The 49,010-nt window shown below is 41.4% G+C and carries 46 protein-coding genes and 1 tRNA gene; 18 read left to right on the top strand and 29 right to left on the bottom strand.

The genetic code is table 11. From position 1 onward, the window contains the following. Positions 1 to 29: 29 nt before the first annotated feature. Complete coding sequence (gmhB, locus tag PR761_RS12925; protein ID WP_006814023.1) at positions 30 to 596, bottom strand: D-glycero-beta-D-manno-heptose 1,7-bisphosphate 7-phosphatase; 567 nt, start codon at positions 594 to 596, stop codon at positions 30 to 32. Positions 597 to 764: 168 nt separating this feature from the next. On the opposite strand from gmhB, the gene metN reads away from it, so the two are divergent. From metN to proS, 6 genes are all read left to right on the top strand, one after another. Continuing rightward, on the top strand, positions 765 to 1,796 hold the full coding sequence (gene metN, locus PR761_RS12920) for a methionine ABC transporter ATP-binding protein MetN (protein ID WP_039854688.1): 1,032 nt from the start codon (positions 765 to 767) through the stop codon (positions 1,794 to 1,796). Continuing rightward, positions 1,789 to 2,442: a methionine ABC transporter permease MetI gene (metI, locus tag PR761_RS12915; RefSeq protein ID WP_006814024.1), complete on the top strand. Its 654-nt coding sequence runs from the start codon at positions 1,789 to 1,791 to the stop codon at positions 2,440 to 2,442. Before metN ends, metI begins: the two co-directional genes overlap by 8 nt. Positions 2,443 to 2,535: 93 nt before the next feature. Next, the gene (locus PR761_RS12910; RefSeq protein WP_039854690.1) at positions 2,536 to 3,357 is read left to right on the top strand and encodes a MetQ/NlpA family lipoprotein; all 822 of its coding nucleotides are present in this window, start codon (positions 2,536 to 2,538) and stop codon (positions 3,355 to 3,357) included. A gap of 223 nt (positions 3,358 to 3,580) precedes the next feature. After that, entirely contained in the window at positions 3,581 to 3,895 is a 315-nt protein-coding gene (gene rcsF, locus PR761_RS12905) for an Rcs stress response system protein RcsF (RefSeq protein ID WP_223844719.1), read from the top strand. 7 nt (positions 3,896 to 3,902) lie between these two features. Beyond that, positions 3,903 to 4,622 carry a tRNA (N6-threonylcarbamoyladenosine(37)-N6)-methyltransferase TrmO gene (tsaA, locus tag PR761_RS12900; protein WP_006814026.1) on the top strand — a complete coding sequence of 240 codons (720 nt, stop codon included), beginning with the start codon at positions 3,903 to 3,905 and terminating at the stop codon, positions 4,620 to 4,622. A gap of 119 nt (positions 4,623 to 4,741) precedes the next feature. Continuing rightward, a complete protein-coding gene (gene proS, locus PR761_RS12895; protein ID WP_006814027.1) occupies positions 4,742 to 6,472 on the top strand; it encodes a proline--tRNA ligase in 1,731 nt (576 codons plus the stop codon). A 92-nt stretch (positions 6,473 to 6,564) separates the two neighbouring features. On the opposite strand, the gene PR761_RS12890 is transcribed toward proS, so the two are convergent. Then, positions 6,565 to 7,221 carry a copper resistance protein NlpE N-terminal domain-containing protein gene (locus PR761_RS12890; RefSeq protein WP_112837310.1) on the bottom strand — a complete coding sequence of 219 codons (657 nt, stop codon included), beginning with the start codon at positions 7,219 to 7,221 and terminating at the stop codon, positions 6,565 to 6,567. Between the two features lie 313 nt (positions 7,222 to 7,534). Between PR761_RS12890 and rof the strand changes: the two genes are divergently transcribed. After that, positions 7,535 to 7,798: a Rho-binding antiterminator gene (gene rof, locus PR761_RS12885; protein ID WP_006814029.1), complete on the top strand. Its 264-nt coding sequence runs from the start codon at positions 7,535 to 7,537 to the stop codon at positions 7,796 to 7,798. A 77-nt stretch (positions 7,799 to 7,875) separates the two neighbouring features. Here rof and tilS read toward each other — a convergent pair whose 3' ends face one another. The 18 genes from tilS to rpsB all read right to left on the bottom strand — a co-directional run bounded on the left by tilS (position 7,876) and on the right by rpsB (position 28,910). Then, the gene (tilS, locus tag PR761_RS12880; protein WP_006814030.1) at positions 7,876 to 9,237 is read right to left on the bottom strand and encodes a tRNA lysidine(34) synthetase TilS; all 1,362 of its coding nucleotides are present in this window, start codon (positions 9,235 to 9,237) and stop codon (positions 7,876 to 7,878) included. A 125-nt stretch (positions 9,238 to 9,362) separates the two neighbouring features. Beyond that, positions 9,363 to 10,322 (bottom strand): acetyl-CoA carboxylase carboxyl transferase subunit alpha, encoded by a 960-nt coding sequence (gene accA, locus PR761_RS12875; protein ID WP_006814031.1) that lies wholly within the window; start codon positions 10,320 to 10,322, stop codon positions 9,363 to 9,365. A gap of 12 nt (positions 10,323 to 10,334) precedes the next feature. Continuing rightward, the gene (gene dnaE / locus PR761_RS12870; protein WP_112837311.1) at positions 10,335 to 13,817 is read right to left on the bottom strand and encodes a DNA polymerase III subunit alpha; all 3,483 of its coding nucleotides are present in this window, start codon (positions 13,815 to 13,817) and stop codon (positions 10,335 to 10,337) included. Between the two features lie 26 nt (positions 13,818 to 13,843). Continuing rightward, positions 13,844 to 14,434: a ribonuclease HII gene (gene rnhB / locus PR761_RS12865; RefSeq protein ID WP_006814033.1), complete on the bottom strand. Its 591-nt coding sequence runs from the start codon at positions 14,432 to 14,434 to the stop codon at positions 13,844 to 13,846. Further along, positions 14,434 to 15,588, bottom strand: a complete 1,155-nt coding sequence (lpxB, locus tag PR761_RS12860) for a lipid-A-disaccharide synthase (RefSeq protein WP_039854699.1) — start codon at positions 15,586 to 15,588, stop codon at positions 14,434 to 14,436. The genes rnhB and lpxB overlap by 1 nt, the downstream gene beginning before the upstream one ends. Positions 15,589 to 15,641: 53 nt before the next feature. Then, entirely contained in the window at positions 15,642 to 16,439 is a 798-nt protein-coding gene (lpxA, locus tag PR761_RS12855) for an acyl-ACP--UDP-N-acetylglucosamine O-acyltransferase (RefSeq protein WP_006814035.1), read from the bottom strand. 1 nt (position 16,440) lies between these two features. Next, the gene (fabZ, locus tag PR761_RS12850) at positions 16,441 to 16,893 is read right to left on the bottom strand and encodes a 3-hydroxyacyl-ACP dehydratase FabZ (protein WP_006658399.1); all 453 of its coding nucleotides are present in this window, start codon (positions 16,891 to 16,893) and stop codon (positions 16,441 to 16,443) included. A 129-nt stretch (positions 16,894 to 17,022) separates the two neighbouring features. Then, positions 17,023 to 18,060 (bottom strand): UDP-3-O-(3-hydroxymyristoyl)glucosamine N-acyltransferase, encoded by a 1,038-nt coding sequence (gene lpxD / locus PR761_RS12845; protein WP_154610940.1) that lies wholly within the window; start codon positions 18,058 to 18,060, stop codon positions 17,023 to 17,025. 3 nt (positions 18,061 to 18,063) lie between these two features. Continuing rightward, positions 18,064 to 18,558, bottom strand: coding sequence for a molecular chaperone Skp (gene skp / locus PR761_RS12840; protein WP_006814038.1), 495 nt, complete (start codon positions 18,556 to 18,558; stop codon positions 18,064 to 18,066). Positions 18,559 to 18,644: 86 nt separating this feature from the next. Beyond that, positions 18,645 to 21,059, bottom strand: coding sequence for an outer membrane protein assembly factor BamA (gene bamA, locus PR761_RS12835; RefSeq protein WP_006814039.1), 2,415 nt, complete (start codon positions 21,057 to 21,059; stop codon positions 18,645 to 18,647). 42 nt (positions 21,060 to 21,101) lie between these two features. Continuing rightward, complete coding sequence (rseP, locus tag PR761_RS12830; protein ID WP_006814040.1) at positions 21,102 to 22,454, bottom strand: sigma E protease regulator RseP; 1,353 nt, start codon at positions 22,452 to 22,454, stop codon at positions 21,102 to 21,104. 8 nt (positions 22,455 to 22,462) lie between these two features. After that, entirely contained in the window at positions 22,463 to 23,329 is an 867-nt protein-coding gene (gene cdsA / locus PR761_RS12825; protein WP_006814041.1) for a phosphatidate cytidylyltransferase, read from the bottom strand. 6 nt (positions 23,330 to 23,335) lie between these two features. Further along, entirely contained in the window at positions 23,336 to 24,088 is a 753-nt protein-coding gene (uppS, locus tag PR761_RS12820) for a polyprenyl diphosphate synthase (RefSeq protein WP_006814042.1), read from the bottom strand. A 185-nt stretch (positions 24,089 to 24,273) separates the two neighbouring features. After that, positions 24,274 to 25,467: a 1-deoxy-D-xylulose-5-phosphate reductoisomerase gene (gene ispC / locus PR761_RS12815; RefSeq protein WP_006814043.1), complete on the bottom strand. Its 1,194-nt coding sequence runs from the start codon at positions 25,465 to 25,467 to the stop codon at positions 24,274 to 24,276. A 149-nt stretch (positions 25,468 to 25,616) separates the two neighbouring features. Continuing rightward, on the bottom strand, positions 25,617 to 26,174 hold the full coding sequence (gene frr / locus PR761_RS12810; protein ID WP_006814044.1) for a ribosome recycling factor: 558 nt from the start codon (positions 26,172 to 26,174) through the stop codon (positions 25,617 to 25,619). A gap of 108 nt (positions 26,175 to 26,282) precedes the next feature. Further along, the gene (gene pyrH, locus PR761_RS12805) at positions 26,283 to 27,011 is read right to left on the bottom strand and encodes a UMP kinase (RefSeq protein WP_006814045.1); all 729 of its coding nucleotides are present in this window, start codon (positions 27,009 to 27,011) and stop codon (positions 26,283 to 26,285) included. A 187-nt stretch (positions 27,012 to 27,198) separates the two neighbouring features. Further along, positions 27,199 to 28,050, bottom strand: a complete 852-nt coding sequence (gene tsf, locus PR761_RS12800; protein ID WP_006814046.1) for a translation elongation factor Ts — start codon at positions 28,048 to 28,050, stop codon at positions 27,199 to 27,201. Between the two features lie 134 nt (positions 28,051 to 28,184). Then, positions 28,185 to 28,910 carry a 30S ribosomal protein S2 gene (rpsB, locus tag PR761_RS12795; RefSeq protein WP_006814047.1) on the bottom strand — a complete coding sequence of 242 codons (726 nt, stop codon included), beginning with the start codon at positions 28,908 to 28,910 and terminating at the stop codon, positions 28,185 to 28,187. 645 nt (positions 28,911 to 29,555) lie between these two features. Here rpsB and map point away from each other — a divergent pair. From map to PR761_RS12775, 4 genes are all read left to right on the top strand, one after another. Next, positions 29,556 to 30,353 carry a type I methionyl aminopeptidase gene (gene map, locus PR761_RS12790; RefSeq protein ID WP_006814048.1) on the top strand — a complete coding sequence of 266 codons (798 nt, stop codon included), beginning with the start codon at positions 29,556 to 29,558 and terminating at the stop codon, positions 30,351 to 30,353. 106 nt (positions 30,354 to 30,459) lie between these two features. Then, entirely contained in the window at positions 30,460 to 33,099 is a 2,640-nt protein-coding gene (gene glnD, locus PR761_RS12785) for a bifunctional uridylyltransferase/uridylyl-removing protein GlnD (protein WP_154610939.1), read from the top strand. Positions 33,100 to 33,161: 62 nt separating this feature from the next. Continuing rightward, a complete protein-coding gene (gene dapD, locus PR761_RS12780; RefSeq protein WP_006814050.1) occupies positions 33,162 to 33,989 on the top strand; it encodes a 2,3,4,5-tetrahydropyridine-2,6-dicarboxylate N-succinyltransferase in 828 nt (275 codons plus the stop codon). A 420-nt stretch (positions 33,990 to 34,409) separates the two neighbouring features. Further along, positions 34,410 to 34,796 (top strand): DUF3461 family protein, encoded by a 387-nt coding sequence (locus tag PR761_RS12775; protein WP_006814051.1) that lies wholly within the window; start codon positions 34,410 to 34,412, stop codon positions 34,794 to 34,796. A gap of 82 nt (positions 34,797 to 34,878) precedes the next feature. Here PR761_RS12775 and PR761_RS12770 read toward each other — a convergent pair whose 3' ends face one another. The 3 genes from PR761_RS12770 to PR761_RS12760 are packed head-to-tail and all read right to left on the bottom strand — an operon-like array spanning position 34,879 to position 36,457. Next, on the bottom strand, positions 34,879 to 35,331 hold the full coding sequence (locus tag PR761_RS12770; RefSeq protein WP_006814052.1) for a flavodoxin: 453 nt from the start codon (positions 35,329 to 35,331) through the stop codon (positions 34,879 to 34,881). Positions 35,332 to 35,356: 25 nt separating this feature from the next. Further along, complete coding sequence (gene truC, locus PR761_RS12765) at positions 35,357 to 36,115, bottom strand: tRNA pseudouridine(65) synthase TruC (RefSeq protein WP_006814053.1); 759 nt, start codon at positions 36,113 to 36,115, stop codon at positions 35,357 to 35,359. Between the two features lie 3 nt (positions 36,116 to 36,118). Beyond that, positions 36,119 to 36,457 (bottom strand): YqcC family protein, encoded by a 339-nt coding sequence (locus tag PR761_RS12760; RefSeq protein WP_006814054.1) that lies wholly within the window; start codon positions 36,455 to 36,457, stop codon positions 36,119 to 36,121. Between the two features lie 267 nt (positions 36,458 to 36,724). Between PR761_RS12760 and PR761_RS12755 the strand changes: the two genes are divergently transcribed. Further along, a complete protein-coding gene (locus PR761_RS12755) occupies positions 36,725 to 37,624 on the top strand; it encodes a VirK/YbjX family protein (protein WP_006814056.1) in 900 nt (299 codons plus the stop codon). Between the two features lie 388 nt (positions 37,625 to 38,012). Here the strand turns inward: PR761_RS12755 and syd are convergent, their stop codons facing one another. Beyond that, positions 38,013 to 38,573, bottom strand: a complete 561-nt coding sequence (gene syd / locus PR761_RS12750) for a SecY-interacting protein (protein ID WP_006814057.1) — start codon at positions 38,571 to 38,573, stop codon at positions 38,013 to 38,015. Positions 38,574 to 38,733: 160 nt separating this feature from the next. Between syd and queF the strand changes: the two genes are divergently transcribed. The 3 genes from queF to xni all read left to right on the top strand — a co-directional run bounded on the left by queF (position 38,734) and on the right by xni (position 41,865). Continuing rightward, positions 38,734 to 39,579 (top strand): NADPH-dependent 7-cyano-7-deazaguanine reductase QueF, encoded by an 846-nt coding sequence (gene queF / locus PR761_RS12745; RefSeq protein ID WP_006814058.1) that lies wholly within the window; start codon positions 38,734 to 38,736, stop codon positions 39,577 to 39,579. Between the two features lie 102 nt (positions 39,580 to 39,681). Beyond that, positions 39,682 to 41,049 (top strand): nucleotide 5'-monophosphate nucleosidase PpnN, encoded by a 1,368-nt coding sequence (gene ppnN / locus PR761_RS12740; protein ID WP_039854705.1) that lies wholly within the window; start codon positions 39,682 to 39,684, stop codon positions 41,047 to 41,049. Between the two features lie 48 nt (positions 41,050 to 41,097). Further along, on the top strand, positions 41,098 to 41,865 hold the full coding sequence (gene xni, locus PR761_RS12735) for a flap endonuclease Xni (protein WP_006814060.1): 768 nt from the start codon (positions 41,098 to 41,100) through the stop codon (positions 41,863 to 41,865). Positions 41,866 to 41,911: 46 nt separating this feature from the next. On the opposite strand, the gene rlmM is transcribed toward xni, so the two are convergent. From rlmM to PR761_RS12720, 3 genes are read right to left on the bottom strand one after another with little or no spacing between them, the layout of a single operon-like run. After that, positions 41,912 to 43,015 carry a 23S rRNA (cytidine(2498)-2'-O)-methyltransferase RlmM gene (rlmM, locus tag PR761_RS12730; protein WP_112837315.1) on the bottom strand — a complete coding sequence of 368 codons (1,104 nt, stop codon included), beginning with the start codon at positions 43,013 to 43,015 and terminating at the stop codon, positions 41,912 to 41,914. Further along, the gene (locus tag PR761_RS12725; protein ID WP_039854706.1) at positions 43,008 to 43,403 is read right to left on the bottom strand and encodes a DUF423 domain-containing protein; all 396 of its coding nucleotides are present in this window, start codon (positions 43,401 to 43,403) and stop codon (positions 43,008 to 43,010) included. The genes rlmM and PR761_RS12725 overlap by 8 nt, the downstream gene beginning before the upstream one ends. A gap of 27 nt (positions 43,404 to 43,430) precedes the next feature. Next, positions 43,431 to 44,372, bottom strand: a complete 942-nt coding sequence (locus tag PR761_RS12720) for a transcriptional regulator GcvA (RefSeq protein ID WP_006814063.1) — start codon at positions 44,370 to 44,372, stop codon at positions 43,431 to 43,433. A gap of 640 nt (positions 44,373 to 45,012) precedes the next feature. Here PR761_RS12720 and csdA point away from each other — a divergent pair. Continuing rightward, positions 45,013 to 46,218 (top strand): cysteine desulfurase CsdA, encoded by a 1,206-nt coding sequence (gene csdA / locus PR761_RS12715; RefSeq protein ID WP_006814064.1) that lies wholly within the window; start codon positions 45,013 to 45,015, stop codon positions 46,216 to 46,218. Positions 46,219 to 46,229: 11 nt separating this feature from the next. Then, on the top strand, positions 46,230 to 46,688 hold the full coding sequence (csdE, locus tag PR761_RS12710; protein WP_006814065.1) for a cysteine desulfurase sulfur acceptor subunit CsdE: 459 nt from the start codon (positions 46,230 to 46,232) through the stop codon (positions 46,686 to 46,688). Between the two features lie 33 nt (positions 46,689 to 46,721). Here the strand turns inward: csdE and tcdA are convergent, their stop codons facing one another. Both tcdA and mltA read right to left on the bottom strand, forming a co-directional pair. After that, positions 46,722 to 47,534, bottom strand: coding sequence for a tRNA cyclic N6-threonylcarbamoyladenosine(37) synthase TcdA (gene tcdA, locus PR761_RS12705; protein WP_006814066.1), 813 nt, complete (start codon positions 47,532 to 47,534; stop codon positions 46,722 to 46,724). A gap of 30 nt (positions 47,535 to 47,564) precedes the next feature. After that, positions 47,565 to 48,656 carry a murein transglycosylase A gene (gene mltA / locus PR761_RS12700; RefSeq protein ID WP_006814067.1) on the bottom strand — a complete coding sequence of 364 codons (1,092 nt, stop codon included), beginning with the start codon at positions 48,654 to 48,656 and terminating at the stop codon, positions 47,565 to 47,567. Positions 48,657 to 48,881: 225 nt separating this feature from the next. Here mltA and PR761_RS12695 point away from each other — a divergent pair. Beyond that, positions 48,882 to 48,958: transfer RNA gene (locus PR761_RS12695), tRNA-Met, on the top strand. The last annotated feature ends 52 nt before the right edge of the window (positions 48,959 to 49,010 follow it).

The following is a 49,010-nucleotide window of genomic DNA, read 5'->3' as shown; positions in this document are numbered from 1 at the left end:
ATCAACCGCCGATTTATCATCCAAAACGGCTATTTTTTGAATCTTTTTAGGGTTTCTGGCAGTTCTGCGATGCTATTTATAACGATATCAGCACTTGCCATTGCTTCTTCCGTGACTGCTTCACCACTTTTAACCAAGATGTTAGTACCCACTTGAGCCGCTTTACCCGCCAGCATGTCTGCAAGTTTATCGCCAACCATAATAGAAGAAGCCATATCGATGTCTAAATGCTCTTGTGCATCTAATAGCATGCCAGGTTTCGGTTTACGACAATTGCATTCTTGCTTGTATTCTTCAATCGTAGCCTCTGGGTGATGCGGACAAAAATAGATGCCATCTAAATCAATACCACGATCTGCCAGTGACCAATCCATCCATTCAGTGAGATGCTCAAACTGCTCTTCCGTATAAATACCGCGTCCAATTCCTGACTGGTTAGTAACAACAACTAACGCGTACCCCATTTTTTTTAATTCAATCATGGCTTCAATAGCGCCATCAATAAATTGAAAATCATCGATTTGATGTACATAACCATGATCGATATTAATTGTGCCATCTCTATCAAGAAAGATTGCTGGAATGCCTTTACTCACCGCTTTGCTCCTCAAACTAAAATGGTTTTTAGTATCTCACGAAAAGAAATGAAATGAGAATAGAATAAATAGAACAAACTTTATTGACTTAGACGTCTAGACGCCTTAACATCCAAGTATATTAGATACAGTATCTAGAAAATAATTCGTCAGAGAATAGAAGATAGAATGATAAAGCTCTCAAATATAAATAAAGTCTTCCAGCAAGGAAATCGTCAGATACAGGCATTGACTGATATCAGTCTGCATGTTCCTTCTGGTCAAATATATGGTGTTATTGGTGCATCTGGCGCAGGTAAAAGCACGCTAATTCGTTGCGTTAACATGCTAGAGCGACCAACATCAGGGCAAGTCATTGTTGATGGTCAAGATTTAACTTCTCTACCAGAAAAAGCTTTGACGAAAGCTCGTCGTGGTATTGGCATGATTTTCCAGCACTTTAACTTATTATCGTCACGCACCGTCTTTGACAATGTCGCGCTACCTCTTGAGTTAGATAGTACGCCAAGAGAAACAATCAAGCAGCGTGTTAACGAATTACTCGAATTGGTAGGTTTGACTGATAAGAAAGATGCTTATCCTGCAAATCTATCTGGTGGGCAAAAACAGCGCGTCGCCATTGCTCGTGCGCTAGCTAACTCTCCAAAAGTATTATTGTGTGATGAAGCAACCAGTGCGTTAGACCCAGCAACAACACGCTCTATCCTAGAATTGCTGAAAGATATTAATCGCCGTTTAGGTTTGACCATTTTATTGATCACTCACGAAATGGATGTCGTTAAGCGTATTTGCGACCAAGTGGCAGTCATCAGTGGTGGGCAGTTAATTGAGCAGGATAAAGTGAGTGAAGTTTTCTCTCATCCTAAAACGCCAGTCGCTCAAGAATTTATTAAATCCACGTTGATTATTGATATTCCCGATGATTACAGTGAACGTTTGCAAAGTGAACCAGGTAAAGATTTATCACCTTTATTAAAGCTGGAGTTCACAGGGCAGTCAGTGGATGCACCATTAATTTCCATGGCTGTTCGTAAATTTGATATCGACATTAATATTTTAAGTTCGCAAATTGATTATGCCGGTGGTGTTAAGTTTGGTGTGATGCTAGCAGAATTACACGGTATCGATGGTGGTGTTGAATCCACAATTACCTTTTTAAAAGAACACCATGTCAAAGTAGAGGTTTTGGGTTATGTCTGAGGGAATGATTTCACTACTTATTTCAGGAACGATTGATACCATTATCATGACATTCGTTTCTGCAATTTTAGGTTTTATTTTAGGTATCCCTACAGGCGTTCTACTTTATGTAACTCGCCGTGGACAAGTTATGGAAAATACCGCTCTGTATAGCGTTATTTCCGCGGTTGTAAACGTATTCCGTTCAATACCGTTTATTATTTTGTTAGTGTGGATCAGCCCGTTTACCAAATTTATCGTCGGCTCGGCGATCGGTATTGAAGGTGCCATCGTTCCATTAACTGTCGGTGCAATTCCATTTATTGCTCGTATGGTTGAAAACGCACTATTAGAAGTACCGAGTGGCTTAATTGAAGCATCCCGAGCTATGGGTGCAACGCCACTACAGATTATTAGCAAAGTATTACTACCAGAGTCTCTTCCTGGACTCATTAATGCGGCAACCATTACATTAATTATGTTAGTCGGTTATTCCGCAATGGGTGGTGCTGTCGGTTCCGGTGGGTTAGGCCAAATTGCAATGCAATACGGTTACTATACTTATAACCCAGTAGTCATGAATACCGTACTTGTCCTATTAATTGTTTTAGTATTCATCATTCAGTTTACTGGTGAATATTTAATGAAGAAAGTGTCACATAAATAGTCCGAAATAGAGATAGTCAGTAACAATAGCAGCGCCAAAGAAACTCTACCAAGTAGTTAAGGTGCTATAAAAAAGTGTCTAAAGGGGTAAATTATGTCTATTAAGTTAAAATCATTTGCAGTAGTTGGCGCGCTGTTAGGAACGTTATTCCTCGCTGGCTGTGGTGAGAAGCAAAAAGATCCAAATAGTATTAAAGTCGGTGTGATTATGGGCAAAGAGTTTGAAGTTGCTGAAGTTGCACAAAAAGTTGCTAAAGAAAAATATGGTCTGAATGTTGAGCTAGTCTCCTTTAATGATTTCGTTTTACCAAACGAAGCATTAAGCAAAGGTGATATTGATGCTAACGCATTCCAACATAAGCCTTATTTAGATCAGCAAATCAAAGATCGTAACTATAAATTAGTCCCAGTTGGTAATACATTTATTTACCCTATTGCAGGCTATTCTAAGCAAATTAAATCTATTGATGAACTTGCTGATGGCTCACAGGTCGCTCTGCCTAATGACCCAACGAACTTAGGTCGTTCATTACTGTTACTGCAACAACAAGGTTTGATTAAGTTAAAAGATGGCACAGGTTTAATGCCAACTGTTTTGGATGTTATTGAAAATCCTAAAGGCTTAAAATTTGTTGAGCTAGAAGCACCGCAATTACCACGAGCTCTTGATGACCAAAAAATTGCTTTAGCGATCATCAATACCACTTGGGCTAGCAGTGCAACACCAAAACTGACTCCAGCAAAAGATGGTCTGTTTGTTGAAGATAAAGATTCTCCATACGTGAATATTATTGTCACCCGTGAAGACAATAAAGATAGCGAGAATGTGAAGAAGTTTATCCAAGCATATCAATCTAATGAAGTTGCAGAAAAAGCTAACGAAGTTTTCGATGGTGGTGCAGTTAAAGGCTGGTAATCTTTCCTCTTAAAAAGAAAGCGTATAAAATACTAGGCGGCTTAATGCTGCCTAGTATTTTTGTATTATGAATACCGATAAAATAAATAATGAATGCGCTACCACAGATAATAAAAAGGTCGAATTTATGAGATTGTTTTTACTCACCCTAGCGGCATTTATGCTAGCTGGGTGTGGAATTAACCAATACACCAGTCCAAGTATGAATAAGGGGTTTTCGAGTATGAAGATATCGAAACCCGTACCAAAAGCGACTAAAGAAGAAGATGTCAGCGCAGAAAAAATTAAATTAATGAATAGCCCTGAGGAATTACTGGGTATGCCATTCAAAGATTTAGGCGTTGTCTCCGGTGAAGACTGTAGAAAAAACGCTAAGAGTCCCCCAGCTAATCTTGATTCTGCAAAGAATAGCATGTTAACCCAAGCCGCTTATATTGCTGCCGATGCAGTACTATTACATCAATGCCAAACGTCGACTGCTCCAGGCTGCTACCAAGCAACCGTATGTGAAGGCAGCGCGCTTAAAATTGTCGAATAATATATTTATGCAATCTTTTCAATTTAATATTATCGGGCATATCGAATCCCCCTATAAAGAAAAGTTTGCCATCCCTCGCCAACCTGGATTAGTCCAGGGCGGCTTTGGACGTTTACATTTACATTCGCCATTTAATGACCCTAATGGGGTTCGTGGACTAACTCAGTTTAGCCATATTTGGGTTTTATTCGTTTTCCATCAAACAATGAGTGGAGGATGGAAACCGTTGGTTCGCCCACCACGCTTAGGTGGAAATGATAAAATGGGCGTATTTGCAACACGTTCAACTTTCCGACCTAATCCTATCGGAATGTCATTAGTTGAGCTGAAAGGTGTTTCAACTGAAAATAACCAAGTCATACTTGAACTTGGTAGCCTTGACTTAGTCGACGGTACGCCCGTGATCGATATCAAGCCCTACCTTCCTTTTGCCGAAGCCATTACCACAGCAAAAGCGGGATATGCTCAAGATGCACCATCCGATAATATGCAGGTTATTTTCAGCCCTTTAGTGCAAGAAGAATTAATTAAATATCAGGCTAACTATCCTGGGCTTGCAATATTTATTGAACAAGTACTGATGCAAGATCCCCGCCCTGCCTATAAAAAACAATCAAATGAAGCCCGTGATTATGCAGTTCATTTATTAGATTTTAATGTTCGTTGGCGAGTCATTGATAATGTCACTGAAGTATTCGCGATCGAACGTAACGAAAAAACGCTTTAACCTCTTTTGACAAATCCTTGTCACTGGTAGACTAGCTCTTTATTCCGCTGCTTAGCAGCTTTAAATTATTGGGTGAGTACTGACTTACCATAATTTGTTGTTCTAATGGAACCTATACAATGCGTACTAGCAAATATCTGCTCTCAACTCTAAAAGAGACCCCTGCGGATGCAGAAGTTATCAGCCATCAGCTGATGCTGCGTGCAGGAATGATCCGTAAACTTGCTTCTGGTCTGTATGACTGGCTACCCACTGGCGTACGTGTACTACGTAAAGTAGAAAACATTGTTCGCGAAGAAATGGAAAATGCAGGTGCTATCGAGGTATCTTTACCCGTAGTTCAGCCCGCTGATTTATGGCAAGAAAGTGGGCGTTGGGAACAATACGGTCCTGAGTTGCTACGCTTTGTTGATCGTGGAGAGCGTCCATTTGTTCTGGGTCCAACCCATGAAGAAGTTATCACTGATTTAGTGCGTAACGAAATCACTTCATATAAACAATTACCTTTGAATTTATTCCAAATTCAAACAAAATTCCGTGATGAAGTACGCCCACGTTTTGGTGTGATGCGTTCACGCGAATTTATCATGAAAGATGCCTACTCTTTCCATACCAGCCAAGAGTCATTGCAAGAAACTTATGATGCAATGTATGAAGCCTACAGCAAAATTTTCACGCGTATCGGCTTTGATTTCCGTGCAGTACTCGCTGATACGGGCTCAATTGGTGGAAATGCATCCCATGAATTCCAAGTCTTAGCGCAAAGCGGTGAAGATGATGTCGTTTTCTCTACTGAATCTGATTTCGCCGCAAATATCGAGTTTGCTGAAGCCGTTGCACCAAACGTCCAGCGTGCTGCTCCTAGCGAAGAGATGCACTTGGTTGATACACCAAATGCAAAAACCATTGCTGAATTGGTCGAACAATTTAATTTACCGATCGAAAAAACCGTCAAAACGCTGATTGTTCACGCGAAGAAAGATTCTGGTCATACTTTAGTTGCCCTATTAATTCGTGGCGACCATGAACTGAACGAGATCAAAGCTGAAAAACATCCGTTAGTCGCTAGCCCATTACAGTTCGCAACGGAAGAAGAAATTCGCCAAGCTATCAATGCCGGCCCGGGTTCTTTAGGTCCAGTCAATATGCCACTGCCAATTGTTATCGACCGCAGTGTCGCGGTAATGAGTGACTTTGGTGCCGGTGCAAATATTGATGGTAAACATTACTTTGGTATTAACTGGGAACGAGACTTACCATTACCAGAAACTTACGACCTGCGTAATGTTGTGGTTGGCGATCCAAGTCCGGATGGCAAAGGCACACTATTAATTAAGCGTGGTATTGAAGTCGGTCATATCTTCCAGTTAGGTACTAAATACTCAGAAGCGATGAAAGCTTCAGTGCAAAACGAGGAAGGTCATAACCAAATCGTCACGATGGGTTGCTATGGTATCGGTGTTACTCGTATCGTTGCAGCAGCTATCGAGCAAAGCCATGATGACCGCGGTATCATATGGTCAGATGCTATCGCACCTTTCCAAGTTGCGATTCTACCAATGAATATGCACAAATCTTATCGCGTGAAAGAAGTTGCAGAAAAACTCTATGCCGACCTGAAAGCTCAAGGTATTGACGTGATTTTTGATGACCGTAAAGAGCGTCCGGGTGTGATGTTTGCCGATATGGAATTAATTGGCGTTCCATACACTATTGTTATTGGCGACCGTAACTTAGATACCAACCAAGTAGAATATAAATCACGTCGCAGTGATGATAAAGCACTGGTTGGTTTAGATAATGTTGTTAGCTTCTTAAAAGAAAAATTAGCGACAAATTTGCGTAAATAATTACCAAAATTGTCTCTATAACAAAAGGCTCAGAATTCAGTATTCACTGGTTCTGAGCCTTTTTTATTCATCAATATATTAATGAATTAAGATTATTTGCAAGACGCCGAAGGGTCAAACTTGATTTTACCTGTAGGGACAAGCGCAGAATCAAACTGTCCATCTTCCATTGATGGGCGAATTGTATAATAACCATCAACTTCGACATAAACTGGGGTACCGCCATCAACCCCCGTTTCACCATATGCTCTCTCTAGCTCAATACCTGAAGTCGCATATTTGCGTCCAGTTTCACACTCAGTAAAAATAGCTGCATCCGCCATATAACGGTATTCACCAATTTTTTTGCTCGGTGTCACTTTCCCTAACGTATAATTCATGGCGCTTTCAATTCGCTCACCATTAATATCAAGTAGAGTTACCGAGTTATTATCAGCCGCTTTAGCAAAATAAGAACGCTCAGCCTGAGCATTAGTCAACGTCAGCATATTTCCATTTGCCGACCAATTTCCTGTTTCATGAAATATTTGATTGCCATTTTTGGTTTCTAAATAGAGCAACTGTTCAACATAGCTACCATCTGGATTAACTAATAGAGTTGCTTCAATACCCGAACAATCGGCACAAGGGATCAAACCACTATAAACATTATCGACTGAGGCTGACTCAACTTCACTGACACCACTTTGGCAGCCGGATAAAGCAATTGAACCCGCGGCAATAAACGCTAATAAAAAAACTTTTTTCATTGTAATTCCCTTAAGATCATTCATGTATGACTGTTCAAACCCAAAATACATCATATCATCTCAAATAATAAAAAATGGGGTGCCTAAAAAATTTAAATTGCTCAAATAAGATACCAAGCACATTAGATTGGTGAATAAGAATTTTCTTTTTCCTGCACCTCTGATTATAGTTATTAAATTACTATGCTATTATCGAGTTAAGCACTTTTTTACTCAGTTCTTTTTGCTTAGTATATTGAGGCTTAGTACATTGATGCTTAGTACAACATGTTCAAGGCGGCAATAACCGCCACTAACTCAGTGGTGAGGGAATATGTCTACAGATAATGAATATCAACCAATCAATTGTGATGATTACGAATATCTAGAAATCGCATGCCAACGTCAATTAAAACTGCAAGTTCAGTTAAATGACGGCGAGAATATTGAAGGGCAAGCCAGTGATTTGCTCCTACGAAAAAAAATTGAGTACCTTGTCCTGATCACTCAGGAAGGAACCAAGGAGCTTAGGCTGGATTATATTAACTCCTTCAGTCATCCTGAAATCGGCACAATCGTTGTCGACCAATCTCATTAATACTCGTACTGAGTTTCTTCTATGCCCCTTATGATAGTCACAGTCATAAGGGGTTTCTCATTTAATAATCAAATAAACTAAATGTACTCATCCCTATTTGACCAAAATTCAGAATGTTGCCAATCAATTGCAATGCCCTCATCTTGATCATTAATCAAACCATCTGAAGTAATAAAACAGCCTACAGCGCTAATTAGCACATCGTTATAGTAGATTAATGGTGTACGCTCACGCATCCATGGGGCAACACCAAGTTCTTGCCAAAGTTTTTTACTACTTCGAGAATGGGTTCTGCCAACAATGTTATGTGAACCTTGCAAACCAAAACGTACGGTGACTTTCTCATCACGTCGAGGTGGCCTAATTTGTCCTTGTCCATTCATTACAATGAGATAGCCAAGGGATTCAGGCAATGCCAATGGTGCTGGATACTCCCAGTCATAGGTCATGCCCATGACACTATTTATACGTCGAACCACCCAGAGCGCACCTTGATAACGGCGAATTTCTCTATCACCCAAACGACAAATAGGTTCTGCATCTTGCCGAGCTAGAGCCACTTCCTGCCATATACGCTCTAATTGATTAAACGGGGGCATCGGTAACTGATGCAGTTTAATCCATCGGCGTAGCAAGGCATTACGTTTAGCGATGGAACATTCAACCAGCCCATCGATAAAAAGCCCGCCACGATAATCCACTATCTCATCCAGTGAATCTTGAAGCAGTTCGTCCAGCAGTGATTCCTGCTCAGCACACAATGAAGCGCTACGAGAAACGGCATTAGCAAAATGCGGCCAACGTTCAGATAATCTTGGCATAATATGTAACCGTAAAAAATTACGGTCATAGCGATCATCTTGATTACTGTCATCCTCAACCCAAGGTAGCGCATATTCTTGCATATAACGTTCTAACTCTTGGCGAGAAATGTCTAATAGTGGTCGCAATAAATAAGTATTCCCGCGAGTCGCATCAAATGGTTGTGACTCCCGCATGGCAGATAATCCGGCAGGACCACTTCCCCGCTTCAATGCTAATAAAAATGTTTCAGCTTGATCATCTAGATGCTGAGCAGTAACAATAATTTCATTTTGAAGCAATTCGTCACGATAAGCTTGATAGCGTGCATCTCTTGCCGCAGCCTCAACTCCGTTGTTAGACGCATCAACCGTAACATGGTGACAAACAAAAGGGATATTCCATTGTTCACAAAGTTCTGCACAATGCATTTCCCATTTATCTGCGCGCATATTCAAGCCATGGTGAACATGTATAGCGCGAACTTGTAATGAAGGAAAGTGGCTTTGTTTTAGCTGATAAAGGGCATGTAACAACACGGTTGAATCAATACCGCCACTAAATCCAACTAAAATTTTTCGATGATCCCCTATCTTGCTTAAAATCTGCTCTAGGATGATCTGTGAAGATTTAGCCATGACTTACCCTTATACAAATGAATTACTATTAATTTTACTTCCTACTAGCAAGTAGGTCGAAAAAATATAATAAAAAACGGGAGTTGGTAAACCAAACTCCCGTTTTAAATTCAATAGATTACTAATCAGCAGTAACCGTAACCCATCAAACGTTGATAGCGACGATTTTTCAATGCTTCAGTATCTAAAGTATCTAATTCTTCAAGATCTTGAACAATTTGTGCCTTTAGAGACTCTGCAATTGCATCGTAATTACGGTGAGCACCACCAAGAGGTTCTGGAATAACGTTATCAATTAATTTTAACTCTTTCAAACGACCCGCAGTGATCCCCATAGCATCAGCGGCTAATGGCGCTTTATCTGCACTTTTCCACAGAATGGATGCACAACCTTCTGGAGAAATAACAGAGTACGTACTGTATTGCAGCATATTCACTTTATCACCAACACCGATAGCTAATGCACCACCGGAGCCGCCTTCACCAATGACCGTACAAATAACAGGTACTGATAAACGTGACATTTCACGCAGGTTGCGTGCAATAGCTTCCGATTGTCCACGTTCTTCCGCACCGACACCAGGGTAAGCCCCTGGAGTATCAATAAAGGTGATAATCGGTAAGTTAAAACGCTCAGCTAATTCCATCAGGCGCAATGCCTTACGGTAACCTTCAGGTGCTGGCATACCAAAATTACGACGAATTTTCTCTTTAGTTTCGCGACCTTTTTGGTGACCAATAACCATAACTGGACGACCATCTAAACGCGCGATCCCACCAATAATTGCTTTATCATCCGCGTAGGCGCGATCACCGGCTAACTCTTGGAAATCCGTGAATATACGAGGGATATAATCCAAAGAGTATGGGCGACGTGGGTGACGAGCGAGCTTAGCGATTTGCCAAGCGCCCAGATCAGAGAAAATTTTACGTGTCAGTTCGACACTTTTTTCACGTAAACGAGCAACCTCTTCATCTAGGTTGACTTCGATATTATTCTCTTGACGGCTGAGTGCAGTTAGGGAATCGATTTTCGCCTCTAATTCAGCAATCGGCTGTTCAAAATCAAGAAAGTCCAGACTCATAATATTCCTATTTTAGTCAAATTCTAATTCTACCTGCTCATTACCCAGCAGAGTTCGAAGGTCGTTCAGAAGGGGATCCACGGGTGTCACACGCCAAACAACGCCAAACTTAAGTTTAGCTCTGGCATCATCCTTCTGATAATACAAATGAACCGGGATCGTCCCTGAACGGTGAGGTTCAAGGGCGCTACGAAGCCGATTCAATAATTGATCGTTAATTTGTTTATCTGACAGTGATATCGCAAGAGCTCGAGCATACTTTTCCCTTGCTTCTCCAATATCCATTAATTCGCGCACTGTCATTTTATTACCACCGTTGAAATCATCAAAGCTGACCTGACCGGTGGCAATTAATATATTATCTTTTTCCAACATATGTTGGTATTTATCCAGCGCATCTGAAAATAACATAATATCCAGACGACCGGAACGATCATCAAGGGTGCAAATCCCAATTCTGTTTCCACGTTTCGTGGTAATAACTTTCGCTGAGAGCACTAAACCTACCACAGTTGTCACTTGACCACGAGGGGTTGGGTTCACATCTTTCAATCTCAAGCCATTAGTATAACGCTCAATCTCGCTTAAGTAGCGCGTTATTGGGTGCCCTGTCAAATATAAGCCCAGAGTTTCACGTTCCCCCTCAAGCACGACTTGCTCTGGCCATTTAGGTACGCTGGCATACGAGCTTTCAACTTGTTCAGGGGCTTCCGCTAATACGCCGAACATATCTCCTTGCCCGATAGCTTCTGCTTTCGCATGCTGGTCTGCGGCTTTTAATGCATCTTCAAGAGAAGACATTAGAGCCGCACGATGTGGACCTAAATGATCAAAAGCCCCCGCCATGATCAGTTTTTCCATCACACGGCGGTTGATCTTCTTGATGTCCACTCGAGCACAAAGATCAAAGATTTCCTTGAAGATCCCACCTTGCTGACGAGCTTCAATGATCGCTTCAATTGGGCCTTCACCGACCCCTTTGATAGCACCGATACCGTAAACTATCTCACCTTCATCATTCACATGGAAGTGATATAAGCCACTATTGATATCTGGTGGTAATACTTTTAAGCCCATCCGCCAGCATTCATCGACTAGCCCAACCACTTTTTCGGTATTATCCATATCCGCAGTCATTACTGCCGCCATAAACTCAGCGGGATAATGGGCTTTTAACCATAATGTCTGGTAAGAAACTAATGCATAAGCAGCTGAGTGAGATTTGTTAAATCCATAACCGGCAAATTTCTCTACCAAGTCAAAGATTTTCATCGAAAGCTCGCCATCTATGCCATTTTTAATAGCACCATCTTTGAAAACAGAGCGCTGCTTCGCCATTTCCTCAGGTTTCTTTTTACCCATAGCACGACGCAGCATATCCGCCCCGCCGAGGGTATAACCCGCTAATACCTGAGCAATCTGCATAACCTGTTCTTGGTACAAGATAATACCATAAGTTGGCTCTAGAACAGGTTTTAATGATTCATGCTGCCACTTCACATCAGGATACGATATTTCTTCACGACCATGTTTACGGTCAATAAAGTTATCCACCATCCCTGATTGCAGTGGACCTGGGCGGAATAATGCCACAAGGGCAATCATGTCTTCAAAGGAGTCTGGCTGTAGTCGCTTAATCAGATCTTTCATGCCGCGGGATTCTAATTGGAATACCGCCGTCGTTTCTGATCGCTGTAGCATATCGAAGCTTTTTTTATCTTCCAATGGAATAGCTGCGATATCAATCGGTTCTAAGTTTTTCTTCGCGCGTCGAGCATTGATCATTTCCAATGCCCAGTTAATGATGGTTAAAGTACGTAACCCTAGGAAGTCAAACTTAACCAAGCCCGCATATTCGACATCGTTTTTATCAAATTGCGTAACGGGGTTGTTTCCTTCTGCATCACAATATAGCGGTGCAAAATCAGTAATTTTAGTAGGGGCAATGACTACCCCACCCGCATGTTTACCCGCATTTCGAGTCACACCTTCAAGCTTGCGCGCCATATCAATCAGCGCTTTAACTTCTTCATCCGCTTCATAAATTTCAGGGAGTTGAGGTTCAACCTCAAACGCTTTTTCCAGCGTCATCCCTGGATCCGGTGGGATTAATTTAGAGATTCTGTCGACAAAACCGTACGGATGCCCTAGTACACGTCCCACATCCCGGATAACCGCTTTCGCAGCCATGGTACCAAAAGTAATAATCTGGGATACGGCATCACGCCCATACATTTGAGCTACGTGATCAATCACTTGGTCACGTTTTTCCATGCAAAAGTCCACATCGAAGTCAGGCATAGAAACCCGCTCAGGGTTTAGAAAACGTTCAAACAGTAAATCTAATTCTAATGGGTCTAAGTCTGTAATTTTCAGTGCATAAGCGACTAAAGATCCCGCACCGGAACCTCGTCCTGGCCCTACAGGTACGCCATTATCTTTTGACCATTGGATAAATTCCATCACGATCAGGAAGTAGCCGGGGAATCCCATTTGGTTGATAACATTCAGCTCAATATCCAAACGTTCATCATATTCAATCCGTTTTACCGCCCGCTCTTTTTCATCTGGGAATAAAAATTCTAACCGCTCTTCGAGCCCTTTTTTCGAGCACATGACCAGATAGTCTTCGGTTTCCATATCCCCTGTGGGGAATTTAGGGAGAAAATACTCGCCAAGACGGATAGTGACGTTACAGCGCTTAGCAATCTCTACACTATTTTCTAACGCTTCTGGGATGTCAGCAAATAGCTCACACATCTCTTCTTCAGAACGTAAGTATTGCTGAGGACTATAATTTTTCGGACGTTTAGGATCAACAAGAGTAAAGCCATCATGAATTGCCACACGAATTTCGTGAGCATCAAAATCACGGCTCTCGATAAAACAGACTTCATTCGTGGCTACAACAGGCAACCCGCGCAGCGTCGCTAATTCTATAGCTGCATGTAAATAACTCTCTTCGTCAGGTCGACCCGTTCTAATTAATTCGAGGTAGTATGAACCGGGAAAGTGTGTTTCGTAGAACTCGATGCATTCATCGACTAGCGCTTGGTTTCCTCGCAGTAAGAACTGCCCCACATCCCCTTTACGGCCACCAGAAAGGAGAATTAGCCCTTCTTTATGCTTCACAAGCCAATCACGATGGATTGTCGGACCAATGGCGCCATAGCCTTTTTGATACGCTTCTGAAATCAATAATGTAAGATTTTGGTAACCTTCATTATTGCGAGCCAGTACAGTTAAATGGGCAACATCGTCACCAAGCTGCTCACTTTCCATGTAGAAGTCAGCACCAATAATTGGCTTAACACCCGCACTATGCGCCGCACCATAAAATTTCACTAACCCACATAGGTTAGTAAAATCGGTGATGGCAAGCGCAGGCATGCCCATTTCAGCCACTTTTTTGACCAAAGGACCGGTTTTAGCCAGTCCATCGATCATGGAATAGTCGCTATGAACGCGTAGATGAATAAAACGAGGAGAAGCCATTAACCTGATACCTATTTTTTAACTGACTATTTAATGTCTAACGCTCGTCGTACTGGCGCGAAGCTTTTGCGGTGAAACTCAGTCGCTCCAAATTGAGCTAGCTTTTCTAAGTGATAAGCGGTTGGATAACCTTTATGTTTAGCAAATCCATATTCAGGGAATACTTTATCTAATTCCACCATTTCCCTGTCTCTCACTACTTTAGCAAGAATGGATGCTGCGCTAATTTCCTGCACTAAACTATCTCCCTTCACGACTGCTTGGGATGGCATTGATAATTTGGGACAACGATTTCCATCAACTAAAACAAACTCCGGCGTGATAGATAGCCCAGCAACGGCTCTTTGCATGGCTAGCATAGTTGCATGCAGAATATTTAACTCATCAATTTCATTTGGTTCCGCTCGTCCAATGCACCAGCAGAGCGCTTTTTCTTTGATTTCATCAAACAGTTTCTCACGTTTTTTTTCTGTGAGTTTTTTTGAGTCTGCTAAGCCTTCAATGGGGTTGTTCGGATCAAGAATAACAGCGGCAGTCACAACCGCACCGACTAACGGTCCGCGACCCACTTCATCAACACCAGCAATTAAGTTGGCTTTTGGGTATATAAATTCCATTAATTTCTAACCAAATCTAGTACTGCATCAGCCGCTTGCTTATCCGCATCACAGCGGATCAACTGATGTAATTGTAAGAAAGTCTGCTTCAATGCGTCCACTTGCTCTCCCCCTTCTAATAAGGGAAGTAATTGAGCAGCAAGCTGTTCTGGTTGGCACTCATCTTGAAGCAATTCTTTAACGATTTCCTTTCCTGCCAATAAATTAGGCAAAGAAACATAGGGGGTTTTAACTAAACGCTTAGCTAACCAAAACGTGAATGGCTTCATTCGATACCCAACAACCATCGGACATTTAGTCAACATGCATTCTAATGCAGCAGTACCCGATGCTAACAAGGTAGCATCAGCAGCCATCATCGCATCTCGCGCTTGCCCATCTAAAATATGAACGTTAAGTTCTGGGGCAACCTGCTGTTTTATCTCATCGAATTGCTGACGCCTTTTTTGATTAACCAACGGAACCACTATCTGTAAATCAGTAAAGTGGTTACTTAAAAGTGTAGCGGTTTTTAAAAAATCAGCACTGAGCATTTCCACTTCAGAATGGCGGCTTCCCGGTAATAAGGCTAAACACTTGCTGGTAGCCGGAATATTTAAACGTTCTCGTGCTGCTTGTTTATCAGGATTGAGTGCAATTGCATCCGCCATTGTATGCCCGATAAAACGACAAGGGACATCAAAACGATCGTAGAAAGCTTTTTCAAAGGGTAAAAAAGCCAGGACTAAATTTGTCGAACGACCAATTTTAAATACTCGCTTTTGACGCCATGCCCATACGGATGGGCTGACATAATGAATAGTTTTAATGCCTGTCGATTTCAATTTACCTTCAAGGGTAATATTAAAATCCGGTGCGTCGATTCCAACAAAGACATCAGGCTGTAATTCAGTAAAACGCTGAGTTAAATCTTTACGAATAGACAATAGGCGAGGTAAACGACCGAGGACTTCAACAATCCCCATGACCGCCAGTTCTTCCATTTCATACCAAGCTTCACAACCTTCAGCTTGCATGAGAGGACCGGCAACACCAACAAAGCGGGCATTGGGTACTTGCTGTTTTAATGCACGAATCAATCCGGCACCTAAGATGTCGCCAGACGTTTCTCCGGCAACAAGGCCAATAGTAAGTGGGCGGTTGCTATTCACCAAAATTCGCTCCTTATTAAAGGCCTAATCTCATTTTTCATCTGTAACAACAAAAATTAACGAATAATTCCGCGTTTAGACTGTGCTGATTCTTCAAGGAAATCACTAAACACTTTGACGTGTTCATCGGTTTTTGCCATTTCTGCAATTTCTTCTCGCGCTTCTTCTAAAGATTTCCCTGAACGATATAACGTTTTGTACGCATTACGAATTGCATGCAGGGATTCTTTTTCAAAACCACGACGCTTAAGACCTTCTAGGTTTAAGCCGAATGGTGTTGCATGGTTACCTTGTGCGATAACATACGGAGGTACGTCTTGAGCAACCCCAGAACATCCACCCACCATAACGTGAGCGCCAATTTGGCAAAATTGATGCACTGCGGTCATGCCACCAATAATGGCGAAATCACCTAATGTGACGTGACCACCTAAAGTTCCGTTATTAGCAATAATACAGCGGTTGCCAATAATGCAATCATGAGCAATATGGACGTTAACCATCAATAAGTTGTCATTACCAATCTTAGTGAGATCACCACCTTGGGTGGTTCCTCGATGGATAGTCACACTTTCACGAATACGGTTTCTGTCACCAATCTCTACGCGTGTTGGCTCGCCTTGGTATTTCAGGTCTTGGTTAATTTCACCAATAGAAGCAAATTGAAATATCACATTGTCACGGCCAATTTTGGTGTGCCCATTAACGACAACATGCGATTTCAGCTCGGTACCATCACCAATTTCAACATTAGCGCCGATATAGCAAAAAGGGCCAATATGAACATTGGCTCCAATAACAGCTCCATCTTCTACAATAGATGAGGGATGAACATAGGCAGTTTTGTCAATCATATCAGACCTCACGGCGACGGGCGCACATCATTTCTGCTTCGCAGGCCACTTCTCCATCAACTTTTGCAACACCTTTAAAACGAGCAACACCGCGACGTTCTTTGATAAATTCAACTTCCAGGATCATTTGATCTCCTGGCAGAACGGGACGTTTAAAGCGTGCATTATCTATTGCTGCGAAATAATACAATTCACCAGGCTCCAATTTTCCTACACTTTTAAATGCAAGGATACCTGTTGCCTGAGCCATTGCTTCTAAAATTAAAACACCCGGAAAGATTGGTTTGCTAGGAAAGTGTCCCTGAAAAAATGGCTCATTAAAGGAGACATTTTTTACCGCGCGCAAAGATTTACCTTCTTCGAAATCCAAAACACGGTCAACCAAAAGGAATGGGTAACGGTGCGGAAGTAGTTCTAAAATTTCTTCAATATTCAGAGTATGATTATCACTCATCGAAATACTCTTCCTGTCTATTAATACAATCTAATTAATGAATCGGCCTGCTTTGACCCTATAAAGGACCAACAGGCAGGCCGGAAAAAACGTAACTCTAAAGCTATTTTAGCCCGAATTACCAAATGATTACTGTTTTTTTTGATTTTGGCTATCTAATTCACGTTCCAGTGTTTTTAGACGCTTATTCATCTCATTGATATTTAAAACTAAAGCAGCAGTTTTTCGCCAAGTTTTATTAGGTTGTAAAGGAATACCTGAAGAGTAAACTCCCGGTTCAGTGATTGGTCGCATAACCATTCCCATTCCTGTTACGGTAACCTTGTCACAAATTTCCATGTGACCATTGATAACACTGGCTCCGCCAATCATACAATAGCGACCAATTTTCAAACTACCGGCCATGATAACACCACCAGCAACTGCGGTATTATCGCCTATTGTTACATTATGCGCAATTTGGCACTGGTTATCGATAATAACCCCATTGCCAATGACTGTGTTATCTAATGCGCCACGGTCAATCGTTGTACAAGCACCAATTTCGACGCGGGATCCAATGATCACAGTGCCTAATTGTGGAATTTTGATCCAGTAGCCACGATCATTTGCGTACCCAAAACCATCAGAGCCGATTACTGTACCTGATTGGATCAAACAGTGATCACCAATCTCAACATCATGATACACACTGACATTGGCCCATAAACGAGTACCTGCGCCAATTCGTGTATTTTTACCAATAAAGCAACCCGCGCCAATAATCACGTTATCACCCAGTGTGACACCACTTTCGATAACGGCATTTGCGCCAATTGCAACATTCTGACCCAATTGGGCATCATCAGCGATCACCGCTGATGCATGGATATTTTCAGCAGGCGCTGGCGTTGTATCCATAATTTGCGCCATACGCGCATAAGCAAGATAAGGGTTATCTACAACCAGTGCAGCAACCTTACAAGCGCTCAGATCTTTTTCAGTCAATACAACAGCCGCAGCCTGACAATCTACTAACTTGTCACTGTAACGACTATCAGATAAAAAAGTAATCTGTTGACTGTTAGCTGAATACATCGGTGCGATACCGGTGATGACGATATCGCCATCACCGTGTAACTGTGCATTCAACTGCTGAGCTAAATCAGCTAATCGAATTGAAGACATCTATTATTTAACCTGCTTTTGAACCTGACTAGTGATATCGATACCATCTTTTGCATACGCAACTGCGTTTGCATCGATAACAACATCATAGCCTTCTTTCGCAGCAACAGATTTAATAGAATCTTGGATACGGCTCAGAATTTTATTGCGCTCTTCAGATTGACGACGACGGTTGTCTTCTTCAAACTTCTGTGCTTTTTCAGCGAATTGGTCACGTTTAGTGATTAGCTCTTTTTCCAGCTTTTCGCGCTCGCTTGTGCTCATTGTCGCACCATCACGACGTAGTTTTTCTACGCGTGATTGCAGATCTTTTTCCAGATTTTGCAATTCAGTTGCACGACTTTTGAATTCACTTTCAAGCTGTTTAGCAACGGATTCACGTGCTGGCATCTTCTGGAAAATTTCACCAACGTTTACGATAGCGATTTTTTCAGCATAAGCACCCGCAGACATTGCTAAAGCAATACTCACACCCGCTGCACACAACAATTTTTTCACACTAAACTCCTTAACCCATTCTTATGGCTGGAAATTTTGGTTGCCCTCATTCAATATGAGGGCTTAGTTCGATAGAGACTGGGGACTTACCAAGTTCTACCAATATTAAATTGGAACTGTTCTGATTTATCGCCTTCGTAATCCTTAATAGGTTGCGCATAGGAGAAGACCAGAGGTCCAAGCGGCGAAATCCACTGTAAAGCAAGACCCGTAGATACACGGACATTGGTTGCATTACCGTAGTCAGGCATGCCTTTACGCCACTCTGGATTAATACTATTCCAATTGGTATCCCAAACCGTACCCGCATCCACAAACAGTGAGGTACGGATCGTATTCGCATATTTTTCGTCAATAAATGGTGTTGGTGTAATCAGCTCAAATGATGCTGTATACATTGCATTACCACCAACCGCATCGCTCGATGGGCTGCCTGGCTCTGGAACTGCCACACCATTGACCGATTTCAAGTAAACGGCTTTAGGACCAATGTTATTCGAACGGAAACCACGAATAGAGCTGGAGCCACCCGCATAGAAGTTCTCATAGAATGGCATTTGCTTACTGCCGATACCATCACCATAACCCGCTTGTGCGCGACCTAACACAACCCAAGTTTCATCATCATTTATTGGGTAATAATGTGCGGTATCAAAACGCAGTTTATAGTATTCGTTATCAGAACCAGGGACTGTAACCTTACCTGAAACGCTGGTTTTATTACCCGATGTTGGGAAGAAACCACGGTTTAAGGAGTTATATGTCCAACCAACGTTCAATGTAAAGTCATCGGCTCTAAAGCTTTCTTTATTACGACCATCTGCTGTGACAGGCGGATTTTGCCCCATTGAATCGAGGTAATCCCACATTGCGGCTTGAGCTCGCATGTCAGATAAATCGTTATGAACATAACCCGCACCAACACGGAATGAGTTATTTTCATTGAATGGGAAACTTAAGAAGCTATCAAGACCATAGGTTTTGTTGTTATAGCCTGATAAATCCGCATCTTTAGCGCTAAAGTCGTTATAGAAAATACGCCCACCCAAACTCACCCCGTTAACGGTGAAGTAAGGGTCAGTCATTGAAAATTCTACGTTGGTTGAGTAGTCGTTTCGGCTCGCGTTAATACCAACCGCATTACCTGTACCTAACCAGTTATCCTGAGTCACACCGACTTGGAAACTCACGCCACTTTCAGTACCAAAACCAACACCAAAGTTCATAGAACCCGTGTTACGCTCTTTAACTTTATAAATGACATCAACTTGGTCAGCACTGCCAGGAATACGTTGAGTTTCAACATCTACCGTTTCAAAGAAACCTGTACGATTCAGACGTTCTTTACCTAATTCGACAAGATCATTACCTAACCAAGCACCTTCCATCTGACGCATTTCACGGCGTAAAACAGAATCCTTACTGGTATCGTTACCTTGGAAACGAATTTGGCGAACATAGAAACGGTTACCAGCATCCACATTGACATGCAACTTAACCGTTTTATCTGCATCATTAATTTCAGGCTGAGTCATTACACGCGGATATGCGTAGCCATAGCGACCAAACAGATCTTTAATCTTGTTTTCCATCTGAGTCACTTGAGCACCGTTGTATAATTCACCCGGTGTAATCGTGATTAACTCTTTGATGTCCGCTAAATGCTCTGCCGTATTACCATTAACTTCAACTCCGGAGATTTTGTATTGATCCCCTTCAGTAATATTAATTGTAATATAAATATCTTTTTTGTCTGGCGTCAGGCTCACTTGAGTGGAATCGATATTAAAACGGGCATAACCACGATCAAGATAAAAACTGCGTAAAGTTTCTAAGTCACCCGCCAGTTTTTGCTTCTGATACTTTTGGTCAGCCGCTAAGTTCCACCAAGGCACATCGTCACGTAATTGGAGTTTATTCACCAATTCTGCGGTTGGATAATTTTTATTACCCACAATGTTGATCTGCTGAATTTTTGCAGATACGCCTTCAGAGAACACAAATTTTAAATCGACACGGTTACGTGGCAATGGAGTTACCACCGCTTTTACTGTCGCATTATATTTACCAACGCTGTAGTAAAAGTCTTCTAAACCTTTCTCTATATTCGCAATTTTAGTGCGGTCTAATGCTTCACCCACACGGACATTTGATGCTTCCAAGTTCTGCTTCAGCATGTCATCTTTTACAGATTTATTGCCTGTAAAAGTGATACTTGCGATGGTTGGTCGTTCTTTAACTTGAACGATCAGCGTGTTTCCATCACGCAGGACCCTAACATCTTCGAAGTTACCAGTAGAGAATAATGAACGGATTGAACGACTAATATCGTCGTTATCAACTGAATCACCGACCCTAACAGGCATGTTCAATAATGCTGCACCAACGGCGACGCGTTGTAGACCTTCGAAACGAATGTCTTTAACTACGAATCCGTCTGAACCGTATGCAGTGGCGCTACCTAAAAGCAGCGACGCTATGAGCAACTTTTTCATCGCCATCGTTGTTATGCGTATTCCTTACTGGTCCCAAGCTTTCAAAAATTAGAAGCGAGAGAAATCATTAAAAAGTGCAAGTCCCATTAACAGAATCAATGCCATTGCACCTATCCGAAAACTAAAGTCTTGAACTCGCTCAGACACTGGGCTTCCCTTAATTTTTTCAATTAATAAGAAGAGTAAGTGCCCCCCATCTAACACAGGCAATGGAAATAAATTGATGATGCCTAGGTTTACGCTAATCAGCGCAATAAACATCAAATAATATACCAAGCCTGATTCAGCCGAAACCCCCGCGCCTTTCGCGATAGATACCGGACCACTCAAGTTATTGAGTTTGACATCCCCAACAACTAATTTACCCATCATATTGACTGTCAGTTTCATTAACTGCCAAGTCTTATCGCTAGCTTGAAATAGCGCAGATAACGGATCATACTCCTGCACCATTTTATACTCATCAGCTAACGGTAGCACTGATAATTCAACGCCAGCAAGCCCAACTTTTTCTCCTCGTTTTCCATCTTGGCTATCCGGAGTCAATGTTAAAGGCACTTGTTGCTGATTTCTTTCTACGATTAATTTCAGTGGTGTCCCCGGATTAGCCCGAATAATTTTCGTTACTGGATTCCAAATATCCAGAGCTTCTCCGTTAACACTAATAATTCTATCTCCGGGTTTTAAACCGGCACGAGCACCTGCTAAGCCTTCAGTCACTTTGAGGATGACTGGGTCTACCTTGGCAGATACTGGCATAATGCCAATCGACAAAATTGGATCTTGTTTTTCAGGATCAAATTGCCAAGAGGTCAAGTCTGCTGTTTTTGAAACTGGCTCATTATATCCTTGAGGCAAAACTTGTGCAGTAAATTCCCGATCACCAATTTTACCCACTAAGGCTAAACGAACAGAATTCCAATCAGGTGTTTCGATACCATCGATCGATTTTAGTTCCATTTTAGGCTCAAAATTTGCTTGAGCTGCAATAGAACCCGGCTTGATATCCTCGATGACGGGGCGCACGGATGGAATCCCAATCATAAACACAATCCAGTAGACAACAATAGCTAGTAAAAAGTTCGCTAGCGGACCTGCACTAATAATGGCAGCTCGTTGCCCAACTGTTTTATTGTTAAACGCAAGATGCCTACGTTCTGGTGCAACTTCACCAACACGCTCATCAAGCATTTTGACATAACCCCCTAGAGGGATCAGCGCCAATACAAACTCGGTACCGTGTTTATCGACTTTACGCCAAAGCGTTTTACCAAACCCAATAGAAAATCGCTCAACATAAACACCACAACGGCGAGCGACCCAATAATGACCAAATTCGTGTACTGTAATCAGTACACCTATTGCAATAATAAATGCCGCTAAGCTCCAAATGAATCCCATTGATATTCCTAAAGACCAAAACCGTTAAAAACTAACAAATTCAGCCCTGCAAATACCGGAATTGCGGCTGTCAGGCTGTCAATTCTATCAAGAATTCCACCATGCCCCGGAATCAAATGGCTACTATCTTTGATACCAGATTGACGCTTAAACATACTTTCGGTTAAGTCGCCAAATACAGATACTACAACAACAATAATTGATGTCACTAGTAAATAATCTGGCATGACAGGGATTGGGGCATATAAACTAAATAACCATGAGATGATGCCCGCAGTGATTAAACCACCAATCAATCCTTCCCATGTTTTACCTGGCGATACTTTTGGCGCCATTTTATTACGTCCGATGGTGCGCCCAAATGCATAAGCACCAGAATCTGCGCCCCAAACTAACAACATGACATATAAAAGCCACCACGCACCAAATGAGCTATCACTTTGATAACCAATAGTTCTTAACACCATCATTCCACAATAGAATGGAACAATCGTTAACACGCCAAATAATAAACGAAGAATGATAGACTTGCCCCATGAGGCAGAAGCTGGATAAGTCACGACAAGTAAAATCGCAGCGACCCACCAGATCAGTCCGGCCCATAAGCCATACAGAATAAGTGGCTCATGGGTTAGCATGGTCATGTCAGGTAAAGAAAATTGAATCGCCAACAACACCACTGCGAATACGGCCGCTAAACCAATACGTTTAGCTTGTGAATGCCAACCTGCGAACTGAGCCCATTCCCATGCCCCCAATGCACAGACTGCAATGACAACAAACCCGAAATTAGCCGGAGAAAGTAAAAATAAAGCTGCGATAACAATAGGTATTAAAATTACCGCAGTGAGTAAACGATACTTCAGCACATCCATCCCCTTTTATTTGACGAGTTCGTCATCTGATTCAGCCCCACCATAGCGACGCTCACGTTGACTAAAAGCATCCACTGCACTCTGAAATACTGTCTCATCAAAATCTGGCCATAACACGTTAGTGAAATAAAACTCTGCGTAAGCGACTTGCCATAATAAAAAATTACTAATGCGGTGTTCTCCACCTGTACGAATAACCAAATCTACATTTTCTTGGTCATGCATACAAATATGCTGACTAATTGCACATTCATCCACATCATCGATAGAAAGCTCACCACGACTGACTTTGCCATAAACTTGTTTGACGCTGTTAACAATATCCCATCTACCACCATAATTTGCTGCGATGTTTAGCTGTAATCCCGTATTGTCTGCAGTTAACGCTTCCGCTTTATCAATTCTTTTTCTTAACGTTTCACTAAAACGGCTAACATCACCAATAATTTTGAGTTTTACATTATTTTTATGGAGATTTTTAACTTCGTTATCTAATGCAAAAACAAACAGATCCATCAACGAACTCACTTCTTTTTCTGGTCTTTTCCAGTTTTCGCTGCTGAATGCGTAAAGAGTGAGTGAACTAATTTTATTCTTTACCGCAAAACGCACAGAACTACGTACAGATTCAACACCTGCTCGATGACCAGTAATTCTGAATTTTCCTCTCTGTTTAGCCCATCGTCCATTACCATCCATTATGATAGCAACATGCTTCGGCATCATAGATTCAGAGAGATTTTCACCACTAGAGTTCATTAAATGTTAATCCTTGTCTGTACTACTTGGAAATCCGGCTCAATCATAACGCTTATGATTACATTTGCTGATAAGACACATCCTTTAATTTGAAGACTGCTGATATTGTCTCTATTTTTCAACATAGCCACACATATTAAAGATATATTATAGTTATCAGCAACTAAATAAATCACATATCAAGATTAAAATTCTTGAGAAATGAGTTGAGTTGTTTCACGACGAGCACAAGCATCGATTTCTAAGACCTCATCAATGGATGCTGGTTCCGAAAAATGAAGTTTATCCATAATCTTACGATTAATTTTTGCGATATCCGTAAAACGGATTTTTTCTTCTAAGAAAGCTGCAACCGTAATTTCATTCGCACCATTCAGTGCCGTTGTTGCCGCTTGGCCTTGGTGACAGGCATCAATAGCTAATTTTAGGCAAGGATAGCGTTGATAGTCAGGTTCAACAAATGTTAATGAAGATAACGTTGTAAAATCTAATGCTTTTGCACCTGAGATAATACGTTGAGGATAGGCCATGCTGTAAGAAATAGGTGTACGCATATCTGGCGTTCCTAGCTGGGCGATAACACTACCATCCCGATAACGCACCATTGAGTGAATCACAGACTGAGGATGAATAATGACTTCCATCTGTGTTTCATTAGCATTGAAGAAATAGCAAGCTTCAATATATTCCAAGCCTTTATTCATCATTGTCGCTGAATCGACCGAAATTTTACGCCCCATAGACCAATTAGGATGATTACACGCTTCATCAGGCGTCACATTATCTAGGTAAGATAATGCTGTATCTCTAAATGGGCCACCAGATCCGGTCAATACGATGCTGGAAATACCCGACTTGGTCAGATCTGCAAAGCCTAAATTTAATTGAATCTCGGTAGGTAAGCTTTGGAAAATTGCATTATGCTCACTATCAATAGGAAAGACCGTTGCATTATGTTCACGAATCGCATTAAAGAATAAACGTCCACTAGTGATCAGTGACTCTTTATTCGCTAATAATATTCTTTTTCCTTTACGGATCGCCGCCAAAGTAGGTAATAAACCTGCAACACCCGTGATAGCCGACATAACTTGATCAGCTTCATCTAACCCAGCTAGCTCAATCGCAGATTCTCGACCCGATAACACTTCAGTTTTACAATTATTTTCGGTCAGAATAATGCGTAATTCCTTTGCTGCGTGTTCATCTGCCATCGAAACATATTTTGGATTGAATTCTAGGCACTGGCTAGCCATTTCAGCCACATTTTTACCTGCAACTAAAGCAACAATTTGAAATTTTTCAGGATTTTGGCGAACAACAGAAAGTGTACTTGTACCGATTGAACCTGTAGAACCCAGGATAGTAAGACGTTTCATAGTGATCAGATACTCTGTATTAATTCAATACTGAGATTATATCAGCTTAGAGATAAGAAAGGATTGTTTAATAGAAATGATAAATAATAAAGCCATGCTAAAGCACACTTTTAAAAAATGTGTTCAGATGGCTTTATTATCAAGATGGATTAAAACTCCATCAACTCCGCTTCTTTTTGCGCTAATGCCTCATCAACTTTCTTGATAAAACTATCAGTCAGCTTTTGGATATCATCCTGAGAACGGCGTTCATCATCTTCACTGATTTCTTTATCTTTCAGTAAAGCTTTAACTTTATCGTTAGCATCACGACGGACGTTACGAATAGCAATACGACCTTGCTCTGCCTCACCACGAACGACTTTGATTAAGTCTTTACGACGTTCTTCAGTCAACGCTGGGAGTGGAACACGGATTACTGTACCTGCTGATGATGGATTCAGACCTAAGTCAGACGCCATAATTGCTTTCTCAATCGCTGGAGACATAGAGCGATCGAATACAGAAATTGCTAATGTACGAGAGTCTTCAACTGTCACGTTCGCTAGTTGGCGTAAAGGTGTTGCAGAACCATAATATTCAACTACGATGCCATCTAACAGGCTTGGGGACGCACGACCAGTACGAATTTTACTGATTTGACTTTTTAGTGCTTCAAGGCTCTTTTCCATACGGTCTTGAGCATCTTTTTGGATTTCGTTAATCACGTTATCAACCCTTAAGAACTTGTTATTAACGGCCGCAAAGCAGCCTCGCTTAAATTGTCTGAATTTACTTTAGATAATACATTTAAACTCAGACCATGTCTCTGAGTATTAATTGTGAGAAATCAGAGTTCCTTCATTCTCGCCCATCACAACACGACGTAACGCACCTGGCTTATTCATGTTAAAAACACGAATTGGTAGGTTGTGATCGCGAGCCAGAGTGAATGCAGCTAAATCCATAACTTTCAATTCACGCTCAAGGACTTCTTGATAATTCAAATTTTCATACAGAACGGCATCAGGGTCTTTAGCAGGATCTGAAGAGTATACGCCATCAACTTTTGTGGCTTTCAATACAACATCAGCTTCAATTTCAATGCCGCGTAAGCATGCTGCTGAGTCCGTTGTGAAGAATGGATTTCCTGTTCCCGCAGAAAAAATAACCACACGGCCATGACGTAGCAGGCTAATAGCTTCAGCCCAGCTATAGTTATCACACACGCCATTCAGTGGAATTGCAGACATTAATCTTGCATTCACATATGCTCGGTGCAGCGCATCTCGCATTGCAAGACCATTCATCACTGTTGCCAGCATCCCCATATGGTCGCCAACAACGCGGTTCATGCCAGCTTGTGCTAAACCCGCACCACGGAACAAGTTACCACCACCAATAACCACACCGACCTGTATACCCAGTTCTATAAGTTCTTTGATTTCCTGAGCCATACGATCTAAAACGCTAGCATCGATACCAAAACCTTCTGCGCCTTGTAGAGCTTCGCCACTTAGCTTAAGCAGAATTCGCTGATAAACGGGTTTTGCATTGGTTGCCATGAGTTGTGTCCTAACAGGTAATTATTGGAGTTACATATATAGAGTTATCAATAACCCTATATGACGAAAATTCATTTTATATCAATATTACACAAAATAGTTCAAGTTAAACGAAGCTAGCGCACATGTAGCTTGAAATATAAAGTGTATTAAAGAAAGGCCGCCAATTGGCGGCCCTTTTAGTTGATTACTTGCTCATTGCAGCAACTTCTGCTGCAAAGTCAGTTTCAACTTTCTCGATACCTTCACCTACTTCATAACGGATGAAGTTAGTGACTTTAGCACCTTTTTCTTTCAGTAAGTCACCAACAGATTTGCTTGGATCCATTACGAAAGGCTGGCCAGTCAGAGAAATTTCGCCAGTAAATTTGTTCATGCGACCGATAACCATTTTTTCAGCGATTTCGCGTGGTTTACCAGATTGCATTGCGATGTCTAACTGAATTTGGTGCTCATGAGCAACAACATCAGCTGGAACGTTGTCTGGGGTTACATATTCTGGCTTGCTTGCAGCAATGTGCATAGCGATATGCTTCAGCAGTTCTTCATCTGCGCCTTCAGCGGCAACTAGAACACCGATACGTGCGCCGTGCAGGTAGCTACCTACTTGTGCGCCTTCCAGAATTGCAACGCGACGAATATTGATGTTTTCACCAATTTTCGCAACTAAAGCAGTACGAGCTTCTTCGAATTTTGCTTTCAGAGCATCGATGTCAGCGTTTTTATCAGCAACAACTGATGCTAATACTTCTTTACCGAATGCTAGGAAACCAGCATCTTTAGCAACGAAGTCAGTTTCGCAGTTCAGTTCGATCAACGCGCCAGTTTTACCATCATTGAAAACTTCAGTCAGGATAACGCCTTCAGCAGCAACACGGCCTGCTTTTTTAGCTGCTTTCGCTTGACCTGATTTACGCATGTTGTCGATTGCTAATTCGATATCGCCATTAGCTTCAACTAGTGCTTTTTTACATTCCATCATACCTGCGCCAGTACGTTCGCGCAGTTCTTTTACCAATGCAGCGGTAATTCCAGACATGTGATTTATTCCTCGATATGCCTCGCGAGATTTTCCTCGCAAGGATAGTTCTGATTCACAGAAACAAAAGGGGCCTAGTAGGCCCCTTCTAACCAATATATAGCAATACCTGGTTAATAAGGGCTTTTGCCTTATTATTCAGCTTCTACTAAGCTTTCTTCTGCTTGAACAGCCAGATCTTGTGAACGACCTTCACGAACGGTGTTTGCAACAGCACCCAGATACAGTTTGATTGCACGGATTGCATCGTCGTTACCAGGGATAACGAAGTCGATACCGTCTGGATCAGAGTTAGTATCAACGATAGCGAAAACTGGGATACCCAAGTTGTTAGCTTCTTTGATAGCAATGTGTTCGTGGTCTGCATCGATAACGAACAGAGCGTCAGGTAAACCGCCCATATCTTTGATACCGCCTAAGCTGTTTTCTAACTTAACCAGTTCACGAGTACGCATCAGCGCTTCTTTCTTGGTCAGTTTGTCGAAAGTACCGTCTTGTGACTGAATTTCCAGATCTTTCAGGCGTTTGATTGACTGACGAACAGTTTTCCAGTTAGTCAGCATACCGCCTAACCAGCGATGGTTTACGAAATACTGGTCACAGCTGTTAGCAGCTTCTTGAACGGCTTCGCTTGCAGCACGTTTAGTACCAACAAACAGAATTTTGCCTTTACGAGAAGCAATTTTAGTCAACTCAGCCAGAGCTTCGTTGAACATTGGAACAGTCTTTTCCAAGTTGATGATATGAACTTTGTTACGAGCGCCGAAAATGAAAGGTTTCATTTTTGGGTTCCAGTAACGAGTCTGGTGACCAAAGTGAACGCCCGCTTGTAACATATCGCGCATGGAAACAGTTGCCATTTTATACCTCTGAATATAAGTAATTGGGGTTATGCCTCCACGAATCCCATGCTACCGACTCTAAAGCTGCGTCTAAACGCATAAGAGCACCCCGGTGCACGTGCCGATCCGTGTGTGTTATTACACAATTGAGTTTGAGTTTACGCTAATCCACTTGAACCTGAGATCTGCACCTAGCGCTCAAAAATGAACACCCAAATGAGATAAGAAGAAAAATATGGATTGCCGGCGCGCTTTATACCATAAAACAGAGTTGCAATCCAATATTTGTTGCTTTTTTCGCTGATAAAAATCGAATATGGTGTCGTGATATCACCGGAGTGATGGTCTAATTTATAGTGGTACAACAAAACAATACCTAAACTATAATCTAAAAAATGGGTTTATTCGAATTGAGAAACTCATTTTTTGCAATTTGTGCTACAAAAGGCTCAATTTGAACAAACTGAGATAGCCATGTGGCTTACCCTTTAGGCCTTGGTTGGCAACTCAACATATCTCCTACTATTTGGTAGATAGTTGGCAGAAAATGCGGTGACTGTTACCATACCGCTATCAATGGTAAAAATGTCGCAACAATTGCCCATTTCAACCGCCTTTATTTAACATGTCGCAAATTCTTGCGGACATATATGGACTGAACTCATGGCTATTATTATTAAGACTGAAGAAGATATTCAGAAAATGCGTGTTGCTGGTCGACTAGCAGCTGAAGTGTTAGAGATGATCGCTCCGCATGTAGTGCCGGGAGTCAGTACAGGTGAACTTGATCGTCTGTGCCACAAACACATTGTTGAGCAACAACAAGCGATCCCAGCCTGCCTTGACTACCATGGCTTCCCAAAATCCGTTTGTATCTCTGTCAATGATGTTATCTGTCACGGTATTCCAAGTGACGATAAAATTCTGAAAGATGGAGACGTAGTAAACATTGATGTGACCGTTATTAAAGATGAATTCCACGGCGATACCTCAAAAATGTTTATCGTAGGTAAACCTACCATTCAAGGCGAGCGCCTGTGCCAAGTGACACAAGAAAGCCTCTACCTCGCTATTCGCATGGTAAAACCGGGGATCCGTTTACGTACCATTGGTAAAGCCATCCAAGAATTCGTTGAAAAACAAGACCTATCTGTCGTTCGCGAATACTGCGGCCATGGTATTGGTAAAGGTTTCCATGAAGAGCCGCAAGTTCTGCACTATGACGCAGATGACAGCGGTGTAATTCTGCAAAAAGGGATGACATTCACTATTGAGCCTATGGTTAATACTGGGGATTACCGTATTCGTACTATGAAAGATGGCTGGACGGTAAAAACCAAAGATAGAGGCTTATCCGCACAGTATGAACATACTTTAGTGGTTACTGATAATGGCTGTGAAATTCTGACGCTACGTAAAGAAGAAGAGCCATTTATCTCAGCGGTTCTTATCAACGAATAATCATCTTCTAAGCTCCTCTTATTGGGGAGCTTGTTTCTCTGTTCATCCTTCCAGAAAAAACGTAAGCTGGTCATAATTTCTGTATGGCTATCAACACGGACAGAGAATGATGACGGCACCTTCAAACAACTACCTATCACCAACCCTATTTCACCCTTCCGATCTCGAGTTATCAACATTACGGCAACACGTTGATCAATTTGATGCGTGCCAAGAAACCGCCTTTCACCAAGGCCAAAATGTTGCGGATTTAATACATGCTCGTAGCGACTATCTTGATGCCTTATTAACCAAGCTATGGCAAGCCTACCAGTTTGATCAATACGCCGATATGTCACTCATCGCCGTCGGAGGATATGGTCGCCACGAACTTCATCCATTATCTGACATTGATATTTTGGTACTCAGTCAACAACCTTTACCTGATGAGATTGCCACCAAAGTGGGTCAATTCATCACATTCCTCTGGGATCTACGATTTGATATTGGGCATAGTGTCCGCTCACTCGAAGAATGTATCGAAGCAGGTAAAGCAGATTTAACCGTCGCGACGAACCTGATTGAGTCACGCCTAATTTGTGGCGATATCACCCTATTTTTGACATTACAAAAAACTATTTTTAGTGATGAATTTTGGCCTTCAGCCACCTTTTTTGCTGCCAAAATTGAAGAACAACAAGAACGCCATCAGCGTTATCACAGTACCAGTTATAATCTAGAACCCGATATTAAAAGTAGTCCCGGAGGCTTGCGAGATGTGCATACCTTGCTCTGGGTTGGTCGCCGTCATTTTGGTGCTACCACCGTAGATGAAATGGTTGGCTTTGGTTTCCTAACCGAGGAAGAACGCCAAGAGTTAAAAGAGTGCCTCACTTTTTTATGGAAAGTCCGTTTTGCCTTGCATCTAGAAGTCAAACGCTACGATAACCGCCTATTATTTGATCGCCAATTTAGTGTTGCGCGCGCCTTAGGCTACGATGGGGATAAAAATCAACCCGTCGAGCGTATGATGAAAGATTTCTATCGCGTTACTCGCCGAGTACGAGAATTGAATCAGATGCTCTTGCAGCTATTCGATGAAGCCATTCTTGCCTTAAATCCGGATGAAAAACCGCGCCCTATTGATGAAAATTTCCAGCTACGCGGCACTTTGATCGACGTGATTGATGAAATGCTATTTATCAAGCAGCCAGAAAGCATCTTGAAAATGTTCTATCAAATGGCTCGCTACCCAAATATCACGGGAATTTATTCCACCACGTTACGTCAGCTTCGTTTTGCCAGACGAAACCTTGAGATTCCACTATGCGAACTTCCCGAGGCTCGACGCTTATTTCTTAAAATATTACGTCATCCGAGAGCCATTAAAGGTGCATTTGTCCCTATGCACCTGCACAGTGTTCTAAGTGCCTACACACCGTATTGGAGCAATATTGTAGGTCAAATGCAGTTTGACCTATTTCATGCCTATACCGTGGATGAGCATACTATTCGGGTACTGCAAAAAATAGACAGCTTTACCCAAGAAGAGAATCGCCGAGAACATCCTCTTTGTGTGAGTGTGTACCCCAAAATTCTACAACCTGAATTACTACGCTTAGCGGCCATGTTTCATGATATCGCTAAAGGGCGTTCGGGTGATCACTCAGATCTTGGCGCTGAATTTGTATATGATTTTGCGATACAGCATGACTTTACAACCAAAGAAGCGGAACTTGCGGCTTGGCTGGTAAAAAAACATCTATTGATGTCAGTAACTGCTCAACGCAGAGATATCCAAGATCCCGATGTGATCAAACAATTTGCGGGAGATGTCAAATCGACCTCTCGCCTTAACTATTTGATGTGCTTAACTGTTGCTGATATTTGTGCCACGAATAGCACGCTTTGGAATAGTTGGAAACAGAGCCTGATCCGTGAACTCTATTTATCTACGGAGCACCAGCTAAACCAAGGCATGCAGAGTACACCCGATCTACGTGAGCGCATACGTCACCATCGCTACCAAGCGTTATCATTGTTACGGCTCTCCCCCTCTGATGAAGAGAAACTCAACGGATTATGGTCTCGTTGTCATGCGGATTATTTTCTACGTCATACCCCAACACAGCTAGCTTGGCACGCTAATCATCTTTTACAGCACGACCTTGCTCAACCGCTAGTATTAATCAGTACTCAATCAAAACATGGTGGCACCGAAATTTTCATCTGGTGCCATGATAAATCGCATCTATTTGCTGCAGTCGCGAGTGAATTAGATAGACGCAATTTAAGTATTCATAGCGCACAAATTTTCACCAACAAAGACAATATGGCAATGGATACCTTTGTGGTCTTAGAACCGAATGGTGCGCCTCTCGCTAAAGATAGATATGATCCTATCCGCAAAGCGCTGTTGTTGGCCATTCAACAACCCGAAGTCCAGCAACCAAAATCCCGCTCTATCCCCGCTAAATTGCGTCATTTTAGTGTGCCAACTAAAGTGAATTTTCTGCATTCCAATAATGAACGGCGTACCTATATGGAATTATTTGCCCTCGATCAACCGGGATTGTTAGCCAAAATAGGTCACATTTTTGCCCAAATGGAAATTTCACTATACGGTGCACGGATCACGACTATTGGCGAAAAAGCCGAAGACTTTTTTGTTCTTGCAGATAAAGACCACAAAGCTTTATGTAAAAATATGCAACAAGAGTTGTCAGAAAGGTTGACAGAAGCTATTAAATCGAAGGATAAATTATAGTGCCAACCTATTGAAGGCACTTTTTACCTGAAAGCATTCGAACTAAAGGAGAAATACAATTAATGCAGCAATTACAAGCGATTATTGAACAAGCATTTGAAGATCGAGCCTCTATTACGCCGAATACGGTCTCCCCTGCGGTGAAACAAGCCGTAATGGACACTATTGCTTTATTAGATAGCGGAAAACTGCGTGTGGCAGAAAAAATTGCAGGCGTCTGGGTGACCCATCAGTGGCTAAAAAAAGCCGTTCTGCTCTCTTTCCGTATTCATGATAATCAAGTGATTGAAGGTGCTGAAAGTCGTTATTTCGATAAAGTACCAATGAAATTTGCAGATTACGATAAAGCACGTTTTGAACGTGAAGGCTTTCGTGTCGTACCACCGGCAGCCGTGCGTCAAGGGGCTTATATCGCTAAAAACAGCGTATTAATGCCATCTTATGTCAATATTGGGGCTTATGTTGACGAAGGAACAATGGTTGATACATGGGCAACTGTTGGTTCATGTGCTCAAATCGGTAAAAATGTTCACTTATCAGGTGGCGTTGGTATTGGTGGTGTTCTGGAGCCATTACAAGCCAACCCAACTATTATCGAAGATAACTGCTTCATCGGCGCTCGTTCCGAAGTCGTTGAAGGCGTGATTGTTGAGGAAGGCTCCGTCATTTCAATGGGCGTTTATCTGGGGCAAAGTACCAAAATTTATGACCGTGAAACCGGCGAAATATTCTACGGTCGCGTTCCAGCGGGCTCCGTCGTCGTTTCTGGCAACCTCCCATCTAAAGATGGAAGCTACAGCCTATACTGCGCCGTGATCGTGAAAAAAGTGGATGAAAAAACTCGCGGTAAAGTTGGTATCAATGAATTATTAAGAAGCATTGACGAGTAATCTATTCTATTGTTCTCGTCTCACTCACCTCCCCTTACATTTTTAATGTGATAAGGTGATAACGCGAAGCTACCCCGAAGCGCATACCCGTATGCAAATCGGGTAGCCAAGTGCTACATGGTTTCATAATAAAAAAATCCTCCCTTTAAGCATAAACACCTACGCCAACCAGCCAGAGCCTTCCTGTTATATATCGATAACACCAATAATATAGCGTTTTTTATTACAAACAGAGGTTGGTCAAATGAGAGAAATCGCGCATAATATGACCGAGAGTTTACTAACCGTTATCAATAAACTGCTATGATTAGATAGTTATTTTGTAACTAATCGCTTTATAAGCAAATATGGTTTAGTAAAAACGTGATCAAGAGACCGCCTTGTTTATCGACTCAGTCCCTTACAATTAAGCGAGCTAACATGTACGACAATTTGAAGAGTTTAGGTATCAGTAACCCACAAGATATCGACCGCTATTCCCTGCGCCAAGAAGCTAACAACGATATTTTAAAAATTTATTTTCGCAAAGATAAAGGTGAATTTTTCGCTAAAAGCGTAAAATTTAAATATCCACGCCAGCGTAAGACTGTTGCTGCAACCGATGGAAGCAATAACTTCAAAGAAATTAACGAGATCAATACAAATCTACGTTATGCAATTGAAGAACTTGATCAAATTTGTCAAAACGATCAACCAGATATCGATTTAAAACACAAAATTCTCGATGATTTACGTCATTTAGAACATGTTGTTTCAAATAAGATTGCTGAGATTGAAGCGGATTTGGAAAAACTGACTCGCAAGTAATGACCAATCCACTGCACCGTAAATAGCCATAAATCAGATCGTTTTTATCTGATAGAAAGATCGCCATTTACGGTGCAGAAATTTAGAGTAAATCACCCCAGGCTTGTACCCACGGCTTAGCAAACTCTTCAGGCGCATCAACTTCCGTTGCATCAATATACAAAATATCACCGAGACGACTGGCAGATTGCTCTGCTAGCAACTCATCAAATTGCTTTCCTGCCCCACAAAAATTATCGTAGCTACTATCACCCAACGCCACTAAACCATATTTCAGCTCAGGCTGATAACCTAATACGTCTTTAATTTCATAAAATAGAGGTGCAATTGTGTCTGGTAAGTCCCCTTGTCCAGTGGTCGATGTCACCACTAATGCAACGCCATCCCCTGCGTTATAACTTTGCCAGTCCGTTAATGTTGGCTCATCAAAAACCACCACTTCGTGGCCTTGTTGCGCTAAAATTTCTTCAGCAACTTCAGCTACCGCCAGCGAATTTCCATACACAGTTCCGACAAAAATACCTACCTTTGACATAATACCTCCCCTCTATTAAAACTTATCAAATTGCATGATTGATAACGTTAATATCTAAACTTTTGACCGTATCTAGCCACCCAAATTGTTCAATGAGCGATAACCATTGTGCATCCCAAGATGCAACCAACGATATTTGTTCTTCTGTTATGGGATGAATAAATACAAGTTGGCTAGCGTGCAACATTAAGCGTGATACACCGAAATGCTCAACAACCCCACGATTTTGGCGCAGATCTCCATGCTTACTGTCACCCAGGATTGGATGGCGCAAATGGGACATATGGCGTCTAAGTTGGTGCTTACGCCCAGTTTCTGGCTTAAGCTCTACTAAGCTAAAACGAGAGGTTTCATAGCGCCCAATAGCAACAGGGCATTCAGCGGTTACCAGTGGACGATAATGCGTCACACAATCCTGCAATTTCGGCTCTTTAGAAGCATGTTTATCTGCTATTTTATCCAGCTCTTCTAATAGTGGATAATCCAATCGTTGGGCATCTGTCACATATCCGCGTACAACAGCATGATACGTTTTTTCCATCTTATGTTGTTCAAATTGCTCCGCTAATAATCTTGCGACCTCACTCGATAAGGCGAACAATAGAACCCCAGATGTGGGTCTATCAAGACGATGAATGGGATAAACATGCTGACCAATTTGATCCCGCAAGGTCTGCATAACAAAAACGGTTTCTTTGCTATCAAGCCAACTACGGTGAACTAACATACCTGCGGGTTTATTGACGGCAACGACGAACTCATCTTGATAGATAATCTCTAACATGAATTATCCGCCTGTTACAGTAAACTGAAAATAGCTATCGAGCTCACGTAAATGGTCAAGAAACGCAATAAACTTGCCATCTTCATCATCTTTGTAAACTTCTTCAAAATAAGGGGCAATCGCAAAATTGCTCGGCAATGTTGCTCCCTGCTCAATCATTTCATTCAAACGAGGGATTAGGATCCATTGTAACCACTGTGCGGCCTCCATTGTATCTATCGCAAAAGGTTCCACACTTTCAAATGCTTCAGGGCTTGGCGGAACTTCATCCCATAAAGATTGGGCTTTCATCTCAGCTTCTAGATGCTCTAATTTCTCTAAGATGCGTTGTTCGATATTCATACTAAAACCTATTTAACTGTAATAATTCAAAATATACTGGATTTTATTGCACAATTCTGTCGAAAAGATGGGGCGATACACAATAAATGGGGCTGACCATAATAAAAAACAATATTCCAGATAAAGATGGATATTTTTATACCCTTTACTCTCTTTTATTAAAACAATTTATATTTGTTTATCTTTCATTGTACATTCAGCATTTATTATCAAATGTTTTTCTAAATGATTGGATTTTTTCATTCTTAACATAAAAATGGTTTATCTATGGGACTCTTAAAGCAGTGGCGTCAGCAAAATAAGACGTGGAAATCTTTCACTAATAAATATGTAGAATTAAAAAGAAAGATCCGAATTGCCAAGCTGCCTTCGCAAGAATATCAGCAGTATCAATCGATGTGTGAAAATTACCAAAGTTCTCGACTAGCGGCAGTGATTGATGGTGTTCCTCACTTTATTGAGCGCCCAATTAATAAATACCTGCATAAAGCTTGGAGTGGAAAACAGAAATTACTCACAGCAAGTTACACTCTCGATTTAATTGAGAAAACATTCAAACCAGAAGCTATTGAAGCGATGTTTTCAAATAATCGCTCAGGATTAACCATCGCTAATATCGAACTTAAATCCGGCGATTTTGCTCAATTAAAACTGATTTATTCCCAGTATCCACGAGAGGGTGACCTTTCTGTTCATCTACTTAATGAACTGGGTGACGAAATTTATCTAATGAGTTTTTCATTTGGTGAGAAAGGTCAGCTGTATGTGTGCTCTTTGCAAGGGCCTTCCACGGAACAGAGTGTGGAACAAGTAAAATCTATCACGAAACAAATGCATGCGATGAGACCTAAAAACCTTCTCATGTCGGCAATCTATGCTGTTGCTGCCTTTTTCCAAGTCAAATCAATCCAAGGGATTTCGAATGATAGCCATATTAAAAGCCAACATTTAAAATCAAGCTATAACACTTTCTGGGAAGAGTGTGGGGCAAGCTTAACTTCTGATGGTTGGTACCAACTTCCATTGCAAGAACCTACTCGCGATATTGAATCAGTCAAAAGCCAACGCCGTTCTGAATTTCGTAAACGTGAAGCCCTACGGGAAGCGATGTCCCAGAGTATTATCGAATCGTTGAACCAAAACTCTCGTTCAATAGACCATCAATGATAAAAAAAGTAGCCAGTTAAAACCTAACTGGCTACTTATCTATTTACCAACTTGCATCCTGCAAAACGACATCCTGCCGTCTAACATCCTGTCAAAACAATTTAGCGGATCAATTTAATCTGCTAGGTTATCCATTACCTTGTTTTTATGTATAAAAAGCCAAACAAACTTACCCTGTCCAGCCCGCTAAGAATGTATTAAATCCATTAATGAAACAACCTAGCTCTTCAAACTAAACTATCTAATAAATAACGGCGAAATCTTAAATTGATAGTAACGCCATGAAATTAAAAGTGAAATAATTATCATTTCACTGAAATTAAAAATAATTAAGCGATAGCTTAGCTAAATTGTAGGCTTAGGCTTACAGACTTTCGTCCTTTATCTCTTACCCCTGAGATGATAGTGCAGGCTTCAGTTGTTGAATAAAGCTCGCAAGATTTGTTGCAAGTACTCGCCGTTCCTTACTACCAAATTTTTCCAAAATAATTTCTCCGGTCAAATTACACATAGAAATCATGTCTAGCTCAGAATCTAATGTCCCGATAAATAACGTTGGAGATAGCTTAAGTCGTTTTTGGGTAACTAAATGACCAATAAGATTTTCTTGCAGGCGAATAAAATCATCTTCATTCCAAACTTGCAGTAAATTGAGATGAATATCTTCAAATGTCGCACTGATATCCCCGGCAAATTGAGAGGTATAAAATGCATGGATATCATCTTGCAATTGGATATCCAACGCGGCTGCAACTCGGCTTAAATTTTTTTCCTCTAAAGGAAATGGCTGAGGCTCCCAATAAACCACATCCTCCCCGGTTCGAACAATACAAGGAGAAGGGACACCATATAGGTCACTCGACTCTGGAGGAAATCCGGTTACTTCTTGCCATTTTGAAACATACTGCAAGGTAAAATCTTTAATTAAATCAGAAATTATTGTATTCATTATTTAGCAACTATGAGAAATAACGTTATTTAAACCAATTTAAATTGGCAGACGTCAATATTATCGATAAGTGGTATTATGACAGAAGTTTCAAGGCGAATAAAATGCGCACAATTTTTTAGTTTTCAGAAAAAATATCGTCTGAAAGATAAGGACCTTTATGCCACACTACCAAAACAATCCGGCTCTCGATAATTTAACCCTTGGGAAAAAAACAGCTTACCACGATCAATATGATGCAAGCCTATTACAAGCCGTTCCTCGTAGCTTGAATCGTGATCCCTTGGATATTCATGCAAATGCACTCCCATTCCATGGCGCCGATATTTGGACTTTATATGAGTTGTCATGGCTAAATCATCGTGGAGTTCCACAGGTTGCGATTGGTTCGGTGAGTATTGATGCAACAAGTGAAAACTTAGTGGAATCGAAAAGTTTTAAGCTGTACCTCAACAGTTTCAATCAGACTCGTTTTGAAACGTGGGAAAATGTGCGAAGCGTTTTGCAAAATGACTTAAGCTACTGTGCTAATGGTGGTGTTAAGGTTACACTTTATAAGCTCGATGATTTCACTCAGCAAAGCATTCATCAATTCCATGGAGAATGTATTGATGATCAAGATATTGATATCGATAACTATGAATTTAACCGCCAATATTTAGTCGATAGCACACAACCCTTATTGGTCGAAGAAACACTCGTCAGCCATTTATTGAAATCAAATTGCTTGATAACCAACCAGCCAGACTGGGGTTCTGTACAGATTCACTATCGCGGTTCAAAAATTAATCGTGAAGCTCTATTACGTTATCTTGTCTCATTTCGTCATCATAATGAATTTCATGAGCAATGTGTTGAGCGAATATTCAATGATATAACTGCGCTGTGTAATCCAGAAAAACTCAGTGTTTATGCACGCTATACACGACGAGGCGGCTTAGATATTAATCCATGGCGCAGTAATGAACAATTTACCCCTGATATGGGGCGTTTAGCACGGCAATAAGTACCTACTTAATTGAAAATTAGTGTAATTGAAGAAAATGCTTTTCAAACCATTTTTCATGTAATTCACACGTCAAGGCCCAATAGGGCAAAGGAGTGTTACTTGATTACTCATATTAGTCCATTAGGATCTATGGATCTCTTATCTCAGCTTGAAGTGGATATGCTGAAGCGGACCGCTAGCAGCCACTTATATCAGCTATATAGAAACTGCTCCTTAGCGGTTCTACATTCTGGTAGCTTAACGGATAGCAGCAAAGAGTTATTAGAGAAAAGCGCTGGCTTTGATATCAATATATTACGCAGAGAGCGTGGTATTAAGCTCGAGTTAATCAACCCACCGGAAAAAGCGTTTGTTGACGGAAAAATCATTCGTTCATTGCAAGCGAACTTATTCGCCGTTTTACGCGATATTTTATTTGTCCACGGGCAAATCAATACGGCTCAAAAACAGTTCCATCTTGACCTAGAAAACGGTATCCATCTCACCAATATGATCTTCTCCATACTGCGTAATGCCCGCGCACTGCACATTGATGAAGATCCAAATATGATCGTTTGCTGGGGTGGACACTCCATCAATGAAACCGAATATTTGTACGGTCGCAAAGTGGGTAATGAGCTAGGGTTACGAGAACTCAATATCTGTACAGGCTGTGGCCCCGGAGCGATGGAAGCCCCAATGAAAGGCGCCGCAGTAGGCCACGCTCAACAACGTTATAAAGACAGCCGTTTTATTGGTTTAACTGAGCCATCTATTATCGCTGCTGAGCCACCTAACCCATTGGTTAATGAACTCATTATCATGCCTGACATTGAAAAACGTCTTGAAGCGTTTGTCAGGTTAGCTCACGGAATTATTATTTTTCCGGGTGGTGTGGGGACTGCGGAAGAATTACTGTATCTATTAGGCATTATGATGGATCCAGAAAACAGCGAGCAAGTATTACCGCTGGTTCTCACGGGACCAAAAGAGAGTGCGGAATACTTCACTGTTCTGGATGATTTTATTCGCCATACTTTAGGCGATGAAGCTTGCCAACATTACCAAATCATTATCGATGACCCGCAAGAAGTTGCTCGAGTCATGAAAAAAGGCATGTCTGCGGTAAAAGAAAACCGTCGAAATACCGGTGATGCCTATAGCTTCAACTGGTCGATTAAAATTGCCCATGACTTACAGCATCCATTTGAACCTACCCATGAAAATATGGCATCCTTGAGCCTACATCCAGGCCAAGCACCAGAGAAACTGGCATCTGATTTACGTCGTGCATTCTCTGGAATTGTTGCTGGTAACGTGAAAGAAGTCGGTATGAAAGCGATAGAAAAACAGGGTCCGTTCAAAATTCATGGCGATAGCGATATTATGAAGCGTATGGATATTCTCCTTCAAGGCTTTGTAAAACAGCATCGAATGAAGCTGCCGGGCGGAACTGCATACGAACCTTGCTATGAAATCGTGAAATAATGACTCTCTCGCGCCAAGGATGGCGCGTCAGAAGGCCTAACGGTATTTATGATCCACTTATTAATTATTGACGCATTGAATCTAATTCGACGTATCCACGCGGTTCAAGGTAGCCCCTGTGGAGAAACGTGTTTATCCGCAATTTCTCAGCTAATCACTCATACAGATGCCACCCATATTGTGGCCGTTTTCGATGAGGATGGCAGGCATCATAGTTGGCGTCATGAAAAATTGCCTGACTACAAAGCGGGTCGCCAACCCATGCCAGAAGAATTACAAACTGAGCTTCCCTCGTTAGTCTCCCAATTTGAAGAAAATGGTATTCACTGCTGGCAATCAGAAGGTGATGAAGCAGACGATTTGGCCGCTACGCTAGCAAAACGGATAGCCAGTGCGGGTCATACGGTAACCATCGTTTCCACCGATAAAGGTTATTGCCAGCTACTTTCACCCAACCTACGTATTCGTGATTATTTTCAAAAACGTTGGCTTGATGTGCCGTTTATTGAAAATGAATTTGGTGTAAAGCCGGAACAACTACCAGATTATTGGGGACTTGCAGGGATCAGTAGCAGTAAAGTTCCTGGTGTTGCAGGAATTGGTGCGAAAAGTGCCACAACGCTACTTCAGCGATTTCAGAATATTGAGAATCTGTATGCTAACTTTGATTCACTTGAAGAAAAATGGCAGAAAAAACTCGCTAACAATCAGGAAATCGCGATGATTTGCCGGGATATTGCAACATTGAAAACCGATATTATTCTTAAAGGTAACCTAAACCAGCTACGCTACCAAGAAGCTAAACCCTCGAAATAAAAAAGTCACTTCATCGTGAAGTGACTTTTTATCTTTGTTTGATTAATTAGTAAAACTCACGAGCCATCGGGTTAGCAGACCATACCCGCTGCACATGTACGGTGATTTCTTCACGGTCATGATACAGCTGCTTAGCTTGAATCAATACGTTAATACCATTTTCTTTCAACTGGGTCCTCATTTTTTCGAAAATATGAGTGACCTCTTCATAGCGCTTTTTCATCGGTAATTTCAGATTGAAAATAGTTTCACGACACCAGCCTTCCTGTAGCCATTGCGTCATTAATGCTGCAACCTTAGCTGGTTTTTCAACCATATCGCAGACTAACCACGTAATATTTTGCGATGTTGGTTGATACTTAAAACCATCAACACGATGATGTTTTACTTGCCCTGTATCCATCAAGCTTTCTGCCATCGGGCCATTATCCACAGCGTCGACCATCATGCTACGTTTGACTAATTGGTAAGTCCATCCCCCCGGACAGGCGCCTAAATCTACCGCTTTCATTCCACTAGCTAAACGCTCATCCCATTCTTCATAAGGGATAAATACATGGAAAGCTTCTTCTAATTTCAATGTTGAACGGCTTGGTGCATCCGATGGGAATTTCAGTCGCGGGATCCCCATATAAAACATAGAACTATTGTTTGAATAAGAATAACCGGTGTAGCAACAACCCGGTGCAATAAAAAACACATGCACAATTGGGCGTTTAAAATTCTCTTTTGCCAATAACACTTTTTCTTTACGTAATGCATTACGCAGAGGAACTGTAAATTTACGGCAGAATTTCATTAACTCTTTGGATTCATTCGTATCCGCAACTTCTACGCGAAGATCACCCGCTCTCTCAACTTGTTGTTTGAGAATATTCACTATTGGAGTAATACGATCTTCAGGTGGCAGATCCTTGAGTAAGTCTCCCACAACAAACATTTGGCGAGCAAAAATCAGTTCACGAAACGGCAGAGTACGAGCTAGTCGATCGGCATCTTCGGCTTGATAGCATTCGAAAATCACATACCCACTGTTCTCTTTTACACGGGCAAAACCAAAAACTTCCCTCTGCCCTGCTTTATCTGTAATTTCTGCTGCACACTCTTTTTCAAAGCCCGGGCGGCAATACAGTGCAATTTTATTACTCATTGCGTGACGCCAATTTCCTTAGACGCATAGCGCCAATAACCACTAAAAGCCAGCCAATCAGGAAACACACGCCTCCTATTGGCGTAAAATATGAAAAGTATTTTACCTGCAATAAGGCCATACAATAAAGGCTTCCACTAAAAAGAAGTATCCCTACGGAGAAAAAGACTCCCGACCAATAGAACCACAGAATAACTTTACGTAATAAAACTGCGCTCAATACCATCAAAACGACAGTATGAAACATTTGATATCGTAGACCTGTTTCAATCCACGCCATTTGGTGCTCACTCATAATTGGCGCAAGCGCATGAGAGCCAATAGCACCAAAAGCAACGGCAAAAAAACCGCTAATCCCTGCAAAAATTAACATCAAACGACTATTCACGATAGCACCTTAGTTTTGATTGTTTAACTATTCGATAAGCGGTAAATCTTGATCATTGGTAATAAAACCTAACTTTTCTTGTTCACTCGCTGCTTGCGCTAGGATCCATTGACGAAATGCCGCTATCTTCCCTATCTCTGCCTGATTCTCTTGGCAGACTAAATAAAATGCATTTTTACTAACTAATACTTCACTAAATGGGCAAACTAAACGACCAGCATCAATCTCATTTTTTGCCATTACATTATTGGCCAACGCAACACCTTGCCCATGGACAGCCGCTTGGATCACCATCGCACTGTGACTAAAAATAGGACCTTGCTGCACATTCACCACATTTTGAATATCTAATTGCTTAACATAGGCTTGCCAATCTCGACGGGATGAATCATGGAGCAACGTATGTTTCGCTAAATCTTCTGGGATCTTGAGCTGTTTTTCTCCAGTTAACAATGTTGGTGAACAAACTGGCATTAAATACTCGGCATATAGCCGGTCAGTTCGTAGACCTGACCAATTACCTTTTCCATAGAAAATAGCGACATCAACATCATCAGCTAACTTATCTTCTTCACGATCTACCGCTTGGATTCGCACATCTATGCCGGGAAAAGCTTGATTAAAGCCCGAAAGGCGAGGCACCAACCATTGTATAGCGAAACTGGGAGATAAGCTCACAGTGAGTGCGCCTTTAGCACTACGTGCTTGAAGCTTTCTCGTCGCCTCATTTAAAGAAGAAAAAATTTCTTTAATATCGAGGTAATAACTCTGCCCTTCTTCGGTCAGTAATAATGAACGATTACGCCGACGAAATAATTTCAACCCGAGGAAATCTTCCAAACTTTTTATTTGGTGACTGACAGCCGCTTGCGTAACAAACAGTTCATCTGCCGCTTTAGTAAAACTTAGATGACGAGCGGCGGCATCAAATACTCTCAGAGCATTTAAGGGCGGTAATCTTTTAGACATAATCAGTTCTACTTGGCTTCGCTATATGCATTAGTTTTTTTCATCCGAAGCATTATAAATTGTCCATTGAGGATACGCTAGTAAATACCTATAGTATGCGCACTTCCTAAGCCGGAACGAAAAGTTGCAGAGTTTAGTTACTTTGAAACTTTTGGCTTTGTGGTTGTGATGTTGTGTTTGCAAGTTGTCTGGATAAACCAGGCTTTGTAGCGATTGCTACTGTTTTTTTCACTTCCTGTACATTTACCCTGTCTGTCCATAGTGATTTTATAGTGCACCGCCTAAGCGCGGTGCTTTTTTTATTGTTCTTCTATAAAACCCACAAAATCAAAGATAAATAATATTTATTTCATCGTAATAAGAATAACTTCATATTTAAACGCCATCTTAAATTAAATTTATTCATTAGTCTAAAAAACAACGTTCAATACTAAAGCAGTAATCGATGACACACCGTTTGCAATTATTCTAAAACTTACGTCACACATTAAAAATCAAGTGTAACAAAATATTTCAAAAAATGGATAAAAGAATGACGTTTTTTATCGCATTCTACTTATTCCGCATTTTCCGTTATGATTAAGCCTTAAATAAGCCCATTTTTACCTCGTTGAATAGGTAACAACATAGAATTAACACCATGGATAATTTTAGCGCTCCACAATTTCGCCAACAATTTCCTGCGATAAATTCAGAAACGATATTCCTTGATAGCGCAGCAACCGCACTCAAGCCGTTGGAGATGATAAATGCCACCAATGATTACTATCGACTGTCGGGCAGCTCCGTTTATCGAGGGCAATCCCCCGAGTCACTGAAAATCACCCGCAACTATGAACAAGGGCGCTTATCTGTCGCGAAACTGATCCATGCAATGGATGAAAAGAACATCATTTGGACGCGAGGGGCTACCGAATCGATCAATCTGATTGCGCAGAGTTATTTCCGTAACAAGCTTCAGCCCGGTGATGAAATTATTGTCAGTGAAATAGAGCACCATTCAAATCTATTGCCTTGGATGATCTTGGCTCAGCAAACGGGAGCGAAGCTCGTAAAATGGGCTGTAAATACTGATTTAACTCTCGATCTTGCTACACTTAAATCTTGCTTAAATGCGAATAGCAAAATTATTGCTATTACCCAAATGTCCAATGTCACTGGATATCAACCTGATATTAAAGCCATAACTCAGTTGGCTCATAATGTCGGGGCTAAAGTCGTTGTCGATGGAGCTCAAGGTGTTGTCCACCACCCGCTTAATGTCACAGCGACTGATATTGATTTCTATGTATTTTCTGCTCATAAACTCTATGGTCCAACAGGACTAGGAGTCTGCTATGGAAAAGCTGAACATCTTGAACAAATGACGCCATGGCACGGCGGCGGAAAAATGTTAAACAAAGTCAATTTCGACGGTTTCACACCTGCGCCGATTCCACAACGTTTTGAGGCCGGAACACCCAATATCGCAGGAGTCATAGCCTTCTCTGCAGTTTTAGATTGGTTAAAAACTCAAGACCTAGCCCAAGCAGAAACTTATACTTGCTCGCTAATTAGTTATGCGCGTGAGCAACTAGCCCTGTTCGATGGGTTGATTTGCTACAGTGCCCCACAATCGCCGCTATTATCTTTTAATTTTCAAGATATCCATCATAGTGATTTAGGTCTTTTCTTGACCGAACAAAAAATTGCTCTACGCTATGGGCAACACTGTGCACAACCATTAATGGATTCACTGAAAATAAGCGGTTGCTTACGGATCTCCGCGATGCCTTACAATAATAAACAAGATATTGATAAGTTTATTAATTCAGTAAAATTTGCACTGTCGATTTTAAATGATTAAAAGGAAATCTAATGACTTTGTCTAGACATGAACTGGCTTCTCATCCCTTTGGCACAGAGATTGTCACACATGAAATTGTTGAACAGTTTTCCAAACAAAAAGCTTGGGAAGAAAAATATCGTCTATTAATCCAGTTAGCGAAACAGTTGCCAACATTAACGGATGAAGAGAAACAACAAACTCAAGAAGTTCAAGGTTGTGAAAACCGAGTATGGATTGGCGCACTTCTCAATGATGATGATACTTTTCACTTTTATGGTGACAGTGAAGGACGTGTAGTAAAAGGCTTATTTGCTATCTTGTTAACCGCGATCGAACATAAGAATGCCGAGCAAATATTAACAACTGATTTTGATGATATTTTTAACCAGACTGGTTTATCAGGACAGCTTAGCGAGTCACGCCAGAATGGTATTCAAGCGTTGATCGCCGCGATAAAAAATATCGCGAGTGAAATGACCCCTGCCTAATGATATTTGAGGCTACCTCGTAGCCTCAATAACCTATTTTTGAGCCTCACGCTGAGCTTTAGCAATCATTTTTTTCAATGCATGAGATACAGCAATAAAACCAAAGCTAGCAGTAACCATCGTCACCGCCCCAAACCCTGAAGCACAATCCATACGTTTAGAGCCATCTGCGGTACTTTTTGCCGCACAAACTGTGCCATCACTCTGCGGGTAAACCAATTGCTCAGTCGAGAATACACAATCAATTCCTAGCTTACCCTTGCCATTTTTAACGACATTAAAATCTGACTTTAATCTTTCGCGCAATTTTGCGGCTAAAGGATCTTGAACAGTCTTAGCCAAATCTACAACTTGGATCTGTGTTGGGTCAATTTGCCCACCAGCACCACCGGTTGTCACAACAGGAATTTTAAAACGTCGACAATAAGCCAATAGAGCCGCTTTCGGTCTAACACTGTCGATAGCATCAATGACGTAATTAAACCCTTTGGAGAGGTATTCAGAAACATTATCGACGGTAATAAAATCATCGATAACATTCACCTGACATTCGGGGTTAATATCCAAAATACGATTCTTCATCACATCAACTTTAGGCTGCCCTACGGTTGATTTCAGAGCGTGAAGTTGTCGATTAGTATTAGTGACACAAATGTCATCCATATCTATCAGAGTGATAGAGCCAATACCTGAACGAGCTAACGCTTCCGCAGCCCAGACGCCTACACCACCAACACCAATGACACAAACGTGAGAACGAGCAAATAACTGGAGAGCTTGTTGCCCATATAAACGCCCAATACCAGCAAATCGCTGCATCCACGCGTCAGAAAGTTGAGTTTGCATAATGACAAACGACCTTAGTTAAAACAGTAACTACAACGAACTAAAAACAGGTTGGCTCTTTTTCAACACCCACACGCGTCCATAGTGGTTATAAAAACCCGCCATTTTTCCCGCTTCATGCCCTGTTCCGTGATAAATATCGAAATGATGCCCTTTAATTGCACCACCAACATCAAGTGCCACCATCATACGCATTTCATATTGGCCCGTAAATTTTCCGTTATTATCCAATACTGGGATTTCAGCTAATAATGCAGTGCCTGGTGGGATCAATGTTTTATCCGATGCGACTGAGGCTTTAGCAATTAATGGTACTGCACTCGCGCCACGTACCGGTACAAAAGATTGCGGATTAAAGAAAACGAATGAAGGATTGGATTCTAATAACTCACGAACTTCTTGTTCACTGTGGGAATTTGTCCAATCATGGATCGCTTGTAGAGACATTTTCTCTAACGGGACTTCGCCACGATCAACTAACACTTTACCTATGCTTTTATAAGCATGACCATTTTTTCCGGCATAACCAAAAAAGTTTAGCGGGCTACCATCACCAAAATCTACATAGCCACTGCCCTGAACTTCCATCATGAAGTTATCAACTGCAGAATTACTATAAGCTAGTATGTGTTTTTTACTTAACGCACCATTATAGATTTGCGCTCGACTCGGTAAACGTTTTTTACCTTTCGGTGGCATCCCGTAAAGTGGATGGCGGAACTCCCCTTGTGGTGAACGGCGAGCTTCGATAACTGGCGTGTAATATCCCGTAAATTGAACGTTACCGTAGTTATCCATTCCTTCCATTTGGAAAGCCGATAAATTAAAGCGTGATAACTGAGCCGGATCGCCCCCCGCCATCAACCAATTTTCTATCGCATGATAAGTGTCATTATTACTATTGAATAAACGTGGTGATGAATTTTTAATTTCCGTCACTTGGCGATTAAAGTCAGGAGTATTAATAGGCCTCCCTTGTACATTAACTTGACTCACTGGCTGTAAGTCACTAACCAATTTACCATCTTTATACTGCTGCCCTTTATCTGTTGGATGAGATTGACAACCAACTAAAAAACTCAAAAAGACGCCTGCAATTAACCCTTTCTGCCATGAATTCATCTTTACCACCTAACTCATATCCGATATGAAGCGCACAATAGCAAACCCAAATTGAGAATGAAACGTGTAAAAATATTTAGTGGGGCTATTTTTACTTTTCACCCTCACCGAGAATAAAAAATCAACATTTTGTCTATTTTTCATCCTCCAAGTAATGAAAAATGAAAAAAAAACACGAAAAAACTTGCATCAGATCTCATCCCGAGTATAGTGCCCGCTATCGGACGCGGGGTGGAGCAGCTTGGTAGCTCGTCGGGCTCATAACCCGAAGGTCGTTGGTTCAAATCCAGCCCCCGCAACCAATTTTTGATTTAGTCATTTCTTGATTTAGTCAATGTAGTTTCGGTAGTAAAA

Source organism: Providencia sp. PROV210, assembly GCF_028479445.1.
Classification (GTDB): Bacteria; Pseudomonadota; Gammaproteobacteria; order Enterobacterales; family Enterobacteriaceae; genus Providencia; species Providencia rustigianii.
The sequence above is the reverse complement of the archived record's forward strand: the minus strand, read 5'-3'. Positions and strand labels throughout refer to the sequence as shown.

Bases quoted from the DNA above. Each gene is read 5' to 3' on its own strand.
- metN (WP_039854688.1), top strand. From the start codon at position 765: ATGATAAAGCTCTCAAATATAAATAAAGTCTTCCAGCAAGGAAATCGT.
- metI (WP_006814024.1), top strand. From the start codon at position 1,789: ATGTCTGAGGGAATGATTTCACTACTTATTTCAGGAACGATTGATACC.
- PR761_RS12910 (WP_039854690.1), top strand. From the start codon at position 2,536: ATGTCTATTAAGTTAAAATCATTTGCAGTAGTTGGCGCGCTGTTAGGA.
- rcsF (WP_223844719.1), top strand. From the start codon at position 3,581: ATGAAGATATCGAAACCCGTACCAAAAGCGACTAAAGAAGAAGATGTC.
- tsaA (WP_006814026.1), top strand. From the start codon at position 3,903: ATGCAATCTTTTCAATTTAATATTATCGGGCATATCGAATCCCCCTAT.
- proS (WP_006814027.1), top strand. From the start codon at position 4,742: ATGCGTACTAGCAAATATCTGCTCTCAACTCTAAAAGAGACCCCTGCG.
- PR761_RS12890 (WP_112837310.1), bottom strand. From the start codon at position 7,221: ATGAAAAAAGTTTTTTTATTAGCGTTTATTGCCGCGGGTTCAATTGCT.
- rof (WP_006814029.1), top strand. From the start codon at position 7,535: ATGTCTACAGATAATGAATATCAACCAATCAATTGTGATGATTACGAA.
- tilS (WP_006814030.1), bottom strand. From the start codon at position 9,237: ATGGCTAAATCTTCACAGATCATCCTAGAGCAGATTTTAAGCAAGATA.
- accA (WP_006814031.1), bottom strand. From the start codon at position 10,322: ATGAGTCTGGACTTTCTTGATTTTGAACAGCCGATTGCTGAATTAGAG.
- dnaE (WP_112837311.1), bottom strand. From the start codon at position 13,817: ATGGCTTCTCCTCGTTTTATTCATCTACGCGTTCATAGCGACTATTCC.
- rnhB (WP_006814033.1), bottom strand. From the start codon at position 14,434: ATGGAATTTATATACCCAAAAGCCAACTTAATTGCTGGTGTTGATGAA.
- lpxA (WP_006814035.1), bottom strand. From the start codon at position 16,439: ATGATTGACAAAACTGCCTATGTTCATCCCTCATCTATTGTAGAAGAT.
- fabZ (WP_006658399.1), bottom strand. From the start codon at position 16,893: ATGAGTGATAATCATACTCTGAATATTGAAGAAATTTTAGAACTACTT.
- lpxD (WP_154610940.1), bottom strand. From the start codon at position 18,060: ATGTCTTCAATTCGATTAGCTGATTTAGCTCAGCAGTTGAATGCACAG.
- bamA (WP_006814039.1), bottom strand. From the start codon at position 21,059: ATGGCGATGAAAAAGTTGCTCATAGCGTCGCTGCTTTTAGGTAGCGCC.
- rseP (WP_006814040.1), bottom strand. From the start codon at position 22,454: ATGGGATTCATTTGGAGCTTAGCGGCATTTATTATTGCAATAGGTGTA.
- cdsA (WP_006814041.1), bottom strand. From the start codon at position 23,329: ATGGATGTGCTGAAGTATCGTTTACTCACTGCGGTAATTTTAATACCT.
- uppS (WP_006814042.1), bottom strand. From the start codon at position 24,088: ATGAACTCTAGTGGTGAAAATCTCTCTGAATCTATGATGCCGAAGCAT.
- ispC (WP_006814043.1), bottom strand. From the start codon at position 25,467: ATGAAACGTCTTACTATCCTGGGTTCTACAGGTTCAATCGGTACAAGT.
- pyrH (WP_006814045.1), bottom strand. From the start codon at position 27,011: ATGGCAACCAATGCAAAACCCGTTTATCAGCGAATTCTGCTTAAGCTA.
- tsf (WP_006814046.1), bottom strand. From the start codon at position 28,050: ATGTCTGGAATTACCGCTGCATTGGTAAAAGAACTGCGCGAACGTACT.
- rpsB (WP_006814047.1), bottom strand. From the start codon at position 28,910: ATGGCAACTGTTTCCATGCGCGATATGTTACAAGCGGGCGTTCACTTT.
- map (WP_006814048.1), top strand. From the start codon at position 29,556: ATGGCTATTATTATTAAGACTGAAGAAGATATTCAGAAAATGCGTGTT.
- glnD (WP_154610939.1), top strand. From the start codon at position 30,460: ATGATGACGGCACCTTCAAACAACTACCTATCACCAACCCTATTTCAC.
- dapD (WP_006814050.1), top strand. From the start codon at position 33,162: ATGCAGCAATTACAAGCGATTATTGAACAAGCATTTGAAGATCGAGCC.
- PR761_RS12775 (WP_006814051.1), top strand. From the start codon at position 34,410: ATGTACGACAATTTGAAGAGTTTAGGTATCAGTAACCCACAAGATATC.
- PR761_RS12770 (WP_006814052.1), bottom strand. From the start codon at position 35,331: ATGTCAAAGGTAGGTATTTTTGTCGGAACTGTGTATGGAAATTCGCTG.
- truC (WP_006814053.1), bottom strand. From the start codon at position 36,115: ATGTTAGAGATTATCTATCAAGATGAGTTCGTCGTTGCCGTCAATAAA.
- PR761_RS12760 (WP_006814054.1), bottom strand. From the start codon at position 36,457: ATGAATATCGAACAACGCATCTTAGAGAAATTAGAGCATCTAGAAGCT.
- PR761_RS12755 (WP_006814056.1), top strand. From the start codon at position 36,725: ATGGGACTCTTAAAGCAGTGGCGTCAGCAAAATAAGACGTGGAAATCT.
- syd (WP_006814057.1), bottom strand. From the start codon at position 38,573: ATGAATACAATAATTTCTGATTTAATTAAAGATTTTACCTTGCAGTAT.
- queF (WP_006814058.1), top strand. From the start codon at position 38,734: ATGCCACACTACCAAAACAATCCGGCTCTCGATAATTTAACCCTTGGG.
- xni (WP_006814060.1), top strand. From the start codon at position 41,098: ATGATCCACTTATTAATTATTGACGCATTGAATCTAATTCGACGTATC.
- rlmM (WP_112837315.1), bottom strand. From the start codon at position 43,015: ATGAGTAATAAAATTGCACTGTATTGCCGCCCGGGCTTTGAAAAAGAG.
- PR761_RS12720 (WP_006814063.1), bottom strand. From the start codon at position 44,372: ATGTCTAAAAGATTACCGCCCTTAAATGCTCTGAGAGTATTTGATGCC.
- csdA (WP_006814064.1), top strand. From the start codon at position 45,013: ATGGATAATTTTAGCGCTCCACAATTTCGCCAACAATTTCCTGCGATA.
- csdE (WP_006814065.1), top strand. From the start codon at position 46,230: ATGACTTTGTCTAGACATGAACTGGCTTCTCATCCCTTTGGCACAGAG.
- tcdA (WP_006814066.1), bottom strand. From the start codon at position 47,534: ATGCAAACTCAACTTTCTGACGCGTGGATGCAGCGATTTGCTGGTATT.
- mltA (WP_006814067.1), bottom strand. From the start codon at position 48,656: ATGAATTCATGGCAGAAAGGGTTAATTGCAGGCGTCTTTTTGAGTTTT.